This is a genomic window from Oceanobacillus sp. CFH 90083, assembly GCF_009389585.1.
Classification (GTDB): Bacteria; Bacillota; Bacilli; order Bacillales; family Amphibacillaceae; genus Oceanobacillus.
Genome location: NZ_VIYG01000002.1, coordinates 288,356 through 346,026, shown reverse-complemented (window position 1 = coordinate 346,026; position 57,671 = coordinate 288,356). Strand labels below are relative to the sequence as shown.

Here is a 57,671-nt window from a genome sequence, read left to right as displayed (position 1 = left end):
AGCTGATTCGTAGAGTGGGAGAACAGCTGCGCATAGATTTATCAGCGAATAACCAATTTTTAAATGATTTAACTACACATTTAAAGCCGGCTATTTATCGGATCAAGCAGCAAATGAATATTCATAATCCGATGCTTGCAGAAATTAAGCGGGATTATCTGGAGCTGTTTGAGGTGATTAAAGAGTGTACCACCTCTGTATTTCCAGATTTGCATATTCCCGATGAAGAAATTGCTTATATTGTATTGCACTTTGCCGCAACACTTCTGCAAACGGAGAAGCATCAGAATGTTCGTGTACTTGTTATTTGCTCCACAGGTATTGGAACATCAAAAATGCTGGCTACCAAATTAGAACGTAAATTCCCTGAAATAGAGCTGGCGAAGCATCAATCTATTTTTGATTTAGACCAGGCAGAACTTTTAGAATATGATGTGATTGTGTCAACCGTTCTTTTAGAAAATCTGGGGCAGAGCTATGTGCATATTTCGCCGATGCTGACAGAGGATGAGGCGGCAAAAGTAAAGGCAGCGCTGAGAAAAGCTGCATTAACACGACCGAAATCATCTGTTAAAACTAATAAAATGATGGAAGGCGATTTTCTTGTGAATCTTCAGGAAATGCACCGCTATTCAGAGGTCATCCTGCAGGTGTTAAACCGATTCAAGCTATTTTATCTGAAGGAACATAGCGGGTATTTTCTGGAGCCGATTTGTCAGCAGCTGCAGCATCATGGTATGATTGACAGTCAAAATATACTGCTCGAAAAATTAATAAAGAGAGAAGAGCAGGGAGGATTAGGAATACCTGGTTCAGAGCTGGCTCTATTCCATACCAGGTCAGATACAATCCATGGTCCGGGCTTCTTTATTTTCGAGCTGCCAAGCAAGGAAGAACTGCAGGCAATGGACGGGACAAAGATGGAGGTATCACGGATTTTAATGATGCTTGCCCCAGAATCTACGTATACAGAAGCATTAGATATTTTAAGTTATCTCAGCGGGTTAATTATTCAGGATACGGATTACCTATATTTGCTTCAAGAAGCTGGTGAAAAAGAAATTTTACTATTTTTGACGAATCAGTTTCAATTATTTATTCAGGAAAAGTTTTACCAGGCAGAAAATCGGTCATAGGATAAATAGTTAGCCTCTATAAGTAAAAAAGGAGTGTATATCAATGGCAAAAAAAATTTTAAGCACAGACAATATTGAGTTAGGTGTACAAGCAGCATCCAAGGAAGAGGCAATTCGTTATGTTGGCGGTATTTTATTAAATAATGGCTATGTGAAAGAAAATTATATCGATAAAATGCTCGAGCGTGAAGAGATTGCAACAACCTTTATGGGTAATTCCCTGGCAATTCCCCATGGTACAGAGGATGCCAAGAAGGAAGTTTTAGAAACAGGGCTTGCTGTTGTCACTGTTCCAGATGGTGTTGATTTTGGGGATGGGAATATGGTGAAGCTTTTGATTGGCATTGCCGGGAAAGGCGATGAACATCTGGAAATTCTATCGCAAATTGCTATTATTTGTTCAGAAGAGGAGAATGTAGAAAAATTGACGCAAGCATCATCGAAGGAGGAAATGATAACAATCCTTAATGAGGTGAATGCGTAATGAAGGCTGTTCATTTTGGGGCAGGAAATATTGGCAGAGGCTTTATTGGCCTTTTACTGGATCAATCCGGATATGAGGTTACCTTTGTTGATGTGAATGATGAGATTATCTCGGCAATCAATCAAGACAAAGCATATCAGGTTCATTTTGCAGATGAAGCAAGTGAGCCTGTCACAGTAGAGCATATTTCGGGGATTAATAGTATAAAAGACCCGAAGGCTGTGACAAATGCCGTCGTAGACGCTGATATTGTCACAACGGCTGTCGGTCCGAATGTTTTACCGATTATCGCAAAAGCGATTGCCAAAGGACTTGTAGAAAGAATCGATAACAACAGGAAGCCGCTTGCAATCATTGCTTGCGAAAATATGATTGGCGGCAGTACGTTACTAAAAGAATATGTCTATCAGGAAATCAGTGAGGCAGATCAAAAAGCCTTTGATGATTTATTTAGCTTCCCGGATGCAGCAGTTGATAGAATTGTACCGAATCAAATCAATGAGAAGCTGCTGGATGTTCGTGTCGAGCCTTATTATGAATGGGTTGTGGAAAAGGGATTTACACAAGGAGATCTGCCTGACATTGAAGGGGTTACCTATGTTGATGAACTTGGACCATATATTGAACGAAAGCTATTCACTGTTAATACCGGACATGCGGCAACAGCATATTTAGGAAGATCTCATGGCTATGAAACAATTGATCAGGCATTGCAGGACAAAATGATTCTAGATACGTTAAACGGCGCATTACAGGAGTCAGGACAGGCTTTGATAGCAGCTTATGGTTTTGATGCCAAAGCGCATAGAGCTTATATTCAAAAAATTATCAGCCGCTTTCAAAACCCATATATTTCTGATGAAGTAAATCGTGTTGCCAGGGGGCCGATTCGCAAGCTTGGCCCCAAGGATCGCTTTGTACGGCCAGCAAGCATGTATTTGGAATTTACATCTGCTGCACCAAAATATTTATCTAAAGCAATGGCAGCCGCTTTATTATTTGATAATAAGGGAGACGAAGAGGCTGTGCAGCTTCAGGCAATGATTCAGGAAAAAGGGGTAAAAGCCGCATTCTGCGAGGTAAGCGGATTGGGGCAGGACCATCCGATTACAAAAGCGGTAATGGCGGAATATGAGCAAATGAGCTAAGCAACCGATAATATATAGAAAAAGCATGGGTGAGCTCCCATGCTTTTTCTATATATTATTCCACCAGACCAAGCTTTTTCAATCCATTAAAAATACCTGATTCTGTTACAGATGTTGTTTGAAAATCCGCGTATTCAACTAATTTCGGATCTGCATTTCCCATGGCAACTCCGGTTCCTACAAATTTGAGCATTTCCTTGTCATTCATTCCATCTCCAAAAGCAATGACTTCAGAAGGCGAGATGTTGAGGTGATGCAGCATTTGTTTAATAGCTACTCCTTTATTAACAGAAGCCCGAAGCACATCATACGATTCACTGGCATGAGGGACATTTACTCTGGACAAGTGGTAATCATCTGTGATTTCAAAGTCTTTCACTTGGTGTGCGGCAACGTTAATTGCTGAAGCTGAAACAATTTTATCAGCAACATCTGTTGTAAAGAGCTTATTTTGATGCAGCTGGAATACTTCATTGAAATCTTCCACATGTGGATTTGTTAAAGAAGTGAAGTAATTATGCTCCGTCGTATACAGTACAAGCTCACTTTGACTTTGTCCGGCAATGGATACCATTTTTTCCACATCTTCTTTTTTCATTGGTGCGTTAAAAATGACATCCCCTTGATAAAGTGCATAGGCGCCATTATAAGTAACAGAGGATGTAATACCCAAATCAGAAGCTAAATTTTGAATATCCACAAATGGTCTGCCTGTGCATAAAAAAACCTCCAGCCCTGCAGATTTTACTTGCTGAATCGCATCCTGCGTAGAGGCTGTGTATGTATGGTCAGGCTGTAAGATAGTTCCGTCAATATCTAAAAATAGTGCGCGATAGGTCATTGTAATCTCCTTTTCTCCTTAAAACTATTAATATTTTACCATAATGCCAACAGAAAACCTAGCGGGCAAGAAATGAATGAATACCAAAAAAGAGAGAAGTCTTTACGATTGACTTCTCCCCGCATATTGTATTTATGATTACAGCGCCTGGTCATCGATATGATCAAGCCAATCTTCAATGAAAGATACAGCTGCTTCTACCGTTCCTTCCTCGAAAGGAGATTGCAGGCCTGCAGATTGAACGAGTTCTAAAAATGGCTTGGAGCCACCCAATTTACATAGGTCAATATAATCCTGCCACGCCTTTCCCCGATTTTCCTGTGATTTCTTTAAAAATTGGAAGGCACAAATTTGTGCGAGCGTATAATCAATATAATAGAACGGATCTTCATAGATATGCCCCTGCTTTTGCCAGAAAGCTCCTGATTCTAAGCTTTCCAAGCCATCATAATCACGATGCGGCAGGTATTTCTTTTCCAGGCTGCGCCATGCCTGATTACGTTCCTCTGGTGTCCAGTCCGGATTTTCGTAAATCAGATGCTGAAACTCGTCTACCGCAACACCGTATGGCAGGAACTGAATCGCATCGGATATATGCGTATACTTATATTTTTCAACATCCTCCTGAAAGAAATTTTCCATCCATGGATACGTAAAGAATTCCATACTCATCGAATGAATTTCCGCAGATTCACTGGTCGGGAAGTAATACTCCGGCACAGAAAAATGCCGGCTGGAATAGCTCTGAAAAGCATGTCCCGCCTCATGAGTCAACACATCAATATCTCCAGATGTCCCATTGAAATTAGAAAAAATAAATGGAGACTGATAATCTTCAATATACGTGCAATAGCCGCCGCTTTCTTTTCCTTTCTTTGCTTCTAAATCAAGCAGCTCACGGTCCAGCATAAACTGAAAGAATTCACTGGTTTCCTCGGATAATTCATCGTACATTTTCTTGCCATTTTGAATGATCCAATCTGGATTGCCTTTGGGCGTCGCATTTCCGGAAGCGAAAACAAAGGATTCATCATAGAATTTTAAGGACTCTGCACCGATTCGTTTGGCCTGCTTCTCATAAAGCTTGGTCGCAATAGGCACAATAACTTCTTCTACCTGCTTACGGAAGCGCTGAACCATTTCTGCATGATAATCAACACGCTGCATGCGGAGGTAGCCGACCTCGACAAAGTTTGTAAAACCAAGCTTTTCAGCGATTTGGTGACGTGTTTTGACTAAATCATCAAAGATCGTATCCAGTTTTTCTTTATTTTCCGTAAAAAAGCTTTGACGTGCCTCTAATGCTTCTTTCCGGGTTTGCCGATCCGGATCCTCTGCAAAAGGTCCGAGCTGTGCCAGTGTATAAGACTTACCCCGGAAATCAATATCTGCAGATGCAATTAATTTAGAATAAGCAGATGTCAGCTTATTTTCTGCCTGCAAGAGAGGAATGATTTCTTTGGAGAAAGCTTTTACTTCACATGCTGCTAAATCAAATAATTGGGAGCCGTATTTATCCCGGAGCTGTGCTTCAAAAGAAGACTTCAGGAGCTCTTTATAAAAAGCTGTTACTAATTCCTGGATTTCTGGTAAATGTTCATCAAAAAAATCTCTCTCCTGATGATAAAATTCATCACGTGTATCAATAGAAGCACGAATAAATACAAGATTATACATCGTTGAAAGATGGTTTCTAATCGCATTAATGTTGTCAATAGCGGCAATGGCTTTATCAATAGAATCGGCATCTTTAAATTGCTCCAGCTTTTGATAAAAGTTTTCTTTCACTTTTGGAAGATCCGGGCGTTCATAGGTATAGTTTGAGAACGTTTGCATTTTGCTGCCTCCTTATTTTTTGGGTAATAATTGAAACATACAAGTTAAGTATACCGTTATTTAATGGAAATGTATTGTATTTTATGGATAAATTTTTAGATTTAACGTATTGAGAAAAGCAGTAAAGGACTATAGGATATAATCAATATTTTTACCATGTCTTTACTCTGGATTTGATTAAAATAATTTCACAATAGATATTGCATATTTAATCATTTTAGTGCATATTTATTATATGCTGATTTATGAAATGACAGGATAGCCTTCACTATTTCAGTAAATTAGTATTTTTAGCTTATGCATTTGATTACTAAAATAAAAGGAGTTTGTACATAAAAATGAAAAGTTTATTAGAAAATAAGGAGTATATTTTAGAAAATATGCCTAAAGGCTTTTATACATGTTCTAAAAATCTGGGGATTAAAGATGAAACATTAGATTTTACAGTAATTCTATCAGAAAAGCAGGCTAATGCTGCTGCCATGTTTACACAAAGCAGATTTTGCGGAGCTCCTATTCCCATTGGGAAAAAGAACGTTGCCAACGGTAAATTACAATGCTTTGCGATTAATAGTAAGAATGCAAATGTAGCTACAGGAGAAGAAGGAATAAGAAATGTCATCGAGATTAATGATTTAATTGCTGCAGAATTAGACATTGCTTCTGAAGATATTTTACCTTCATCGACTGGCGTGATCGGATATCCATTACCAATGGATAAGATCCGGGCAGGAATAAAAAATCTGAAAAGTAATCTGGCAGAAGGTGGATTGGACAAATCGGCTGAAGCAATCATGACAACGGACACGTACCCGAAGCTGAAAATGTGTAAGGTTGGTAATGCTACGCTTGTCGGAATCGCTAAAGGCTCTGGAATGATTGAGCCGAATATGGCTACCATGCTATCTTATTTTGTGACAGATGCAGATATTCCTTCTGATCAACTGCAGAAGCTGTTAAAAGAAGCAGTCAATCAATCCTTTAATATGGTCAGCATTGATACCGATACAAGTACCAGTGATACCGTAGCGATGATGGCAAATGGATTAGCCGGAAAAGTAGATCTGCAAGCATTCCAAGCAGCTTTGACAGCAATGAGTATTGATTTGGCGAAAGAGATTGCCCGTGATGGAGAGGGGGCAACAAAGCTGGTTGAAGTGACAGTAGACGAAGCTGCAAGCTTTGCACAAGCAAAGAAAATTGGAAAAAGCATTGTTAATTCCCCACTTGTAAAAACGGCTATTTTTGGAGAAGATGCCAACTGGGGGCGTATTGCGATGGCGATTGGCAAATGTGAGGAAGAGACAGATGTTGATTTAGAAAAAGTTTCTATCTATTTTGGACATACGTTGATCTATGATGGGCAGCCTGCTGGAAATGAGGCTATTTTAGACGAAGTTCAACATTATTTAGAAAATCCGGAAATAAAAATAAGGGTTTCTTTAGGGTTGGGAGTAAAAGAGGCTACGGTTTGGGGCTGTGATTTATCTTATGATTATGTACGGATTAATGGGGAATACACAACCTGATAAAGAATTCATAACGGCCGGCGAGATGTATATTGACTTTCTTATTTTTCAATTGTAGACTGAAAGTAGTGTAATTAAATAATGGCGGGGTGAGGAAATGGTAGAAATGGTCATCACATTTGGAGCTATTTTAACAGCGATTACAGCACTTATCAGTATTTTTCTAGTTAAAATGACTTCCAAAGAATCCCATGCTGGGTACTATCCAAACGTATTCTTAGGGTTAGTGGGATTGCTATTAATTCTTGTAGCATCTATCGCACCGAAAGTTGATTTTGCAGGAGTCGGGTTTGGCGGGATCGGAATTGCCTGCATGTTTGCAGCAGCAATCGGATTCATTATTTCAGCAGTTCTGGACTCTTACAAAAATGCAGAAGCTTAATAAATAAAAGCAATGTCTGGGAAAAGTCAGACATTGCTTTTATTTTTATGGACAAAACTTAGTCTATTTTAATAATTTGTTCGTGTCCCTGCTTAATGATCCCTTGCTTTAATAAGGTCCCTACAGCACGTTTAAAGGCTGATTTACTAATCTGAAACGTTGCGCGGATTTCTTCCGGATCGCTTTTGTCATGGAAAGGGATGACGCCATCATTTGCTTCCAGATGCTTTAAAATAGCAGCTGCGTCTTCGGATAAACTGTCTTGCTTTAATGGACGCAGAGAGACGTTAATAGAACCATCATCTTTCACAGCAATGACCCGTCCTTCAACAACCTGTCCGACACGGGGCTCTTCCTTTCTTTCAGTACGGTGAATAAAGCCGCGATACCCTTCACTGGTGATTAAGGCTGCACCTTCTTTATTGGTATAATAAATTGTGCCAATAACCGTTTGCTGATTCAGCTGTTCCGGGGCAGCGAAGACATTATTCGCAATAATATTTTCGGAAGCAGGTACTCCTAACAGCCGTCCCTTTTTATCCAGCTGCAAGGTAATATACAAGCGATCTCCAGAGCGCGGCCAGCTTTCCTGAAAAAGTGGCAGGGAATCCTTGGAGACAAGAATATCCTTGGAAGTGCCGATGTTGACAAAAACACCTAGGCGGGGAACAACGCCTACAACCTCCGCCCAGTCATATAATCCAATGGTAATCGAGGGTAAATATGTAGTGGCATTGACTTGTCCTTTTTTATTTAAGTAGAGAAATACATCCACAGTCTCCTCCACCTCTAAGGCTGACTCCGATTCATTATGATGCAGCAGAACCTCTTCCCCATATGCAGATAAAACATAGCCAGTATCTATTTTTCGTAAAACAGTCATCGTGATGATGGAACCGATTGGTAAATCTGTCGGCATGTAAAAGCTCCTTTCAATTCAATACATTTATAATTTGGAAAAGGGATACTCTCTTAAAAAGAGTACCCCTTTATGATTAAAGTAACACGTGATATTAAAATTAATTTTAATGGAAGTTCAAATTAATTAGAAATTTGATTTCCCTTAAATGAATAATTAGCTTATTTGTCGTTGGTCAGTCAGATATACTGACCCTCTCTCCGTATAACGCTTACGGACTGTCCGCGGTAAATATTCCAATATAATTCTTTTCTAACTTAAGCAATGCAGCCCCAAACCTTCTGCTGCATCCTTGCGGCCCTTTAGCCGCGCCAGTGTGAATAAGCATCTTCAAAAAGTATTACAGAATGCCAAACCACACCTGTTACTTAATTACACTATTATGCACATTTTCTTTTGATTTGTCAACTTTTATTTCTGCAAATCTTTTTACAGTGATGAATATAGATGAAATCCAGTTGACCCGATATGATACACTTAAATTAATTGAAAAAAGCTTGGAGAGGTACATATGTTATTATTTATTGAAGTCATTTTACCTATTATGGCGGTATTTGCAGCTGGCTTTATCCTGCAGCGTATTCGGGTGTTGGATGTGCGATCGGTGTCCGCAGTTTGTCTATACATTCTTTCACCGGCACTGGTTTTTGTAACATTATATGAAGCCGAATTTAATCAAGGGTTTTTAGTCATTATCATTTTTATGTTTCTATTATTTTATGTCATGGTGTTCCTTAATAAAATGTTAGCAAAAATCTTTGGCTGGGATGGAAATAAAGAGAGTGCTGCTATTCTGGCGACGGGCTTTATGAACTCCGGAAATTATGGTCTGCCTGTCGTTTTGTACAGTATTGGCAGTGCCGCAGCTCCGTATGCGATTTTTATTATGGTGATTCAGTCGTTACAGAATAATTTCTTTGGTATCTATTATGCATCAAGAAGCACCAGCGGGATGCGGAGAGCGTTTGCGAACATCTTAAAAATGCCGACAACCTATGCAGCGATATTAGCCATGTTCTTTTCACTGCAATCCATTGCCATACCTGACTATATACATTCTACATTAGAAATGGTTGGAAATGCGGCTATTCCTGTAATGATGGTAATGCTTGGTATGCAGTTAGGATCGTTAACGGCATTGAAAATTGACTGGCAGGTTGTTCTGTCTTCTGTTATCTTAAAAATGATTACTGCGCCAATACTGACATCAATCTTTGTATGGCTTGTTCCAATGGATCCTCTGGTCGGAACGGTTTTAATTATTATTTCCGCTATGCCGCCCGCAGCAACAACTACGATGTATGCGATTGAATTTGATACAGAACCGGAGCTGGTATCGACCATTACCTTTATTTCTACGGTAGTCAGTGTGGTTACGATTACGGTTTTATTGAATATAGTTGCTTGAAATATGGCAAATAAAATAATGGATTGACAACAAATTGGACTCCTCCAGCTCTGATTGAAGTTTCTTTTTTATTTAGAAGATGAAGAAAGGAGTTATACGATATGAAGCACATTCCATTGAAAATGATAAGAGATCATTTATTGGATATTCCCCAATTCTCGCTGCCGGATGGATACCGTATCCGCTTCTATGAAAAAGGCGATGAACATCATTGGGCAAAAATTGAAGCAAGTGTCGATGAATTTAAAAATGACGTAGCAGCATTAGAGCATTTCAAGAAGGAATTTGGATCATTTACGGCTGAGATGACCAAGCGCTGCCTGTTTATTGAAAGTGAAGCTGGAGAAAAAATTGCGACAACCACTGCCTGGTATGGTGATTTAACTGGTGATGGGGAAATAACAGGCAGAATTCACTGGGTAGGTGTTATGCCGGCATATCAGGGGAAAAAGCTTGCCAAGCCTCTAATGACAACAGCAATGAATACCTTGGCTAAATACCATTCAGGGGCATATCTTACAACACAGACAACGAGCTTTCAAGCTGTAAATATGTATTTAAATTATGGGTTTGAGCCGTATTGTACGGGAGCTGCCTGTGAAGAAGGCTGGACAATTATGGAACAAACACTGGGACGAAAAATTTTAGAACGTAATTAAAGGAGGAATACAATGATTAAGGCAGCTATTTTTGACTTTGACGGACTTATTCTGGATACAGAAACTGCTTGGTATGATGCTTATAAAGAGGTTCTAAAGCGTCAATTTCAATTTAATTTACCACTTGAAGATTTTGCAAAATGTGTCGGGTCAAATGACACGATGTTTTTATCCTATTTGCAGAAAGAAATAGGCAGCCAACTGAATATCGATTCTATTCGCGAAGAAGCCTGGAAACTGCATAGTCAATATGTAAGTGATGCAAAAGCAAGGGAAGGTGTAACTGAGTATTTGCAAGGTGCAAAAGATCAAGGCTTGACTGTTTCCTTGGCAACAAGTTCAACAACGGAATGGGCAACGACGCATTTAACAAACTTAAATTTACTTTCTTATTTTGATTTTCTGGTAACAAAGGATATGGTAGACAGGGTGAAGCCGGCACCGGACTTATTTTTAAAGGCACTTGAAAATTTAGGTGTAGAGGCTCATGAAGCAGTGGTTTTTGAAGATTCCTTGAATGGATTACTTGCTGCACAGAAAGCAGAGCTGCCTACAGTTATCATCCCGAATCCGGTGACAGCAGGATTGCCATTTGAAAATTATCATTTAAAATTAAATTCCATGGCAGACATGACTTTAAAGGAAGTTTTGAAAACATTGGATGGATAAAGTGACATTTCATATAATGAAAGTACTGCAGGTGATACTTTGAGGTAAAGAATAGAGAAGCTGGAGGAAGGAATTAACCGGTTTAGAAGGTGGAATGGCTGTATCTGCCAAGCTTTAAAAAAGTGAGCCGATGATGGTTCATTACAGATGTCTTCACGGAACAGGTTGGGCTGCGGTGTAGGTATTCGAGCGAATGGACTAAATGAAAAATAACCGTATCGGCGCCAACCATATAAAATGGTTTGGATACGGTTATTTTGTTATTTACTGAGCGGAAGTGATACACTCTATGAAGCTTTGGAACAGCTTTAGAAAAAGAGATGCTTCCACCTAACTATTAAACACATTCCAGCACCCCAGAGTAATCAGAAAAACTGCCGGTAAAAAGGATAGCCGCTGCAAAATAGGTATTCTCCATAAATAACTTCCAAACATTATCCCGCTATATAAAAAGAATCCGCTCATTCCAGCAGTTAGTAAAGCAGTCATTAGTGGAGAGTACCCAAGCATGGCTGCACCAATTCCGGCACCAAATGCATCAAGAGCCAGAGCGAATCCCAGCAGAATGGATTCATTTATAGAGATAATACCAGACTTATCTAAATCGGCTTCCTTTGGACGGGTGAGCACTGTTTTCACATTTGCAAATTTAACATTGGGGGAAGACTGCTCTTCCTTTTTGGTTGTTTCTGTCTCTCTGGAACGAAACATAGAAACAAGAGAGAAAAAACCTAAAAAGATGAGAATACCTCCACCAAGCATACTGGCTCCTTGGGGTGAAATAAAGGAACGTAAGAAACCGCCAATTTCCATCGAAAGAAAGACAATTAATCCAGAACAAAACATAATGATCATTAAAGAGAGCAGAGGGACTTTAATCTGCCGCATTCCATAGGTAATACCTACACTAAACCCATCCAGGCTTACTGCAATAACGAGTAAAAGCAAACCAGTATATATCATACATAACATCCTCTTTCTAATAAGTACAAGTAAAATTGAAAAAAATCGACGCCATGTTTGTGTAGGATATTCTATGTTTTTAGGTGTAATGTGTGCCTTGACCGAACGTATTGCAAGGAAATATGTTAAAGTAGTAACAGACTAGAATTCGATAAAATGAGGGATATACATGAGTAAGACAGTGGTATTAGCGGAAAAACCGTCTGTAGGAAGAGATATAGCCAGAGTCCTTGGGTGTCATAAAAAAGGAAATGGTTATCAGGAAGGGACAAAGTACATTGTGACGTGGGCATTGGGACATTTAGTTACCTTGGCAGACCCGGAAGCCTATGATGCAAAATATAAAACATGGAATATGGAAGATTTACCAATGCTTCCGGACCATCTGAAATTGGTCGTGATGAAGAAAACCGGCAAGCAATTTCAAACGGTGAAGCAGCAGTTATCCCGTCAGGATGTAGGCAATATTGTTATTGCTACCGATGCTGGGAGAGAAGGAGAGCTCGTTGCCAGATGGATTATTGAAAAAGCACGAATCAAGAAGCCTGTGCAACGTCTGTGGATCAGCTCGGTTACGGATAAAGCAATCAAAGACGGCTTTCGAAATTTAAAGCCCGGGAATCAGTATTGGAATCTGTACCAATCAGCAGTGGCGCGTTCTGAAGCAGATTGGTATGTCGGTTTAAATGCAACAAGAGCTTTAACAACCAAGCACAATGCCTCCTTATCCAGCGGCCGTGTACAGACACCGACTCTTGAAATGATTGCGATGCGTGAACAGGAGATTAATCAATTTAAGCCAAAGGCGTATTATCAGCTGCAGGGAAAAACAAAAGGCGGGTTTGTAGTAACCTGGAAGGATAATAAGAATCAATCCCGTATTTTTTCAAAAGAAGCAGCAGATAAATTAAAAGCAAACGTATCGAAGGAAAAAGCTATTATTCAGTATGTGGATAAAAAGCATAAGAAAAAACACGCACCGACGTTATATGATTTAACGGATTTGCAAAGGGATGCCAACCGGATTTATCAATTTTCCGGAAAACAAACCTTATCTGTTCTGCAAAAATTATATGAGCAGCATAAGCTTGTCACCTATCCAAGAACCGATTCAAGACATTTATCAACGGATATGGTATCGACATTGAAGGAGCGTGTCAAAGCCTGTGGTGTCGATGAATATGCGAAGGCAGCAAATAAAATCTTGAAAGAAGATTTACGGGTCGGCAAAGCAATTGTCGATAACAGTAAAGTAACGGATCACCATGCGATTATCCCTACGGAAGAACCTGTGGATTATAGTGTGCTCTCTAACCAGGAACGGAAAATCTATCAGCTGATTGTCCAGCGTTTCTTAGGTGCACTTTCCAAGCCGTATGAATATGAGCAGACAAGTATAACTGTCGCAGCAGCAGGTGAAACCTTTGAGGCAAAGGGAAACAGAGTTGTTGCTTTAGGCTGGAAGGAAATTTACCAGCATGATGATGAAGAAGATATTCGTTCCAGTGTTCCTCAAGTAACGAAGGGTGAGGAAATTGCTCTCAACTTTATCATCAGGGAAGGACAGACAACACCGCCGGAACGTTTTACAGAGGGAAGTCTCCTGCAGGCAATGGAGAACCCGACAAAATATATGGAAACGAAACAGCAGGAGCTTGTCAAAACCATCAAGCAGACAGGCGGGATTGGAACAGTTGCGACGCGTGCAGATATTATTGAAAAGCTGTTTAATAATCAATATATGGAGCTGAAAGGGAAATATATTTACTTGACATCAACAGGCAGACAGCTACTGGAATTAGCGCCTGAAAAGCTTCGTTCGCCTATTTTAACGGCAGAATGGGAACAAAAATTAGCGCAAATTGCGGAGGGTAAGCTGAAGAAAGATGTATTTTTAAAGGAAATCAAAGCTTATACCAAACAGGCAGTTCAGGAAATCAAAGCAAGCGATGAAAAGTTCAAGCATGATAATATGACCGGAACAAAATGTCCGAAATGCGGTAAGCTGATGCTGGAAGTGAAAAACAGGCATGGCAGGAAACTGGTCTGCCAGGATCGCAGCTGCGGCGGTAAAAAGAATATCGCAAAATATACCAATGCCCGCTGTCCGAACTGTCATAAGCGTTTAGAGCTTCGCGGTGAGGGCGAGGGTCAAATGTTTACGTGCTCCTGCGGTCATCGTGAAAAACTGTCCACCTTCCAGGCCAGAAAAGAGAAGGAGAAGAAGCAAAAGGTATCCAAAAAAGATGTGCATAAGTATATGAAGAAGCAGGATGACTTTAAAAACAATGCTCTTGCCGATGCGCTGGCGAAGTTAAAAGACCGTTCTTAAGTAAATAAGATAGAAAAGTCCCTATACTAAAAATGGGGACTTTTTCTTATGAAAATGCTCAGCAAAAGAACACGGCAAGAGGTTTTCTCAAGGGAATATTTGTCGAAGCGGCTGTATTACATTCCAAAATGAAAAGACCTTATTCACTACAAAAACCCATAATTTGCAGTTTAGATGAAGTGTTATATAATAGAAAGGCAAGACGGTTAAAATGTAGAAGGGATGATTGATATGGATGCCTTTTCTGTAATCAAATCACTCAATAACAATGTTCTTATTGCCGAAGATACGGATCAAAATGAAGTCATCCTTATCGGGAAGGGCATCGGATTTGCTAAAAAGAAGCATGACCTTATTGAATCCAAAACCGTAGAGAAGCTGTTTGTTCTCCGGAATAAAGAAGAGCAGGAAAATTATAAAAAAATCATTCACAATATCGATGAAAAAACATTGCAGAGTATTGTAGATTCTATAGAAATAATCAAAAAACGTATCAATACATTTACGGATGAGCATGCACTGGTTGCATTGACAGATCATATTGTTTTTGCCATTGCCCGTTTGCAGAATGGGTTAGAAATTCGTAATCCTTTTTTGGCAGAGACGAAGGTGCTTTATCCATTTGAATATGAGATTGCAGCTGAAATAGTTGAATATATGAATCAATTTTTACCTGTCCATTTGCCGGAAGGAGAGATAGGGTTTATTGCATTGCATATTCATAGTGCAATGGAGGGTACAGCATTAAATGAAATTAACCGGTATTCACAGCTTGTATCTAATTTAATTCAGGTGATTGAGGATCAGCTCCGTATTACTTTGGATAGAGACAGTATGGATTATGGGCGTTTTGTCAGACATCTCCGGTATACGATAGAGCGTGTTTTAAACGAAGATAAGGTAGAAGAGCCGAAAAAAATGGCAGCCTTATTGAAGGAAGAATACCCGGTATTCTATAATTTGTCCTGGAAGCTGATTAAAATAATGCAGCAGACCTTAAAGAAACCGATTTTTGATGCTGAATCTGTTTATTTGACGATTCATTTGCAGCGTCTATATGATAGTATCCGTTTGAAATCAAAAACGAAATAATTCGTTCATTCTTAATAGAGTGTGTTCCGAAAGTTCGTCGTGTCTTTTTTGAATATCCTCTTAATCATGTGACGGATTTGATCAGGTGTGAGTAGGAATACTTAGATAGGACAAGGTACAGTATTTCTGTAACTATATGCTCTATCTTTGTGTTTTCGCTTATGCCTTTTATTTTGCCAAAACCAAATCAGAGAGGGTGATTCATATGTTCAAACAAGCGTTTGGAGTTCTGCAAAAAGTTGGGAAGGCGCTTATGCTTCCGGTAGCTCTTTTGCCGGCGGCAGGGCTGATGCTCGGAATTGGCAATGCTGCTCAACAGGGAACGATGCTTGACTACCTGCCGTTTCTGGAAGCGGGCTGGATTCAGTTAACGGCCACCGTCATGGAGGATGCCGGCGGAGTTATTTTTGATAATTTGCCGCTTATTTTTGCCATTGGTGTTGCGATAGGCCTGGCAAGTGATGGGGCAGCGGGGCTTGCTGCACTGGTAGGATACCTGGTCATGAATCAGGTAATGGGCTCGTTTATGCAGGTAACCCCGGAAATGATTATGAAAGATCCCGGTTTTGCAAGTGTACTTGGGATAGGAACTTTACAGACGGGAGTATTTGGCGGAGTTATTGCCGGTTTAATAGCTGCCTATTGCTTCAACAGGTTCCATACCATAGAGATGCCATCCTTCTTAGGCTTTTTTGCAGGAAAGCGCTTTGTTCCCATTGTGACAGCAGCAGTTTCTTTCCTGACCGGAATTTTATTAATGTTTATTTGGCCGACGATTCAGCATATCATGAACAGTGCTTCCTACTGGCTGATTGAAGAAGGTACATATATTGCCGTATTTATGTTTGGGTTTATTAAACGTCTATTAATTCCCTTTGGACTGCATCATATTTTTCATTCTCCCTTTTGGTATGAATTTGGCACATATACCAACCTTGCTGGTGAGATTATTCGAGGAGATATGACCATTTTCTTTGCACAATTAAGAGATGGTGTAGAGATTACGGCAGGGAACTTTATGGCAGGTGAATTTCCGATTATGATGTTTGGTTTGCCTGCAGCGGCGCTTGCGATGTATCACACTGCACGCCCTGAAAGAAAGAAGCTTGTTGCCGGACTGCTTGCTTCAGGGGCATTGACATCCTTCTTAACAGGTATTACGGAACCGCTTGAGTTCTCATTCCTATTTGTATCACCATTATTATTTTTTATTCACGCAGTTTTAGATGGGCTATCCTATGTATTGATGACATGGTTCAGTGTCAATGTCGGTTATACCTTCTCTGGGGGAGCGATAGATTTTGTTCTGTTCGGCGTTTTGCCGAATCAGGAACCGTGGTGGATTACAATTATACTTGGATTTTTCTTTGCAGTGCTTTACTACTTTTTATTCCGCTTCTTTATTAAAAAGTTTAACCTGATGACACCGGGGCGGGAGGAAACAGTTGAAGTGAAAAGCAACGAAGAAAAAGGAAAACCGGCTAATCTGGCATATGATGTATTAAAGGCAATGGGCGGCCAGGAGAATATAACTCATCTGGATGCTTGCATTACACGGTTACGAGTATCTGTCCATTCGATTAAAGAGGTTGATAAAAACAAATTAAAACAGCTTGGAGCCTCTGGAATACAGGAGGTCGGGGATAATATTCAGGCTATTTTCGGACCGCGTTCAGAAATTATTAAAGGTCAAATGCAAGATATTATATCTGGCAGGACACCCGGGCCGGTACCAGAAAACCTGAATTTGTATACTGCGAAAGAAATAAAGGAACAAGGACAGCAGTCAAATATCGCTGAAGATATCGTTTCTCCTTTAAGTGGAAAACTTATTCCGATTACAGAAGTTCCAGATTCATTATTTGCCGGCAGAATGATGGGAGATGGCTTTGCGATTGAGCCGTCAGATGGTTTGGTGGTTTCGCCGGTAAATGGAACAGTCACTAACATCTTTCCTACGAAGCATGCGATTAGCCTGGAATCAGAAACAGGGAAAGAAATCTTGATTCATATTGGAATAAATACAGTGAATCTCAAAGGAGAAGGGTTTGATATTCTTGTAGAAGAAGGTAGTAAAGTGACAGCCGGCCAGTCTTTAGTAAAAGCTGACTTCGATTATATTGGTGCGTATGCTAAATCAACAATTAGTCCCATTATCTTCACCAATCTGGAAGAGGGACGGCAAATCAAATTGTTGAAATCAGAGGTAGATGCTGGAGAAAAGGGTATTGTTGAAATTATTTAAAGGTGTCTGAGCTGCGAAAATACTATATTAGCATACAGGAAAACCCTTGATAATACCTGGTAACTAGTTTGATTAACCTAACCAGTATCTGCAGGTTAAAATATAAATCCGCTAAATAAAGTTTCGTTTTTCACAGAAATTACACATAATATAAAGGTGAAACAGTTTACTTCATTCTATAAAACCCTTATCATTTAAGGTGAATCATGTTAATCATGTAAGGAGGGTTTTCTTTCCATGGCTTTTGTTATTCTGGATCCATGCAGAGGTGAAAAAGCAGGGGAATGCGTCAGTGTTTGTCCTGTTGATTGTATAGAAGAAGGTATCAAGCAATTTTATATTGATCCTGATATTTGTATTGATTGCGGCGCGTGCAAAGCAGTTTGCCCGGTATCCGCAATTGAAGAGGAGTACGATTTAACTCCGGATCAAGAGAAGTATTTAGAAGAAGCAGAAGAATTTTTTGCAAACAGGTAAATACTTTTCAATGAGGAAGCTTCATAGAAATAGCCCGTCTGTCTTTGGATATGCAGACGGGCTGTTCTTTGCACTTTAAGAAAGCATAAAGAATCTAAGGAAAAAAGTATAAGTGCAGGGTTTTAATGGGCGAATACCAAGTTTTCTTTATCTGTCTTAAAATCTGCGATAATCCAAGGCTGGATCACAAAAATGCAAAGTGGAACCCAAATAATCAGACCAATATAACATACATACAGATTTTCAGCACTTAAAAAAGATAGTAATGGAATAACAAAGATAATCGAGAAAATAAGTTTAGCAAGAAAGCTTTGTTTTTTCTTCATTATTGCACCTGTTTATTCATCTTCTGAGTTTGCCTGTGCTTCCTCAGCAAGCCTGCTGGTAATCCAGCGTTTTGCTGTCTCCTCATCAATTTCATATTCCTTCCCGGCACGTAATAAATCACCGTGATAGGCTGTTTGTACATTCATTTTTACTTTCATGGCGATACTCCTTCTAATAGGTCGTTTACTCCTATAATATCATATTGAAGATAGAATTTGTTTGCAGTTAAGAAAGAAACTTTCTTACTGCATAATCGCAACCCCAGTCCCAGCTAAGCTTGTCATCTAAAGGCTTGGTGACAACCGAGTTTTCTAATGGTGCCTCCATGCTGAAACGAACGGCAGCTTCTGACTGGTATTGCAGTTAATATACTGTTTCATTAGAAATGGAGTGGATATGTATATATAGGTTCGATGTAGCCATAAAAAGAGAAATAAAGATGTGTTATTAAATAAAAACATCTCGACAACAGAACGTTTGATCGGTATAATGTGATTAGGTGCTCACCTTAGAAACCTGCCTCATAATAATAAAAGGATGTGTTTTTATGCCCCGAATTTGCCTCCATAAAGTATATTCTTCACCAGAAACTACCTCTTTATATGTACAAGAAGATCTTCCCAAATCATACATTAAATATCAAAGAAGAAAAAATCGAACTGAGAAAGCGTTGCACGGAATACCAGACGTTCAATTAATGGACTTAAAAGTGGACTTTGCATTTAAACAATTGTTTGGGAATGAGAAGAATAAAGACATTACAATCGTCTTTCTCAATGCGATTTTAGCAAAGTCAGGAAGAAGTCCGATTCAGCTGCTATTCTTTCAAAATATTGAAATCGGCGGTGAGTATGAAGAGGATAAAAAATCCAGGCTGGATCTTCTTATTGAGACAGAGAATAAAGAAATTGTAAATATAGAAATCCAAATTAACAATGAGTATAATATGGTTAATAGAGCTTTATATTATTGGTCACGAATTTTTTCGGAACAGTTGAAAGAAGGGCAGAATTATAAGGCATTGTACCCTGTTATCAGTATTAACATCATGCATTTTGATTTGTTGAAGGAAACGGACGCCTTTCATAATATTTTCCGTTTATATGAAATGGAGCAGAAATATCCATTAACAGATAGAATTGAATTTCATTTTGTAGAGATTCCCAAATTAATCACTGCCTGGAAGAAGAATCAGCTCAATCCATGGGAAGATGTCTTAACCCGCTGGTTGCTGCTGCTGGGAACCGTAGACCAACGAAAGAATCATTTCTACGATGATATTTATCAAGAATTGGGGGAGATTGCGATGGTGGATAAAACATTAAATGTTGCGATGCGTGTCTGGGAAGATTTGAGCCGGACAAAAGAAGAACGCCTGGCATATGAAGCGCGCTTGAAGCAAATTTTAGATGAGCAATCCAAGCTTCTGGACCGGGAACAGTTAGAACAGGAAATGGAAGAACTGAAAAAACAGAAAAATGGAATAGAGATTAAAATGCAAGAAGCAGAAGTAAAGTGCAAAGAGGCAGAGAACAGAAGAAAAGAAGAAGAGAGCAAAAGAAAAGAAGAAGAGAGCAAAAGAAAAGAAGAAGAGAACAGAAGAATGGAAGCTGAATCTGCATTGGAGAAAAGAACAAAACAAATAGCGCTAATAATGATAAAACAAGGGATCGATTATACTGAGATTATGCAGGCAACAGACCTTACTTCAGAGCAATTAGAGTCTATTCAGCAGCAATTGGAGAATGACCATAATTAAAACATAAAATGCCTTGATAAGAAAAATAGTAAGGGGCGTGCTGCAAAAAAGGTAACATGCTCCTTTATATACAGAAGGCAGTATTTCGTTTTCTTTCTTTTTTTGCTGTGAATAAAGTAAAAAACCAGTGAAGTAAGCTGACATAGCTGTACCTTCACTGGTTAAAGGGTTATTTTCCAATGTTGCTCTGCTTTATAATAGCAAAGTCACTGGCAGACAATTCAAGATCTAATTTATCCTTTTTAGACTTTTGTTCTTTTTGATTCCATAAATCAAAAACACGATCTGCAGAAGCACAGTCCAATGATACCTTCGCTGGACGATCTGACGCATTGATAAAGAAGTGAACAGAAGTATCTTTGGTAGTCTTTACAAAGTGAAAGCAATCATTTTCTTTATCCGGCTCGATAATGGACAGCTTTCCTTTTGTAAATGCTTCTTCCGTAAGCCGCAGTTGAATAAATTGTTTAACAAAGTTTCTCAGAGAGGTATTTTGATCTTCTTTGTCCCAGACCATGCATTTTCTGCACTCGGGATCTTCCCCTCCTGTCATGCCAATCTCATCGCCATAATACACACAAGGTGTACCAGGGAAAGAGAATAACAGAGCATACAATAAGCGAACCTTTTTAATATCCCCGCCACATTCTGTCAGGACTCTTGGTGTGTCATGACTGCCGAGCAGGTTAAAAGCCACCTCATTACTGTTTTCTGTATAAGAAGCATAAGATTTGGATAATTGATTAGCAAATTGTTTGGTATCAATCTTTTCTTTTGCAATATAATCCAGTCCAGCTAAAGTGAGCGGATAGTTCATTACTGCATCAAACTGATCTCCCTCCAGCCATGGAAGTGCATCATGCCATATTTCTCCAAGAATATATAAGTCAGGTTTAATCGATTTAACTCTCTTGCGGAACGCTTTCCAGAATGAATGATCTACTTCATTTGCCACATCCAGACGCCAGCCGTCAATATCAAATTCTTCAATCCAATAAGCGGCCACATCTAAGAAGTAAGAGCGGACTTCCGGGTTTTCTGTATTTAGTTTTGGCATTGATTCTACATAGCCGAAGGTATCATAATTAGGCGGGTAGACATCCTTTACCGGAAATTCATGCAGATGGAACCAGTCTTTGTATTTGGATTTCTCTTGATTTTTCAAGACATCCTGGAAAGGACCAAAATACAGACCGCTATGATTAAACACAGCATCCAGCATCACACGGATTCCTCTTTGATGACATTCATTGACAAGTTTTTTAAACGTTTCTTTGTCTCCAAATTGCGGATCGATTTCCATATAGTCAATGGTATCGTATTTGTGATTGGAATATGCTTTAAAAATAGGTGTCAGGTAAATCCCGTTGATCCCTAAATCGGTTAAGTAATCCAGATTTTTTATAATACCTTCAAAATCCCCGCCGAAAAAGTTATCTAAGGCGGGCGCTTCACTGGCCCAAGGTAAGACTTTCTCTGGATCATTTTTCTTATTTCCATTGGCAAACCGGTCAGGAAAAATTTGATACCATACTGTATCCTTTACCCATTCAGGCACTTCAAAAATATCAATGGGATTAATAAATGGAAAACAGAAATAATAGGATATATCGCCTGTTTCTATGTTTGGATAAAACCCTTTTTCTGTATAAATTAATGTGTCCTTCCCATCGCTTATTTCAAAGCCGTATCTCAAGCGTCTTGTAGGTACATCAAGTTCAATAAACCAGTAATCAAATAAATCATCTGAAGCAGCTATAGACATCGGCTTTTTCTTATAAGTCCATTTTTTCTTCTTCCAATCATAGGGATCGCCGTAAATCAAGTTTACTTTCCTGGCATCTTTTTTCTTAGTCTTCAGCCGAATATGCAATGTTTCTTCTTTGTAAGCATAAGCAAAATTGCCCTTTGGTCTGTGGTATATGGCTTCTTTTAACATAGAATTCCTCCTTAAAAATAAAACAACCCCTGTTTTCTGATCGAGAAAACAGGGGTTGTTGTTATGACAAAGCATTGCCCTCAAATTGTAAGTAAAGCATAGTAATTAAATCTATTATTTGCAGATTAAATTCAATAAGTCAAGAGAAAAAATAAAAATAATGAAACCCCTTGCAAAAAAAGATTAAATAGATTAGAATAATTTTTGTACATGTTGTGCAAACGTTTGCGCAACTAAAAAAACAAAGAGGAGTTGGGGAAATGAAAGGGAAAGTTCGTTTCTTGGCGTTAATTTCTTTACTATTTATTCTAGTTTTAGGAGCATGTGCACCTGATAGAGAAGAACCAGGAGAGGAAAGTGCCGGCGGTGAAGCTGAGAAGCCGGAAGAATTAGTGATTTGGATGAATGATCAGGATGAACAGATGGATGCCATTAATAAGATTGTGGAGAAATACGAAGAACAAGAAGGTATTTCAGTTAAAGTGGAAGGACGACCAATGGTTGATCAATTACAGCAATTATCATTAGCCGGACCTGAAGGGAATGGGCCAGATTTATTCTATCAGCCCCATGACCAGATTGGAAATATTGTTGCGCAAGGATTAGCGGAGCCTCTTGATGTTACGGATGAAGAATTAAATAGATATGTAGATGCAGCAGTAGATGCTGTTACTTACACTTATGATGATGAAACAAATATATATGGATTACCTGCAGTTATTGAAACATATGGTCTTTTTTATAACACTAGCATTGTTAGTGAAGCACCGGAAACAATGGAAGATGTTTTAGGAATATTGGAAGAACATACGGATGCTTCTAATGACGAATATGGATTTTTAATGAGGCCAAATGATTTCTATTTTTCTTACCCATTCTTGGTTAATTATGGAGGATATATATTTGGGGGAGAAGCCGGTGATTATGATGTTACAGATGTCGGTTTAGCGAATGATGGTGCGATTGAAGGTGGAGAGTTCTATCAAGAATTTTTTGGTTCTGGTAAAATCCCGGCAGCTACAACTGCAGATGTAATCGACGGCTTGTTCACAGAAGGAAAAATAGGTGCAGTTATTAATGGACCTTGGAGTATTCCTGTTTATGAAAGCGCTTTGGGAGATAATTTAGCATTTGCACCTTTTCCACAAATTAATGGAGAACCAAGTTCTACATTCGTAGGTGTTAAATCCTGGATGATATCTTATTACTCAGAAAATAAAGATTGGGCTCAAGATTTAGCTATGTTTATTACAAACGAAGAGAATCAGCAGACTTATTATGATATTGCCGGAGAGCTTCCTCCAAATGAAGAGGCTTTAAATAGTATTGAAGATCCAATGTATGCTGACTTTGCTGGGCAAATTCAATTTGGCGTTCCAATGCCGAGTGCTCCGGAAATGGCTCAGGTTTGGGAGCCAATGCAAAATGCATTACAGTTCCTGGCTGAAGGTGAAGATGCCAGAGAAGTATTGGAAGAAGCTGTGGACCAGATCAATACAAACATACAAGCTGGCGGTGGAGGAAATTAATTAAAAAGAGGAGTCTTTCTCCTCTTTTTAATTTACTGATTCTCGAGGAAACAGAAACTCTTAAAAATCTTGATTATTTCATATACAGTTAAGTTAAAGTTGAAGGAGGGGTAAGATTGTCTACTCCAAAAAAGCAGCCGAAAAAGAATTTTCATAAACATAACCCTAATACTGCTACCGTTTTGTCAATATTATTTGCCGGGTTAGGTCAGTTATATAACCGTAGATTTTTAAAAGGAAGTATATTTATTTTTATGGAAGGAGTTTTCCTTCTCGCATTTCTAGATGCGTTAAATTATGGGCTTTGGGGTTTGCGCACGTTAGGAACTATTCCGGGAACAGATCACTCGATACGATTACTCGTGCTGGGTGTACTGTCTTTAATTGTTTCAGTAATAGCAATTACACTTTATGTATTTAATGTACTCGATGCAAGAAAACAGGCAAAAAAAATAAAAAAAGGCTGGGTACCTTTAGGATTTAAACAGGTTATTAAAGAAGTGTATGATTATGCATTTCCTTATATAATTACCTTCCCTGGTCTATTCTTAATGATTTTTGTCGTTATTTTTCCATTGCTGTTTTCTTTACTATTAGCATTTACAAATTATGATTTATATCACTCTCCTCCCCGTAATTTAGTAGATTGGGTAGGGTTGGATAATTTCAAGAGCTTGTTTACAGTGCCTATCTGGCAGGAAACCTTCCTTAGTGTTTTTGTTTGGACCATTGTCTGGACAGTAGTAGCAACAACATTACAGATTGCTCTGGGTTTCTTTTTGGCAGTTCTGGTAAATGATGAAAGAGTGAGGTTTAAAAAGTTAATCAGAACGATTTTGATTTTGCCGTGGGCTGTTCCGGCATTTGTAACGATTCTAGTATTTGCAGCAATGTTTAATGATGATTTTGGAGCGATTAACAGAGATATTATCATTCCTTTATTTGGAGGAGAGGGGATATCCTGGCTAAGTGATCCTTTGTATAGCCGGATAGCAATTATTGCGATACAAACATGGCTTGGATTTCCTTTTATTTTTGCTTTGTTTACCGGAATATTGCAAAGCATTTCAAAAGATTGGTATGAAGCTGCCGACATGGATGGAGCATCACGGATTCAAAAGTTCAAAAGTATTACATTCCCTCATGTTATGTTTGCAACAGCACCATTATTAATTATGCAGTACGCTTCAAACTTTAATAATTTTAATGTCATTTATCTATTTAATGAAGGCGGACCAGCCGTGCGCGGACAGAATGCCGGCGGTACAGATATTCTGATATCCTGGGTATATAAATTGACATTTGATACAAATAACTATTCGATGGCAGCTGTTATTTCCATCATCATGGGATTAATTGTATCTGGTTTTGCATTTTACCAATTCCGAAAAACAAGATCCTTTAAAGAAGAAGGTGAAATTTAATGAGCTCGAAAACGAAATCAAAATTAGAAGTAACAGCGATTTATCTGATACTGGCAATTGTTGCCGTCATTATTTTCTATCCGCTGCTTTGGACAATAGGCATGTCACTCAATCAGGGGACGAGCTTGTATTCTTCCAGCATCATTCCGGATAATTTTTCGCTGGAACATTATAAATGGCTGTTCAGTCCGCAAAGTGATTATTTATTATGGTATAAAAATTCGCTGATTGTAGCTTTGGCAAATGCGATTGGAAGTGTCGTTCTGACGGCATTTGTTGCCTATGCTTTTTCAAGGTTTAAATTTGTAGGGCGTAAGAATGGATTGTATATTTTTTTACTCCTGCAAATGTTCCCTGTAATGATGGCGATGGTTGCACTATACATCTTCTTAAATATGATTGGGTTATTAGATTCTTTAACCGGTTTAATATTAATTTATTTAGGAGGACAAATCCCGTTTAATGCCTGGCTGGTAAAAGGCTATTTTGATACGATTCCTAAAGAGCTGGATGAAGCGGCTAAAATTGATGGAGCCGGCCCTATCAGGATTTTTTGGAGTATTCTCCTGCCACTGGCAAAACCAATCCTAGCAGTAGTTGCTTTATTTAATTTTATGGCACCGTTATTTGATTTCCTGCTCCCTTCCATTGTAATTTCCAGTGAAGAAAATTATACTTTGGCTTTGGGGCTGTATAATTTTATTAACGATCAATTTGCCAATAACTTTACTAGATTTGCAGCGGGATCTGTATTAATTGCGGTTCCAATTGCGACGATTTATTTATTCTTGCAAAGATTCTTAATTTCTGGTCTGGCTTCTGGCGGTACAAAAGGTTAAAATAGAGGATAGGTTCTATAACGAGCAAATGATGATTAGATATGTATGGATAGGCTGATTAGAGGGTGATGACATGGTTACTATTAAAGACATAGCAAAGGCTACAGGATGTTCTCCTTCCACTGTATCCCGGGTAATTGCCAATAACTCCAGGATAAGTGAGGAGACGAAACAAAAAGTGAGAGCAGCAATGCTTGAGTTAGGATATCACCCTAATTTAACCGCTAGAAACCTAGTTGCCCAATCAACAAAAACAATAGGGGTTATTATGCCTTCATCGGCAGATAAATCGCTGCAAAATCCATTTTTTACAGAAATTCTAAGAGGAATAGGGTCTTATTTTCATAAGCAGCAGTTTTCCATGTTGCTTTCCTCCGGGCAGACAGAGCAGGAAAAGTTTGAAGAAATAGAAAGAATGGTTCTTGGAAAGTATGTGGATGGCATTATTTTGCTTTACTCACGTTTAAAGGACCCGATTGTTTCTTTTTTAAAAGAAAAAGATTTTCCATTTGTTATAGTAGGGAAGCCTTTAGAGTATCAAGAGGAAATTGTCCATGTAGATAACGATAATGTAAAAGCAGGGAAAGATATTACAGAGCATTTGATAGAAAATGGTCATAAACGAATATCTTTTATCGGAGGAGCTGCCGATTTAGTAGTAACGATAGATCGGCAAAAAGGATATGAAACAGCGTTAAAAGAAGCTGGTATTTCCCCTTTAGAAAAGCATATTATTCATACAGAATTTTTAAAATCAGGTGGCAGGGAGGCTGTTGAGCAAATTTTAGAGCTTGATGTAAAGCCTGATGCCATTGTGGTTAGTGATGATTTAATCAGTGTAGGTGTTATTAGCACATTTGAGGAATATGGCATTCATATTCCGGAAGATATATCTCTGGTCAGCTTCAATAATATCTATTTCTCAGAAATTATACATCCGGCACTTACAACAGTGGATATTCAAATTTTTCAGATTGGTGCAGAATCGGCTAAAGCAATTATCCAAATGTGTACAAACCAGATGTTAGACAAGAAACGAATTATTATTCCGCACCAAATTGCTTATCGGAATTCGGTTCGTTTGATGGATTAATAAAAAAATTGCTGATGATTGTCCTTCAGCAATTTTTAGCTTTAAAGTAAGTATGGAATAATAAGAGAATGCATAAATAGCAGAGGATTAACTTTTAATGCAAACGTTTGCGTTAGTTTATTGGTTTATGCAGAAAAATATAAATTTTTGAATCTTGCTTATTATTTGAACTAATGATAAGATTAAGTCAAAAGTTGATGCAAACGTTTGCGTTAATGAGGATGATTTAGATTTTCCTTTTTAACATCCCCTTATTTAAGAAAGCTTTGTTGAAGGATAAGGAGGGCTTCAAATGGCAGTAACAATAAAAGATGTGGCAAAAGCAGCGAATGTATCTCCTTCAACCGTTTCTCGAGTTATTTCTGACAGCAGGCATATCAGTGATAAGACCAAGAAAAAAGTACGTAAAGTAATGGAAGAGCTTGGATATCATATCAATTTAAATGCCAGAGGACTTGTCCGGCAGTCCACAAAAACGATTGGCATTGTACTAAAGTATTCAGAAAATGAGGCATGGAACTGGATAAATCCTTTTGTTTCAGAGGTCATTCAAGGGATTAGTGCCCACTGTCACGAGCATGGCTACAGTATTATGATTACAACAGGCCGTACAGAAAAAGAGATTTATTCAGATGTTGTAAAAATGGTACAGGGAAAGCAAGTAGATGGAATGATCGTTCTTTATGCAAGGAAGGAAGATAGAGTGGTTCCCTTTTTATTAGAGGCGGCTATTCCGTTTGTCGTTATTGGCAAACCAGTGGATCGTATTCATGAAGTGATGTATGTAGATAACGATAATGTTCAAGCAGCAAAGGATGCAACAGCATTTTTATTAAATCAATATCATCGGAAAATTGGATTTATCGGTGATAACCCTTCTTTCCAAGTTATTCAAGACCGTTTAGAAGGCTATTATAAAGCTTTGGAGTTGGAAGGGATTTCAAAAAATCCAGCCTATGTCAAATTTGTCCAGAATCCAGAGGACGAAGAGAAGATACTGGATAAATTTTTAAAGCTAGAGCATCCGCCCACAGCACTTGTTATTTCTTCCCCTCTTCAGGGAGTAGGTGTTTTAAAAAGAATACTAAATCATGGCTTACATGTACCAGAAGATATAAGTGTTGTTGTCTTTAATAAGACGTTGATAACAGAGGTCTCTATTCCGAAGCTCACTGCGATTGATACCCAAACATATCAATTAGGCTATGAAGCCTCCAAAGGAGTAATTGAATTGATTCATTATCCAGATACCTTCAAGCGGAGTGTAATAATCTCTGCAAGAATTGAACCAAAAGAGTCTCACCGCAGCTTACAGGAAAATTAATATGATAATTAATGAAAGAACAGAATAAAAAATGGGCTAGGGAGTGTTTAATATGAACATCATAGTATGGAATGAAAACCGTCATGAAAAAACAAATGAAACCGTTGCCTCTATTTATCCGGAAGGAATTCATGGAACGATTGCCAGCTTTTTAACAGAAGCAGGACATGATGTAACCACGGCAACATTAGATGAGCCGGAGCATGGTTTACCGCAAGAATTGTTGACTAAAACCGATGTTTTAGTCTGGTGGGGACATATGGCACATGACGAAGTGCAGGAAGACATTGTCGAACGCGTCAAACAGCGCGTGTTAGACGGCATGGGATTAATCGTCCTTCACTCCGGGCATTTTTCCAAAATTTTTAAATCGCTGATGGGGACAGGCTGTGATTTAAAATGGCGGGAATCAGACGATAAAGAACGCGTCTGGAATGTAGATCCGTCCCATCCGATTGCTAAAGGAATCGGCGAGTATTTTGAAATTGAAAAAGAGGAAATGTACGGGGAGCATTTTGATATTCCGGCACCGGATGAATTAATTTTCGTCAGCTGGTTTACCGGTGGGGAGGTTTTCCGCAGCGGCGCCACGTTTAAACGCGGCAGGGGAAAAATATTTTATTTCCGCCCCGGGCATGAAAGCTATCCGACATATCATCAGGCAGAGGTCCAGCAAGTCATTAAAAATGCCGTGGAGTGGGCAAAAAATCAGGATACACCTAAGCATACGTATGGCAATTATCAACCGCTTGAAAAATAATTAGAGATAGAGAGGAAGAGGATATATGCGTTTAAAAGTAGCAGTGATTGGATGCGGCAGTATTGCCAAGCATCGCCATCTGCCGGAATATGATGCTAATGAGCAGGCAGAGATCGTGGCAGTATGTGATGTTGTCAGAGAACGGGCCGAAGCAGCAGCGGAAAAATATCAGGCAAAAGCCTATACAGATTATCAAACCCTGTTGAAAGAAGAAAAGGTAGATGCGGTCAGTGTTTGTCTGCCAAACTATTTACATGCGCCTGTAAGCATTGCAGCCCTGGATGCCGGTGCGCATGTGCTTTGTGAAAAGCCGATGGCAACGTCTGCTGAGGAAGCAGATCAGATGATAGAAGCAGCAAAGCGGAATGACAGGAAATTAATGATTGGCCATAATCAGCGCTTTGTTGCATCCCATCAGAAAGCCAGAGAGCTGATTGCCTCGGGAGCGCTTGGAAAGATTTACAGCTTCCGTACCGCATTCGGGCATGGCGGTCCAGAAGGCTGGAGTGCCGATGGAAAGGAAAGCTGGTTCTTTAAAAAAGAGGAAGCATTTATTGGCGCCATGGGTGATTTAGGCGTACATAAAGCCGATTTAATCCGCTATATCCTGCAGGATGAGTTTGTGGAAGTAGGCGCATTTGTGGAAACAAGTGCAAAGGAAAATACCGATGTGGATGATAATGCGACGCTTATCTTAAAATCAGCAACAGGCATTATCGGCACACTGGCAGCAAGCTGGGCGTACACCGCAAAAGAAGATAACTCCACGATTATTTATGGAGAAAAAGCGACCTTGCGTTTAGAGGATGATCCAACATATGCTTTAGTCGCTCAATATGCGAATGGGGAAATCGTAAAATATGAGCTTGGTGCGATTCAGTCCAATGACGAAGGCGGACAGACCACCACACATGTAATTGATCATTTTGTTGAATCGATTCAGAATGATACAACACCATTAATAGATGGCGAAGAAGGGAAGAAATCGCTCGCTATTATTCTGGGAGCATTGGAATCCGTTCAGACAAAAAGAATCTATTCCTTGGAGAAGTGACGAAGTATGAAAAAATTGAAAATGGGACTGATTGGTGCGGGAGGAATTGCGGAGAACCGCCATATTCCTGCTTATCAATCATTAAGTGAACAGGTAGAAATCGTTGGTGTGCATGATGTTAATCTGGTCCGGGCGGAGGAAGTGGCTGAGAAATATGCCATTCCCCATGTCTATGCAAATGATTTGGACATGTTGAAGCATGTGGATGCAGTGACCATTTGTACACCAAATAAATTTCATGAATCGATAGCGGTTGCGGCTCTGAATCATGGTGTCCATGTTTTATGTGAGAAACCGATGGCGATGAATGCCGAAGAAGGAAAACGGATGCTGGATGCTGCTGAAGCGAATCATAAAATCTTAATGATCGGCTATCACTATCGCTTTATAGATGCAGTGATGCTGGCAAAAGCATCGATGCCGGAAGTGGGAGCACCGATTGTGACAAGAGTACAGGCTTTGCGTCAGCGAAAAGTTCCGGGCTGGGGTGTATTTATTAATAAGGAGCTCCAGGGCGGCGGCAGTTTAATTGACTGGGGCTGCCACTTGCTGGATGCAGCACTGTGGCTGGTTGCTCCCTCCAAACCGGCAGAGGTCCAGGCACAGGTCTATCAGCGCCTAAGCAAGCAGCCGAATCAGATTAACGATTGGGGCAGCTATGACCATGAAGCCATAGATGTAGATGACCATGTCAGTGCGTATATCCGTTTTGATGACCAGAGTACGCTATTGTTTGAGTGTTCCTGGGCAGCAAATATCAAAGAGGACCAGACGCATATCTCGATATCGGGAGAAAATGGAGGCTTAAGTGTTTTTCCATTTGAATTCTATCAGCCAAAGTATCATAGAATGATGGAAACGCATGCCAAAACAACAGAAGACCATCAGCAGGCTGGTGTTTTGCAGGCAAAGAATTTTATCGATGCATGCTTAGGAAAGGATACATTAAAAAGTAGTCCAAAGGATGCACTACTGGTAACGAAAGTAATCGATGCCATCTATGCAAGCAGTGAGCAGGGAAAGCCGATTGTAATCAATTAAAGGAGGTAACAAGAAATGAAACTTGGTGTATTTACGGTTTTATTTGCAGAAAAGAAGCTGGAGGACATGCTTGATTATGTAAAGGCTGCCGGGTTGGATGCCGTGGAAATAGGTACAGGAGGCAACCCCGGCGCAGCCCATTGTCCAATCGATGAACTGCTGGAAAACAGCGAGAAAAGAAAGGAATTCAAAGATAAGATTGATTCACGCGGACTAACCATTAGCGCATTTAGCTGTCATGATAATCCTGTTTCACCGAACCAGGCTCATGCCAAAGCAAGTCATGAGGCGTTTGTGAAAACAGTGCGTTTGGCAGAACTGCTGGATGTTCCGGTAGTTAATACTTTTTCGGGAACACCGGGATCGAATGAAAATTCGAAGTATCCAAACTGGCCGGTAACACCATGGCCAACGGAATATTCCGATATTTTAAAATGGCAGTGGGAAGAAAAGCTGATTCCATATTGGAAGGAGCAGGGGCAATTTGCGGAGGATCATGGTGTCAAAGTAGGATTGGAACTCCATGCCGGCTTTCTTGTTCATACCCCATATACCTTGTTAAAGCTCCGGGAAGCAACAAATGATGCCATCGGTGCCAATCTGGACCCAAGTCATTTATGGTGGCAGGGCATTGATCCGGTCGCAGCGATTAAGATTCTGGGTAAAGCTGGAGCAATCCATCATTTCCATGCCAAAGATACGTATATAGACCAGGATAATGTCAATATGTATGGCTTAACGGATATGCAGCCTTATGGAGAGGTGCAGACACGCGCCTGGAGCTTCCGTTCTGTAGGGTATGGACATAGTATTCAGGAATGGTCGAATATCGTCAGCGCGCTCAGAACCTATGGCTATGATTATGTCATCAGTATGGAGCATGAAGACCCGATTATGTCGATTGAGGAAGGTTTTCAGGCAGCAGTGAAAAACTTAAAGCAGGTGAATATAGCAGAGCCTCCAGCTTCTATGTGGTGGGCTTAACACCAATTGAACTGGAATATTCTTTTTACGTTAAAGAATTTTTCCAGTTTCCTTTTTAAACACCCCCTTATATGAATTGCCATTACGATTGTATATTTGTCGTGCTTGGTTTATTGCCAACTTAGGATGATGGAGTGAAAAAAACTGCTATACATTTAGCTGTCCTTTCTTATCAATAACGATTGTGATAAGTGTAATTGTAATTTTTCTAATGAATTTGATTTTTCTGTTTTCGGTAGCGTGTCTTAATAGTGGAAGGAAAAGCAGGCATAGGTATTAGGAAGGGAAGTAGAGATATGAAAAAAATATGGTGGAAAGAAGCAACAGCGTATCAAATCTATCCAAGGAGCTTTATGGACTCTAATGGAGATGGCGTTGGGGATATAAAAGGTATTATCTCTAAATTAGATTATTTAAAGGATTTGGGAATTGATGTCATTTGGGTAAGTCCTGTCTATCAATCTCCCAATGATGATAATGGCTATGATATCAGTGATTACCAAGCCATTGCAGAAGAGTTTGGAACAATGGCAGACTTTGATGAGCTTCTTGAAAAAGTGCATCAAAAAGGGATGCGTCTGATTATGGATTTAGTCATTAATCATACTTCTGATGAACACCCCTGGTTTATCGAGTCAAGATCATCAAAGGATAATCCGTACCGTAATTATTATATTTGGCATCCTGGGAAAAAGAACGGAGAGGAACCGAATAATTGGGAGTCTATTTTCGGTGGTTCGGCCTGGAAATATGATGCGCAGACGAAAGAGTATTTCATGCATATTTTTTCCGAGAAACAGCCTGATTTAAATTGGGAAAATGAAGCTGTCCGCAAAGACTTATACAAAATGGTCAATTGGTGGCTCGATAAGGGGATTGATGGTTTTCGTGTGGATGCTATCTCACATATTAAAAAGAAACCTGGATTTCCTGATATGCCCAATCCAAAAAAGAAGAAATATGTACCTTCCTTCAAGGGGCATATGAATCAGGATGGTATCCATCAATTTCTGCAGGAATTTAAAAAGGCAACGCTGGACCACTATGACATCATGACAGTTGGAGAGGCTAATGGCGTGAAACTGTCACAGGCAGATGACTGGGTCGGCGAAAAGCATGGTGTATTTGATATGATTTTTCAATTTGATCATCTTAATCTATGGGGACGTGAAACAGGAGCAGGTCTTGATTTAGAAGAATTAAAGAGTGTGTTTACTGCCTGGCAGAAAGGATTGGAAAAAGTCGGATGGAATGCGCTGTTTTTAGAAAATCATGATCAGCCGCGCTCTGTTTCCAGCTGGGGAGATACAGAGAATTATCACGTAATCTCGGCCAAAGCCTTCGCAGTATTATATTTTATGATGCAGGGTACACCATTTATTTATCAAGGGCAGGAGATAGGGATGACAAATGTCCCGTTTGAATCTATTGAGGAGTATGACGCTGTCGATGCCAGGAATTTTTATAAGGAGAAGCTGGAGGAAGGGATTCCGGAAGAGAAAATTTTGGCAGCGCTGGCTAAGACAAGCCGTGATCATTCACGAACCCCAATGCAGTGGAATAATAAAGAAAATGCTGGATTTACTACAGGGATACCATGGATTAAAGTGAATCCCAATTACACAGCCATTAATGTAGAAGAACAGCAAAATAACGCTGATTCCATCTTAAATTTTTATAAGCAGCTGATTGCATTACGGAAGCGAGAAGAAGGTCTTATTTATGGGAGCTATGATATTGTGCTGGAGGAGCATCCTGATATTTACGCATATATACGGACATATCAGAATGACAGATGGCTGATTTTAGTAAATGTTTTCGGAAAAGAAACAGAATATGCATTACCAGAGAAATGGAAGGATAAAAATTTTAAGCTGCTTATCAATAATTATGAAGAGGCAGAGCAAGGAAAACTAAAAGCTTATCAAGCTGTCATCTATCAATTTAACTGAAGAAAAACAGGCTGGTGTGACTGCACAGCCTGTTTTTCACGTTTTGATAAATAATATGTAAAATAGTTGTCGATTCATGCTAAAATTACCTTGCGATAGACTACATAATTTATGAATTTTACCGATATTAAAAGTAGGTACAATGGAAACGGGAGGATACATATGGATAAATCATCAGTAATAGGATTAATATTAGGACTAATAGGTGTGGGAGTAGGAATGGTGCTAAAAGGTGTAGGTGTAGGAGCGCTTATTGAGCCGGCTGCTATTTTGATTATTTTAGTCGGAACTGCGGCTTCTGTTGCTATTGCATTCCCTGGAAGTGCATTGAAAAACATTCCGGCACTATTTAAGATTTTATTTTTTGAAGAGAAGCGAACAGATTCCAAGGAGCTTATCGCGTTATTTATGGATTGGGCAGACCAAACCCGTAAAGAAGGGCTGCTTTCTTTAGAAAACCAGGTGAGTGAGGTAAATGATCCATTTCTTTCATCGGGTTTGCAATTAGCGATTGATGGACAATCACCCGATTTTATTAAGGATGTTATGATTGAAAAAATAGAGGCGATGGAGCAGCGTCATGAAGAAGGAGCAGCCATTTTTACGCAGGCTGGTACATATGCTCCGACATTGGGAGTGCTGGGTGCTGTAATAGGATTGATTGCAGCGCTTGCCGATATGTCTGATATTGACGCTCTCGGACATGCCATTTCTGCAGCCTTTGTGGCGACATTACTGGGGATTTTTACAGGCTACGTATTGTGGCATCCGTTTGCTAATAAACTGCGTGAAAAATCGAAACAGGAAGTGCTGCAAAAAGAATTAATTGTTGAAGGTGTTCTGTCTATTACGACAGGTGATTCCCGATTAATTGTGCAGGAGAAACTAGGTTCTTTACTTTCATCCAAAGAGTTGGCAGAGCTGCAGAAGAGGGATAGCGATGGCTAGAAGAAAAAAGAAAAAACAAGCACATGTAGATGAATCCTGGCTGCTTCCTTATTCCGATTTATTAACATTATTAGTAGCTTTATTTATTGTTTTATTTGCTTCCAGTGATATCAATGTGGAAAAATATTTTCAACTTGCGAATGTCTTTCGGGATGAATTATCGTCCGGGTCAGGCACAGGTCTGTTAGATTATGAGTCAGAACCAATTCCGCCAAGTATGGAAGAAGGACGGGATGATGGTGATTATATGGAAGATGGCGAAAAAGAAAACGAAGAGGACGCAATGAACGAAGCAGATTTAGAAGGGGTGGAGGAACTGCTCAGGCTCAGGCAGGTAGAGGAAGAAATTAATGCATATATTGAGGAGGCGGGTCTGACAGAAGAATTTGGAACAGAATTAACAGGAGAGGGTCTCCTTATTACAATGCGCAATGATATTCTATTTGATTCTGGAAGTGCAGTGGTCAAACCGGGAGGAATACAAGTTGCAGAGGATGTTTCCCGAATTCTGGATACAGACCCTCCGCATCAGGTCGTGATTAGCGGTCATGCTGATGATGTCCCCATTCACAATGCCGATTTTGATTCGAATTGGGATCTGAGTGTGACGCGTGCCATGAACTTTATGCAGATTCTTATGCAAAATGATAGCCTTGATCCAACGCTGTTTAGTGTAAAAGGACATGGGGAATTTGATCCGGCTTTTCCTAATGATACCGAAGAAGATCGGGCAAGGAATAGACGAGTAGAGGTTTTGATTTTACCAAATTACGAGATTAATGTGCCAGAGGACATAAGTGAGGAATAGAAAGTAGATAAGAATAGAGGGGAATCTTATGGATATGCAACAATATTTGGATATTTTCTTAGATGAAAGCCAGGAGCATTTACAGTCAATTAATGATTTTATATTAAAATTAGAAGAGGATACTTCTAATTTGGAGTATGTACATGAGATATTTCGCTCTGCACATACACTAAAGGGTATGGCTGCAACAATGGGTTATGATGATATTGCTTCGCTGACACATAAAATGGAGAATGTACTGGATCTGATTCGTAATGAAGAATTGGTGACAAACACGGAAATAATAGATACTTTATTTATTGCTATCGATGCTTTGGAGGATATGGTCGAATCCGTGCGCAACGGGGGAGACGGAAAAAAAGATGTTAGTGAACATGTTAAAAAGCTTGAGGCGATTGAAAAAGGAGAAAGTGTTCCTGAATTAGCAGCTGCTGTAGCTGTTAACAAAGAGGAGGATACAGGAAACTACTTTCAAGCTTCCGATTTAGATGAATTTCAGCTCACGGTTGTTCAGCAGGCAAAGGAACAAGGGATGGTTCCGTATGATTTAAAAGTAACCTTTGAATCAGGCTGCATTCTAAAAGGTGCCAGAGCATTTATGGTTTTTGAAGTATTAGAGAACCTGGGAGAGGTTATTCGAACTTCCCCTACGGTTGAAGAAATTGAAGAAGGATCATTTGATTCAGGATTCACACTTTTATTCCTTACAGATCAAGAGCAGGACGAATTGATTGAAGCTGTGAAAAAAGTGTCAGAGGTAGAAGCTGTTGAAGCGCATATTATTCAAACGGATAAAGAGGTTCCGGATAATCAGAAAGCAGCAGAAGAGAAGGCTGCTGAAGATGCAACAGGAACGAAAGAGGAGAAGTCTGACAGTAAAAAGGTAACAGAAGTACCTGTGAGAAAATCTGATTCCAATACAAAAGCACCGAAGAAAAATGATATGGCACAAAATAATGAAAAGAAAACAGCCTCTAAAAATATCCGTGTGAATCTGGATAAAATTGACAATCTCTTAAATCTGTTTGAAGAGGTTGTCATTGACAGAAGCCGCTTAGAGGTACTTGTTTCGTCAATAGATAATGGGGATTTAAGAGAAACTGTCGAACACTTAAGCAGGGTAAGCTCGGATATGCAATCCTTGATTCTTGCCATGCGGATGGTTCCGATTGAACAGGTTTTCAACCGTTTCCCAAGAATGATACGTCAATTGTCCAAAGATTTAAATAAAAAAATCGCTCTGGAAATAAAAGGTGCAGAAACCGAAGTAGATCGAACGGTAATTGATGAAATCGGTGATCCGCTTGTCCATTTGATCCGCAATTCTTGTGATCATGGGATTGAAAGTCCGGAGAAGCGTCTTGCGAATAATAAGCCGGAGGAAGGTAAGCTGACATTACGTGCTTACCACAGTGGAAATCATGTTTTTGTCGAAATTGAAGATGATGGTGCAGGAATTAATCGTGAAAAAGTATCAGAAAAAGCGATTGAAAATCATATTATTACACCACAGGAGGCGAAAGAACTAACGGATGACCAGATTGCTGCGTTGATTATGAGTTCTGGATTCAGTACAGCAGATACGATTTCTGATGTATCCGGGCGCGGCGTAGGATTAGACGTTGTAAAAAATAAAATAGAGGCTTTAGGCGGTAAAATTTCTGTAACAACAACGCCAGGTCAGGGCAGTATTTTCTCTATTCAGCTTCCATTAACCTTATCGATTATTACAACCATGCTTGTTCATATTCGCAAAGAAACATTTGCGATTCCATTAACATCTATTTTAGAAACGATTATTCTTCCTAAGGATAAAATTATGTGTGCGCAAGGTGCCGATGTTATTGATTACCGTGGTCAAATCATACCTGTCTTGTCTTTAGGAAAGGTGTTAAAGGTTCCAAACTATGATACTGAAGCAGATCGCTATTCCACTGTAATTATTAAAAAAGGGGAGAAGCTGCTGGGATTAATTGTTGATGAGCTAATTGGTCAGCAGGAGGTAGTATTAAAATCGCTCGGGAATTATCTTGGAGAAGTATTTGCGGTATCAGGAGCAACTATTTTAGGTGATGGAGAGGTTGCTCTAATCATTGATCCGAATGCATTAATCGATTAAAGGATATTCAATTAAAGGATGTTCAAAGGAGGAAAAGTGAATGGATACAGATAAGCATATTATTTTTAGGCTGAAGGAGCAAACCTTTGCTGTTCATGTACAGCAAATCGTTTCGATAGAGCGGGCATTATCTTTAACAAAGGTACCTCGTACACCTGATTTTATGAAAGGTGTTACCGAAATGAGAGGTGTAATGACACCTATTATTGATTTGTGTGAAAGATTGAATCTGGGTAGTGTGGAACTGACAGACCAGACAAGAACGCTTGTTGTGCAAGTCGATAACATGCAAATTGGTATGGTTGTTGATCAGGCAACAGAGGTGAAAGATATTCCAGCTTCATTCATAAAATCTGCCCCTAAACTTGTGGGCGAAATAAAAGATACCTTCTTATTAGGTGTAGCCACAATTGATGATGAATTGATTTTATTATTAGATTTAGAGCAGATTATTCAATTTACCGAAAAAAATCAGCTTCAGGAAATAATGAATGATATAGATGAGCCCATCGAAAAATAATTTTTAGCATATGCACTTTTAGAAAGCACTTAATTAGAAATCTGATTAGGTGCTTTCTTTTGCTAAAGAAAGAGTATTTCCTGGGAAATAAAATAGAGTAATTTGTAGAAATCAATATTATTTTCGGCATAGATGTTTCGTTATAGTAGTAAAAATACAGGTAATTCAATTATACTTAAACAAGATAATAGAGAAATGGGGAATGGATGAAATGACAAAACAGATTAAATTAATTGCTTTGGATATGGACGGAACGTTACTAAATCCGGAGCTTGAGGTATCAAAACGTAACCAGGAAGCAATTCAAAAAGCTTTACATCAAGGTATTCAGGTTGTCTTGAGTACGGGACGAGGATTCGATACATGTTATCCATATGCAGAGGAATTAAAATTAAAGACATTTTTAATTACTGCGAATGGCGGCGAAATCTGGACAGTAGAAAAAGAATTGCTTCGTCGGAAACTGCTTGCTACCGATGTTGTAGAGAAATTGTATCAGATTACAGAGGAATTAGGAGTGCGTAGATGGATGATTTCTACGGAAAGAGTTTTTCAAGCGGATGAACTGGTAAATATCGAGGATTATCAATGGTTAAAATTCGGCTGTGCTTCAGAGGATCTGGAGAAATTGCAGAAGGTTAAAAAAAGATTGACAGAATTTGGTGGATTAGAAATAACGAACTCTTTGCCGACAAATATTGAGATTAACCCTGAAGGAGTAAGCAAAGCAAATGCATTGAGCTTTCTTTGTGAGCGCACCGGTATTTCGATGGATGAAATTATGGCAGTTGGCGATAGCCTGAATGACATAAAAATGATTCAACAGGCAGGTATAGGTGTTGCCATGGGGAATGCACAAGAAAAAATAAAAGAGGTAGCTAATGTTATAACAGCCAGCAATAAAGAAGACGGTGTCGGCAAAGCAATTGAAAAATTTGCATTGAAATAGTAAATAGTGAATGATGTCAATCAGCTATTATCATATCTTAATGAATAAAGAGAAATCGGACAGCAAATAAAAAAGCTGTCCGATTTTTTGCATTTTAAGTAGTGCCAGCATCAGTGGTTGAAATATATATAGCGGAGACAGCCAGCTGGTCCAGTGCTTTCCTGATTTTGCGTACCATAGACCGATGAAGCAGTATCAATTAAATTTAGTTTTTCAAATAAAGATATTAATGCAGAGTCTTTAAGAAAACATAAAAGCTTTACACGAATTCATTCTCCGGCTCCAAGCTTATTAACATATCATAAATATAAACCTGAAGCATAAAATAAAAAGTAGAGCATTTCATTTTAAAAGGGAATACAGTATATCCAAAGGGAATTTAGTACAAGCTATAGAAAGAAATAAATGTAATGAGCTCCAGAAAAATCAAAGTGTTATTTATTGAAAAAAGGAAAAAAAGTTGTTATTCTCAAAGGTTTCACTCTTTCAAGAATTAGCGTATACTGTATATAAGGAAGGGAGATGCTATGATGTCTTTTTCTCGTGGACCCAAAGAACCAGTACCAGAGGTTGAAACGAGTGTATGGTCGTGTACTCAAGAAGATTGTCAAGGATGGATGAGAGAATCATTTAGTTTTGAAGATGAACCGAGTTGCCCTTTATGTCAATCTGAAATGGCAAAAGAGGTTCGCGTAATTCCTGAATTGAAGTAAATAGTATCTCTATTATTTGCTGTAGAAAAGCTTCTGTATGTTTACATACAGAAGCTTTTAGCCTTTAAAAAAATAAATAGTTGAAATTATTGTAAAAGTAGAATAAAATTTGCTATACTGTAATAACAAATTAATACGAGATGAATATCCGAATGTAATCGCTTACAAAAAGGAGGAGTTTATAATGAGGTATGCTAATCCGAATACAGAAGGGGCTATTGTAAACTATGAAAAACGTTATGATAACTACATTGGAGGGAAGTATCAGCCGCCGATAAAAGGAAATTACTTTGAGAATACAACTCCGATTACAGGCGAAGTGTTTTGTGAAATTGCCCGTTCGACCAAGGAGGATGTTGATGCAGCCATTGATGCAGCACACAAAGCAAAGGATGCATGGGGACAAACCTCTGTCGCAGAGCGTGCCCTTATTTTACATCGTATTGCTGACCGGATGGAAGAGAATTTAGAAAAATTGGCAGTAGCAGAAAGCTGGGAGAATGGAAAAGCAGTCCGTGAAACATTAGCTGCAGATATTCCATTGGCGATTGACCATTTCCGTTATTTTGCAGGAACGATCCGGGCACAGGAAGGGACTTTGAGCCAAATTGATAATGATACGGTTGCCTATCATTTTCATGAACCATTAGGAGTTGTTGGTCAAATTATTCCTTGGAATTTCCCGATACTCATGGCAACGTGGAAGCTCGCACCAGCACTGGCTGCCGGAAACTGTGTTGTATTAAAACCCGCTGAGCAAACACCAGCATCTATTCATGTCTTATTAGATTTAATTAAGGATTTATTGCCGGCTGGTGTTGTAAATATTGTAAATGGTTTTGGTGTAGAGGCAGGAAAACCACTTGCAACCAATAGCCGGATTGCGAAAATTGCTTTCACAGGAGAAACAACAACAGGACGGCTTATTATGCAATACGCTTCTGAAAATATTATTCCGGTAACATTGGAGCTCGGTGGAAAATCGCCAAATATATTCTTTGAGGATATACTGGATAAGGATGATAGCTTTGTAGACAAGGCCATTGAAGGAATGGTGATGTTTGCTCTGAACCAGGGAGAGGTTTGCACATGTCCGTCCCGTGCCCTTGTTCATGAATCGATTTATGACCGCTTTATGGAAAAGGCAATTGAACGGGTCAAACAAATTAAGATCGGCCATCCGTTAGATACTGAAACGATGATGGGAGCACAAGCTTCTGAAGAGCAGTTTGAAAAAATTAAATCTTATCTTGATATTGGTAAACAGGAAGGTGCAGAGGTTCTTGTCGGCGGGGACGTAAATAGGCTCGATGGAGAACTGGCTTCAGGATATTATGTGCAGCCAACGATTTTCAAAGGTAATAACAAAATGCGTATTTTCCAGGAGGAGATTTTTGGGCCAGTACTATCTGTAACTACTTTTAAGGATAAGGAAGAGGCGCTTGAAATTGCAAATGATACTCTTTATGGACTAGGCTCCGGTATCTGGACGCGTGATATGAATACGGCATATCGCTTTGGTCGCGGCATTCAAGCTGGACGTGTTTGGACAAATTGTTATCATCAATATCCTGCACATGCAGCATTTGGAGGCTATAAAAAATCAGGAATCGGCAGAGAGAATCATTTAATGATGCTGGAGCATTATCAGCAGACAAAAAATTTGCTGGTTAGCTATAGTGAAGGACCTGCTGGTTTGTTTTAACGTAAAGCGCCCTTACAGGCTAAGAACGCGACGTCGTGTTCTTAGCCTGCACTAGCACATCGTGTGCGTCGAAAAACGCAGAGATTGCGCCCCCGTTTCTTTGGGGGTGGTTCAACTTTAGTTGAACTCTCTTCTTTTAGAGATAAAGGAAACACGATGACGATAGGAGTCGATGTTGACTTATCGTAGGGCGTGCTAGTTTTTGGCGCTTGGAGATGGACATGGCAAGAATTAAATCACGCATGCTCATATACTTTCCTATTCTCTGAGAAAACGATTTTTATAAGCTGCAGATTGGTAGGCATATGATTATACATATGCCTGCCATAATATTCTAAGCAGGTAAATTTTCTTTTATGCAGTTCGTTAAATGAAGGAGGTATTTTCCATGGTAGACAGAGTCGTTGCGACACAGGATGCACAAGATTTGATGGAAAAACTAAAAGATATTCACGGTCCGCTTATGTTCCATCAGTCCGGAGGCTGCTGTGACGGAAGTTCGCCAATGTGTTATCCTCTTGGTGAATTTAAAACCGGTGATTCAGATGTTTTATTAGGAAAGCTTCCAGGAGATATTCCATTTTATATTTCTAAAGATCAATATGCTTATTGGAAGCATACCCAGCTTATTATTGATGTTGTCAATGGAAGAGGTGGAATGTTTTCTTTAGAAGGACCTGAAGGAAAACGGTTTTTAACCCGCTCCAGAGTATTTACAGAGGAAGAAGCAGAAGAGTTAAATGCATGTTTATAACATTCCATTTTATACGGCTGGAAAAATGGATTAACACCAAAGTAAATGGTTAAATATATGGTGGAAACCAGCTGGGGTAGTGTTTTTCGGGGGAACGATTACTTCCCCCGCTATAACCCGTCACAGCGGTTGCCTTTATCCATGTAAAGCCGGTTTGTCCATCGCAGATCTTGGTGAAGATCCAGGGAAATGGTATGGATGACAAAGGATTGAAGAAAATTAAGTTTTCGAAACAATTAAAATGCTTTTCTTGATTTTTTCAGGAATATTAGATAAAATGAATTAACAGAAAATTTAGATGTATATTCTAAATTTGAGGGGGGATAAAAGATGGTTACTGTTAAGATGTTAAAGCCTTATTATGTGAAGACAGAAGAAAAATGTATCCGGATTATTTTAGCATATCAGTACTTCTCGATTATTATGAATAAGAAAGTATATCAATTTATCCCTGTAAAATCTTCGGAGGTTCGTATTAATCGCAAGACGAAGGAAATTGAAAATATGGATGATGTCTTTGCTTTTCAAAAAGGGAAAGAAGTGCTGACTATTTCCATGTCACAATTAGTTTCTATACCCGGCTTTCTACAGATGCTTCATCGAATTGCAGAATCTTATTATCTGCCAGAGGATACGGAGGCAGTTTCAGAACAGCAAAGAGCGTTAGACCAATTGATATCCGAATTAGAGTATGAAAATGTAAAAAGGTTGATCGATAAAGCCATTGATAATGATGATAAAGAAACATTTTTAGAATTAACAAATACGTTAAATAATCATTAAATTCATAGTTATTTCGATTTAGCTGTTTGGCAGACAACCATTCTGCCGGGTGGCTTTTTTTATACATGAAGACAGCATAAAAAGGGGGGCTTGAGCATTTACAATTGCTCGGCCCCCTTTCAAAATAGGCATTCATTTCATTAATCTTTAATGTCCATTAAAATCTTTGTTGCTTTTTCAACTCCAGAGCTGCGATCATTATTTTTGGTTCCTTCTACCATGATGGCGATCATTAAATCTTGATCGTCTGTCGGGTAGCCGACGAAAAAGCTATTCTCATCCCCGCCATCCTCACCGGTTAATTTTAATTCTGCTGTTCCTGTTTTACCGGAGATAGGAAAATCAGCTTCCTCAGCAGCACTGCCTGTTCCTTCTGTAACGACCTTGCGCAGCGATTCCTGGATATCATCAGCTTGTTCTTCTGTAACCAGGGCTTCTTTCCAAATCTGGCCCGTTTCTTCATCTGTTAATAAAATCGGTTGAATCATATCCCCGTCATTCAAAAAGGCTGAATAGGCGGTTGCCAGATGTAATGCGCTCATTTCAATTTCACCCTGTCCATAGCTTGTATGCGCCAATAAATACGTATCATCTAAGTTATCTGAATTAGAAATGGAAGAATCCGTAATAGGATAGGTGTAAGGGAACTCTTCACCAATTCCGAAGCTGTGCAATCCTTCTACAAAAGCACTGCCACCCATTTCCACAGCCTTCATTGCGAAATAAATATTATCTGAACGTATCAAAGCATCATCTAAATCAACAGGTCCGTTAGAGGTCGATACGCGTGTTACTTTATAATCTTCCCACTGGAGTCCTTCAATTTCAATACCCTCATCATATACGATTGTTTCATTTTTTAGACCGATTGCTCCAGTGATCGGTTTAATAACAGAACCTGGTGCAAAAGTAGAAGAAAAACGGTTCAGCATTGGCTGTAATTCATTCTCCTCCATGTTGCTCCAAAAGTTTGCAGATGTACCATACAGAATATCATTTGGATCAAATGATGGGCTGCTTACTAAAGCCAATGTTTCACCAGTTTTCGGGTCAATGACAGCAGCATTGCCCGGGTCCCCATCAAATCCTTGGAAAACCTTATCTTGAATATTAATATCGATGGTTACCGTAATATTTTTTCCATCCTTAGCCTCTTTTTCAGCTAAAATGATGTTTTCTTTACCTTCTTTGGCAACTTGAATGACTGCTCCTTTGCTACCGCGAAGCTCTTCTTCAAATAAACTTTCTAATCCTCGCGCACCAATTTTGTCAGAAGATGTATATTCTGTTGAATCCAGCTCATCCAGATCCTCAGCATTTACTGAACGAAGGTATCCTACTAAGTGCGCAGCAATTTCGCCCTCCGGATAAACTCTGCCATTCGTTTCACGGTAAGAAACTCCTTCGATTGCATTTAATTCCTGAACTGTATCTGAATTATCTGGAAGAATGGTTTTCAAAGGTACAAATAAATCATCTTCTACCCATTCTGCCTCGATACTGGCATTAACGGATTCTACAGACATTCCCAGTAAGCGGGCGATTTCCTCACGTTTTGCTTCATTTTCTCCTAATTCACTGGGAATAACGCCAAATTCATATACAGTATCGTTAATGGCGAGTGGAATTTGGTTTTTATCAAGAATTTCCCCTCTGACCGGATGATCGGGAGAAATGAGAATTTTTCCACCATCTGCAAGCTCCGGAAAGATAAAGCCGGAATCCCAATTAATTAACCAGCTGTCTGCTTCATCTTCTCTTTCTATTAAGGCAAGTTCAGCTTGATAATCAAATGAAATTTCACCAGCTATGGTATTCATAGTAACAGAGAAGGGAATTGTTGCTATCCCATCGTCATACGCATTGGCAATCTCTCTCTCTTCTAATTCCTGTACATTCATTTCAATATCAGAAGCAGAAATATCCGCATATAATTTTTCTAAGCGCAGAGAAGAATCTTCTTCACTATATGTATCCTTTGTTTCTTGTGAGAATAGATTATACAAAGATTCATAGTCTCCTTCTTCTAAAGCTTCTGCATATTGATTTAACGTATTCGTCGGGTCGGTTTGTTCTTTAGAGCACCCGGCTAACAGGGCAATAAAAAGAATAAGCCATAAACTTTTTTTCCACATTTTCTAACCCCCATTAAAAAATATCTCTTTACGTAGAATTATACCATGTTCTACATTTTATATAGAATACATCGATCAAAAGCCATAAAATTTTAAAATATAGTAGATTTAAAAAATAATAAGCAGTTCCTGTTGAAAGCGTGCACATCGTATAAGCAGCATATCATTTACCAATACACAAAAAGCATTATTAGACGGAAAATGCTTCTTTTCTGTGTTTCTTTAAATTTTAATACAGCCTTAAAGTTTAAAAAAAGACGAAGAGATTGTGAGAAAAAACGTCACACTGTAAACCAGGTGACGTTTTGTTTTCGGGTTGAAAGCAGCTGTTTATTTGTTTTGAAAACATCTCAAAGTGCTTCTCATTTTGAACAACCTTTATAAGCAATGACAGCTTCTTTATTCCTGTTCCATATGTTCTGTAATCGCTGAATGGATACGATTGAATTCGTCATCGGATACAACATAGTACCAGGTACCGCTAATAGTTTGACCATCTCCGGCGATTTCCATCGTTTCTACATTTTTTCGTGTACCGCTATAATCTGTGAATAATGTCTGTAATCGATCCATATCTAAATCAGTCTGGACATTACTTCCTAAAATATCCAGAATATTTCCTGCTCTCGTAATGCTTGAAAAGCTGGCTGCTTCATTCATTGCAGCAACAATAACATCACGCTGACGTTCATTTCTTCCCATATCACCGCGGCTGTCTTCGTATCTCATACGAATATAAGAAAGAGCCTCTTCACCATTTAAAGTGATATTTCCTTCATTGAAATTATGTCCATCTTGAGAGAAAGCCATGCTGTTTTGAACTGTAACACCACCTAAAGCATCAATACCCTGCTGAAAGCCTTCCATATTTACACGTACATAGGAATGAATCGGCAAATCAAAGGCTTCCTCCACTGTCTCCACAGAGAGCTGTGTACCGCCTCCGGTTTGGGCAGCTTCGCCAAATGCGTAAGCGTGGTTAATTTTATCCATTCCACGGCTTGGAATATTTACATACGTATCACGGGGAATACTTAACATAAGCATAGAGTCTGTTTTAGGATTTAAGGAAAGCAGGATCATTGTATCTGAACGGCCAACATCTCCTTCACGCTCATCTACACCCAGCAGTAAAATGTTAACTGCATCTGCATCCTTGTAAAGACGGTTGATTTCTTCTTGCCGTCCTGGATCATTATCCCTATCTAATGGAGTGTGCATAGAATCAACAACTTTACCAACTTGATTCCAAATAAAGAAAGCTCCTCCGCCAATTACTAAAATAAAAAACAGAATGATTCCACCAACAATAAATGGCCATTTTTTTCTTTTACGATTTCTATCCTTTAATCTAGACACGAATATATTCTCCTCTATTCTTTCCTGAATTTAAAACAATTTTTACTGAGTGTCAGAAAAAATAAATCTGTAATAGATTATATCGAATTTTAGATTAATCGTCTATGTTTTGAACAAATTTATTATTTCAGGAAATCAGATAAGCTGGCGTTCTGATTCATTCAGGCTGAAGCGATGGGAAAGAGGAATCCGTTTAAGTTTGTGACAGAGGTTATCAGCTCTGTGAAAAATATGTCTGTGTCGAAAAATGTCCGTTGAATTGAAGTTTTACTTTATCTGTTCCGGTGAGTAAAAAATTTAGCAAAAAGAGTGGACAACAAATATATTTTTGTATAGAATTACGTTTAGTGAGAAAATTCACTATAGAATGCAGTGTTATGTATTTGCATTTTGGTGTGAAAGTTCAGCAACTGTGAGCGTATATTTTAGAAAAAATTTAAAGGCGGTAGATGAATGAGCAGGGAGCAAGAACAATATCAAAAAATCTTGAAAAGAGTCATTCATGATACGGAAAACCAAAAAGTAAATTCAATGGATGAAATCATTCAATTGCTTATAAGGGAAATATCTTTAAACACAAGTATAAAAAGAAGCTATTAAAGAGGATGTTCAAATAAAAGCTCTGTCGGATTATCAAGCAATCTGACAGAGCTTTTATTAGGTAGAAGGCGTATTATTCACTTCTATTTCGACATATTTTTGATGAAGTAACTCCATTTCTGCCTGCGCATTTGTCATTTCTGTCATCCATTCTTGGAAAGCATCGGCTTCTTCTGCTTTGACATAAATAATAAATGCTACATTCTCAAGATAATGAATATCTTCCAGAATGTATTTCGGTTGCTGACGAATTTCATTTTCCAGCTTGCCGAGTAAGGTGTATTCTACTGTTATGGAAATTCCTTGCATCAATTCCCGACGGACGATACCAGTTGTTTTAATACCTTGTGTTGTTGCAGAGCCATAAGCACGGATAAGACCGCCTGCACCAAGTTTGATGCCGCCAAAATATCTTGTTACGACAACAGCAGTATCCTTTAATCCTTTTTTCTTTAACACTTCCAATATAGGAACACCCGCAGTCCCGCTTGGTTCTCCGTCATCATTCGCTTTTTGAATATGATCTGTCTCACCTATAATATAAGCAGAGCAATTATGAGTCGCATCCCGATGCTCTTTTTTGATAGATTGAATAAATTCCTGCGCTTCCTCTTCGGATTCAACCCGTTTAACATTTGCAATAAAACGTGACTTTTGAATGACAATTTCATCTGTACCCTGCTGATTTACGGTATAGTAAGTTGATAGCATTACTTTTTCACCTCATAATATTTGAATATGGAACGAGATTTATAAGGAATTATAATTAGTGCGAGACTTAAGTGCCGCCGGGGGAGTATAGTATGTTTCCGGGACTTGAGATTATTATCCCGATGAAGCCTGTTAGAGCGGCAGCTTTAAATCTTTCATTCAATATATAAATCCGCGATTAATTTTAGAATAACCTTATAAAATCAATGAAAGTTACGAATAATTATAACATAGGCTGGTGAGTTTCTGATGACAATAAGATTAAGCGGTCAAGCGCTGGATCAAATTATTGAGAATGTGTTACAGATGATTAACCAAAGTAAGGATGAAGTATTTGAAATTACAGAGGAAGGCAGAAAAGAATATGAATACCTTTCCAGGGAATTAGAATCAATAAAAAAGAAAGTAAAGGAGTATATTACAAAAGGGGACAAGCTGGAGAATGAAGTAAAAAGCTATCGTCAAAAGCTTGCTATGGTAAGTAAAGACTTTAAGAAATATTCTGAGGATGAAGTGCGTAAGGTTTATGAAAAAACGCATAATCTTCAAACCAGATTAGTCATTATGCGTGAAGAGGAAAAGCTGCTAAGGAAGCGGCGTGATGAAATAGAAATAAGATTGATAAATCTTACAAATATACTGGAGCGTGGAGAAGATCTTGTTGCCAAAATGGCTGTTATTTTTAATTTTATGAAGGATGACCTGAAACAATTAAATGATATGATTGAAGATGCTAAGGAAAAGCAGGCATTTGGCTTAAAAATCATTGAAGCGCAAGAAGAGGAAAGGAAAAAGCTTTCGCGGGAAATTCATGATGGACCAGCTCAAATGCTGGCCAATGTTTTATTACGTTCCGATATTCTGGACTATGTCGTGAAAAAGGGGTCACCAGAAGATGTTTCCAAAGAGATTAAATCATTACGGGAAAATGTCCGCACTTCGTTACAGGAGGTTCGGAGGATTATCTATGACCTAAGACCAATGGCTCTAGATGATCTCGGACTTATTCCAACAATTCGGAAGTATCTAGACAGATTGACAGAATATCATGATATGCATGTAGAATTTATCATGTTTGGACAAGAAAAAAGACTCGATTCGAAATATGAGGTTGCTTTATTCCGGCTTATGCAGGAAGCGGCGCAGAATGTGATTAAGCATAGTGAAGCAACAGAAATTAAGGTGAAATTAGAGATTTTAAAAGATAGGTTAACCTTAATGGTGATAGATAATGGAAAAGGATTTAATCCTGAGGAAAAAAGTGAAAATTCTTTTGGCTTAATAGGCATGAGAGAACGTGTTGAGATGCTGGATGGCAAATTAGAAATCTCTACAGGAGAAGGAAAAGGAACAACTGTTACAATTAATGTTCCATATTTGTCAACTTAAGTATATAATGTAATAAGGTACTGTAGAGAAAAAGTGTTTTTTGTAGAAAAAGAGAGCGTCTGGACATTTTCATACCGGTGTCATCATTCGTAAGATAAGTAAGCTATTGAGAATAATAAATTGAAACTAGAGAAGACAACAATGACAATCATCATGATATGTATTACAATAGACTTATTTATTAGAGAAAACTATCTATCTATTAATGATTAAGATAAAACTTCAGTTCAATTAGTATCACTAAGTAGAAAAGGAGATATATATATGGACGCACAAAAAGAAGTAAATATTGTATTAATTGATGACCACAAATTATTTCGAGAAGGTGTTAAGCGGATTTTAGAATTTGAACCAGCATTTAAAGTAGTTGCAGAAGGTGATGACGGATCTGATGCAGCTAATCTGGTACAAGATAATAATCCGGATGTCGTGTTAATGGATATTAACATGCCTAAAATAAATGGTGTGCAGGCAACTGCTGATTTGTTAAGACAATTTCCAAATACAAAAATAATCATTCTGTCTATTCACGACGATGAAAATTATGTGACACACGCTTTAAAAACGGGGGCACAAGGCTATCTGTTAAAAGAGATGGATGCAGAAGCGCTTGTTGAGGCAATTAAGGTAGTGAGTGAAGGCGGTTCTTATTTACATCCACGCATTACACATAATTTAGTAAAAGAATATCGTCGTTTAGCACGGGAAAATACTTCCAGTCTGGCGAACAGAAAAGTAGAGCATCGTAAACCGCTTCATTTATTGACAAGACGTGAGTGTCAGGTGCTTCAGCTGCTGGCGGAAGGAAAAAGCAACCGTGCTGTAGCAGAGTCTCTTTATATCAGTGAAAAAACCGTTAAAAATCATGTAAGTAATATCCTTCAAAAAATGAATGTAAATGATCGTACCCAGGCTGTTGTAAGTGCGATTCGAAAAGGCTGGGTAGAAGTGTTTAATGTACAATAAACGATAAAGGAAGCGTTCTGATGCCACATTGTCAGGACGCTTTTTTCGATAAATCTTTATTGAGAAAATCAGGAGGGCTCAGGATCAGCAGAAAGCGTAGTGCTTATCTCTAACAGTTGCCTTGATTAATTTAAATCTGATTTGACGACCACAGGTTCCGGTGCAGAGCCGTAAGAAATAGGAGAAATAACGGACGCTCACGCTGTGATATTGCATTCGATTTTTACGTGAAATTCGTGTAGAATAATGTCAAGTAATCCGTTTCGTATGCAGATATACAACAATAGGAGCAGCATAGTATTAGAAAAGAAAAGGAGTAATAGCTTATGAAGATTGCTGTTATGTCAGATAGTACAGCATATATTACGCCGCAGGAACGTGAAAAATATAATATTCATATGGTTCCGCTGAGTGTTAACTTTCAGGATGGGTCCTATCGGGAAGAACTAGATATTACAACGGAAGAATTTTATCAAAAGCTTAGCCGTGTGAAAGAACTGCCAAGCACCTCACAGCCTTCTGTCGGTGAGGTTACAAAAAAATTGGAAGAATTAGCAGAAGACTATGATGCCGTTATTTCTATTCATTTATCGAGCGGTATAAGCGGTACATACCAGACAATGGTAAGTGCAGGAGAAATGGTGGAAGGAATTGATGTCTATGCCTATGACTCGGAAATCAGCTGTATGGTGCAGGGCTTTTATGCGTTGGAAGCAGCAGCGATGGCTCGGGATGGAGCGTCTGTAGAAGAGATTTTCACGAGAATGGATGAAATGAAAAAAACAGTCCGTGCCTATTTTATGGTGGATGATTTAACGAATCTTCAAAGAGGCGGAAGGCTATCAAATGCACAAGCGATATTAGGCAGCCTGCTGCAAATCAAACCAATCCTTCATTTTGAAAACAAGCTGATTGTCCCATTTGAAAAAATTCGCACAAAGAAAAAAGCGATATCCCGCATCCTTGGTTTATTAGATGAAGAAGTTAATAAAGGGAAGGATTTACGCATTGTATTTATTCATGGAAACGATCAGGCTTATGCAGAGAAATTAGAAGCAGATTTTAAAGCAAAGCATCCCAATATGGAAACATCCATCAGTTATTTTGGACCTGTTATTGGTACACATCTTGGACAAGGCGCTATTGGCGTGGCCTGGTATGCGAAATAAAATAAAGCTTTATTCAGTAGCAGAAAAAGCTTGCTGAATGAAGCTTTCCTCAAATATTTTCAATCCCCTTATATTCTACGGAGGTGTCAGGATAAGTATGGATAAACAGATTGCAATATCCCCTCAGCTTCTCGCGCAAGCATTATCTGGTAAACGAATCTTAGAAGAAGAATTCCCTGTCCCCCAAAAATGTTTTCAAGTTCTCCACTCTACTAAACAAGTCATACCAATACCTGCCATAGAAAGTAAAAAAGGGTCAGCCCAATGTACTCGCTGCGGCAATACAGCCATGCATTATTTTGCAGAATATCCTTGTGGAATCTGTAAGAAAAAACATTTGTACTGCCGAAATTGTATCCAGATGGGCAGGATAAGTGAATGCAAGCCATTGTATATATGGAATGGGACAGAGACAGCCTGGCCGGCGCATGCCGATCCTTTAACTTGGGAGGGACAGTTAACGCGAGCTCAAAGCAGAGCTGCCTTCCAGCTGGAGCAAGCTGTTATCGAAAAAAAACCATCCTATCTCAGCTTTTCGGTATGTGGATCAGGAAAAACAGAGATGTTATTTCCGGCGATTACTGCGGCATTGCAGCGTGGTGACCGTATTGCTTTAGCTTCCCCCCGTGTCGATGTTATCCGGGAATTACTTCCCAGAATGGAGCAAGCCTTCCGAACGGTGTCATTAGAAGCTCTTTATGGAGGGAGTGAGCACCGGGCAGGTAATTCACAGCTGATTTTAGCAACGACGCATCAATTATTGCGTTTCTATCAGGCTTTTGATGTGTTGATTATTGATGAAGTGGATGCTTTTCCATACTATTTAGATAAAAGCTTAATGTATGCTGCCAGACAAGCGGTTAAAAAGCACTCTACGATCCTATACCTCACAGCGACCCCAAGTAAAGATCTCAGACTGCAAATGAAGCTTGGCAAGCTGCCCTATGTGTTCGTGCCTTTACGTTATCACGGACATCTTCTCCCTGTTCCTCAATTTAAATTCTCCTTTAATCTCACCAGGCAGCTGGCAACTAAAAAACTTCCTCACTCCTTTTGCAAATGGCTTATGCGCAGACAAAACCCGAAGCGGCAGCTGCTTATTTTTGTACCGAAAATTGTGATGGTAAAGGAATTAAAAGCTGTAATTACTGCTTTACTGCTTAAAACAAATGCAATTTCAGCTGCTGAAGAACTACAAGCTGTTTTTGCAGCAGATCAAGATAGAGAAGAAAAAATTAAACAATTCCGTGATAGAACATTACATGTATTGATTACGACAACGATATTGGAAAGAGGAGTAACCTTTCCTTCCGTCGATGTAGCTGTCTTAGCTGCTGGTCATGAAGTTTTTAATGAAGCAGGGCTTGTTCAAATTGCCGGTCGTGCAGGAAGAAGTGCCGATGATCCATCCGGAGAGGTTATTTTTTTTCATGATGGGAAAACGGATGCAATGGAAAAAGCAAGGCAGTTGATTATAGATATGAATGCAAGGGGGAGGAAGCTTTGAACTTTTGCCTATACTGCTATGAACCATTAGAAAAGTCGCTTACCTGGTCTAATTGGCTGACAGTGGAAAAGAAATCTGTCTTATGCTCAACCTGTGCTGAAAAAATGGAGAAAATCACTGGACAGCGGTGCAAAGTATGCAGCCGGGCGTGGAACAGTTCTCTTTGTTTCGATTGTCAGCAGTGGAGGGAGCTGGGGGATAATATGGAAAGAAACTACTCTATATTTCATTATGATGGTATGGTACGTGATATGATTACGCAATGGAAATTTCGGGGAGATTATATATTAAGAGAGATTTTTCGAAATGAATTACAAATTGCTTTTGAAAAACAATTTGCAGGGAATGATTCCTCTTTAGCCATTGTGCCGGTTCCGTTAAGTAAAAATAGGATGAGCGAGAGAGGTTTTAATCAGTCGCTGGCTCTTGCAGAAATGCTGGATGCTCCCGTAAAGCAAGTATTAGGGAGAAAAACAGGCGAAAAGCAGGCAACCAAAAATCGGAAAGCCCGTTTAAAAAGGGATAATCCTTTCTTTACTACAGAGCCATTGCAGCAAGCTGCGTTGATTGTTGATGATATTTATACAACAGGGACAACTATACGGCAAGCGGCACAGCAATTAAAGCTTCATGGCTGCCCAGCAGTGTATTCATTAACGATAGCAAGGAGTTAATGGTGCAGATTGAAGCAGCAGCGCAGCCGCTCCCCAAATGGGTGAGTGATTTGCTATAATAAAGAGAAACCATTATATCAATAGTTAATTTTAGTGAAGAGCTATATAAAATAAACCTTTTTTACTATTAACAAAAGCAGCAATAGTGACGATGATATAAATAGGTAAAGGCATTTCGTGAAAAATTATATTAACTGCAGTATATACAAATGAAAAATTCCTTCCTGAGTAAGATGTAAAACGGAGAGGAGAAACAGCAATGGGAGAACTGGCAAACTGCGAACGATGTAATCGTGTGTTTGTAAAGCAGCTTAGAGGAATATGCAATGAATGTTATCAAAAAGAAGAGGCGGATTTCAGAACGGTATATAACTTTTTAAGGAAACGGGATAATAGAAAAGCTACCATTAGGCAGATTGTAGCAGCAACAGGTGTGGATGAAAGCCTTATCTACAAATTTATCCGGGAAAAAAGGCTCCAGCCTTCAAGCTTCCCGAACCTGTCCTACCCTTGTGAAAGATGTCAGCAGCCTATAACAGAAGGCAGTCTATGTGAGTCATGCCAAACACAATTGAAGGAAGATCTAATACAGCATGATGCAGTGGAATCCATTCAGAAAAAAGGATTGAAAGAAGAAAAAGAAGCAACCTATTATGCAAAAGGGGAATGGAAGAAAGACTAATATTATCACGATCGAACCAAAAAATTATTTATGACTGGAAGGGGTGCAGAAAATGAAAATACATGGACCAAATCCAACCAATTTTAACCCATATAAACAAGCATTTAAAGATAAGCAGGCGATAGAGTCCGCAGCATCTAAGAAGGACAGTATTGAAATATCAAATGAAGCAAAGAAACTGCAGAAGCAGGAACAGCCTAATGAAGCACGTGCAGCCTATGTGAATGAAATCAAACAAAAGATTGCCAACAATCAATACAGTATTGATTATGAAAAGGTTGCTCAGAAAATGCATGATTTTTGGACTGGTAAGTAAGGGAACACAGTCAAAGGAGGAAGCGATGTGAGCATGCAGCTGATTCATGCCATGAATGATTTAACGGCCACACACAAAGATTTACTGGAATTGTCCAAGCGGAAGACGGAAGCGTTGACGAATAATAAACTGGATGAATTTCAGGCATTGCTTTTAGAGGAGCAGAAATATATCCGTCAACTGGAGCAGCAAGAGTCGAGCAGGCAGAAAATTGTAGAAGCGTGGAATGAAGAACAGTCTTCTCCAGCGGCGCTAGACTCTCTGACCATTACAGGAATTCTGAGCAGACTAGGTGAAGAAGAACAAGGAAAAGCAGAAGCTTCTGCAATAGCATTAACAGATGTTATTACGGAATTAAAAAGGCAGGAACTGTTAAACAAAGCATTACTGGAAGAATCGATGAAGTTTGTTCAGCTTTCGATGGATTTAATGAACCCGACTATAAAATCAATGAATTATGGAGCTGCATCCACGACAGATAAGGTGCCCAATCGTTCCTTATTCGATTCGAAAGCATAGAAAAGGAGAGAAGAATGAATGAGCACGTTTAGAGGTTTAGAAATGTCACGTCAGGCATTAAGTGTACAGCAAAGTGCTTTATATACAACAGGGCATAATATTTCTAATGCCAATACACCGGGGTTTACCAGGCAGCGTGTGAATATGCAGGCAATGAGTGCCTATCCGACACCGGGGATGAACAGTCCGCATATACGAGGTCAAGTAGGAACAGGAGTAGAAGTTGGTTCTGTCCAGCGTATTCGTAACCAGTTTTTAGATACACAGTTCCGGTCAGAGAATGCATCTGTCGGCTACTGGTCTGAACGGACAGCAGCACTTTCAAGAATGGAAAATTTATTAAACGAGCCAAGTGATACAGGTATAGAAGCTGCGATGAGTGATTTTTGGAGTGCTTTGCAGGAAGCGGCTAAAGATCCGGAACATCATGGTGCACGTGCCGTAATATTGCAGAGCGGCAAAGCATTAGCAGATACGTTTAATCACATATCATCTTCTATGAATACAATACGTACAGATTTACAAAAAGAGGCAGAAAATACGATTGATAGGGCAAATGCAATGATTGACCAGCTGGAATCAATCAATGCCCAAATCAAAAAGCTGGAAACACATGGCTATAATGCAAATGATTTATATGACAGACGCGATAATATTTTAGATGAACTGTCAGAAATAGTGAATATTGAAGTAGAATACGATGGCAGTCATATTCCTGCTGGCAGGCAGGGAGAAGGTGCCGCGACCGTAAAAGTCATCATTGCAGATGGTGAGCCGGTGACCTTGGTGAATGGTGTCACCGGAGAGACGCAGAAGATAGATGCTCCGGAATATACAGAGATAGATGGAATGAAAGTATTTGAAAGTATTAACGTAGGCGGGGTGGATATTACCTCCTCTCAAGGGACGATCCAAAGCTATGTACATGCTTCCGGATATGCTGAAAACGGTGAAGTAAAAGGAGCTTATCCGGAAGTACTTGAGAAGCTGGATAATCTGGCATATGCTATTGTCAAAAGCTTTAATGATCTTCATGAAGGTGCGGGAGGCGAGCCATTCTTTGGAGAATTAGACGGTGCAGCAGGAGCTGCCGGAAAAATTGCCGTTACTTTGGAAAATTATAAAGATATTATTGTTTCATCAGATGGAAATACAGGCAATGGAGATTTAGCAAGAGCATTAGCTAATATTTTTACAGAAGCAAATGAGGAGCTGGACAATACTTCTATTAACAGCTATCTGGAAGCGATTATTGGTGAAGTGGGTGTGGATACCAGGCATGCTATGACAATGTTAGACAGTACAGCGACATTACAGCACCAGGTGAATAACCAGCGCCAATCGATCAGTGCTGTTTCCTTAGATGAAGAAATGACAAATATGATTAAATTCCAGCATGCTTATAATGCAGCTGCCCGCGGAATGACAGCGATGGATGAACTGATAGATACCATTATTAACCGAATGGGACTAGTAGGAAGGTAGGTTAGAAAAATGCGTGTAACTCAAAGTATGCTTTCCAATAATTTATTACGTAATTTAACACATAACAGTACGCAAATGAATAAGTATATGGATCAGCTGTACTCTGGAAAAAAAATATCAAAGCCTTCGGATGATCCGATGATTGCAATGAAGGGTGTTTCTTATCGATCTGAATTAGCGAGAATTAAACAATTTGAAAGAAATACTTCCGAAGTGAACAGCTGGCTGGATAATACGGATGCAGCAGTTGACCAGGCAAACCACGCCATGCAGCGCTTAAGAGAGCTGGCTGTTAAGGCAAGTAATGGAACCAATAGCAGTGATGAGTACCAGAGTATTTTAGAAGAGGCAAAGCAATTAAAAGAGCATTTAGTCGATATTGCTAATACCAATGTGAATGGAAAATATATTTTTAATGGTACAAATTCAAATACACCGCCAATAGATGAAAATGGAAGCATTACTTTTTCAGGCGGTGATGTGCTTATTGAGGTTTCAAGTGGTATCACTGTCAAAGCAAATACGAATGGATCCACTGTCTTCGGAGAAAATGGAGAGTTATTTGATACAGTAGATAATTTTATTAATCGTCTGGAAAGTGGAGAAAATATTGAAGAGAGTCTTAATGAATTAGACGCTTCCATTGGGAGTGTTCTTGATGCACGTGCAGAAATTGGAGCTCGTATGAATCGCTTGGAGCTTGTTGAAAATCGTT

General features: G+C 39.1%; 52 protein-coding genes (2 of these 52 running past the window's edge). 42 read left to right on the top strand and 10 right to left on the bottom strand.

Annotation, left to right across the window (positions count from 1 at the left end; all coding sequences use genetic code 11):
* The 3 genes in view from FLK20_RS04155 to FLK20_RS04145 are tightly spaced (at most 43 nt apart) and all read left to right on the top strand, a layout consistent with a single transcriptional unit that may run on beyond the window.
* Positions 1-1,136: the 3' portion of a BglG family transcription antiterminator gene (locus tag FLK20_RS04155; RefSeq protein ID WP_152655299.1), read on the top strand. The gene continues 961 nt to the left of window position 1, outside the view; the window shows 1,136 of its 2,097 coding nt (coding positions 962-2,097); the start codon falls outside the window, past its left edge; its stop codon occupies positions 1,134-1,136.
* Positions 1,137-1,179: 43 nt separating this feature from the next.
* Positions 1,180-1,620: a PTS mannitol transporter subunit IIA gene (locus FLK20_RS04150; protein WP_152655298.1), complete on the top strand. Its 441-nt coding sequence runs from the start codon at positions 1,180-1,182 to the stop codon at positions 1,618-1,620.
* The gene (locus tag FLK20_RS04145; RefSeq protein WP_152655297.1) at positions 1,620-2,768 is read left to right on the top strand and encodes a mannitol-1-phosphate 5-dehydrogenase; all 1,149 of its coding nucleotides are present in this window, start codon (positions 1,620-1,622) and stop codon (positions 2,766-2,768) included. The genes FLK20_RS04150 and FLK20_RS04145 overlap by 1 nt, the downstream gene beginning before the upstream one ends.
* Positions 2,769-2,823: 55 nt before the next feature.
* Here FLK20_RS04145 and FLK20_RS04140 read toward each other — a convergent pair whose 3' ends face one another.
* Positions 2,824-3,609 carry an HAD family hydrolase gene (locus FLK20_RS04140; protein ID WP_152655296.1) on the bottom strand — a complete coding sequence of 262 codons (786 nt, stop codon included), beginning with the start codon at positions 3,607-3,609 and terminating at the stop codon, positions 2,824-2,826.
* Positions 3,610-3,747: 138 nt separating this feature from the next.
* The gene (locus tag FLK20_RS04135; RefSeq protein WP_152655295.1) at positions 3,748-5,445 is read right to left on the bottom strand and encodes a M3 family oligoendopeptidase; all 1,698 of its coding nucleotides are present in this window, start codon (positions 5,443-5,445) and stop codon (positions 3,748-3,750) included.
* 338 nt (positions 5,446-5,783) lie between these two features.
* Here FLK20_RS04135 and argJ point away from each other — a divergent pair, with 338 nt between their 5' ends.
* Positions 5,784-6,974 (top strand): bifunctional glutamate N-acetyltransferase/amino-acid acetyltransferase ArgJ, encoded by a 1,191-nt coding sequence (gene argJ, locus FLK20_RS04130; RefSeq protein WP_152655294.1) that lies wholly within the window; start codon positions 5,784-5,786, stop codon positions 6,972-6,974.
* A gap of 97 nt (positions 6,975-7,071) precedes the next feature.
* Positions 7,072-7,356, top strand: coding sequence for a hypothetical protein (locus FLK20_RS04125; RefSeq protein ID WP_152655293.1), 285 nt, complete (start codon positions 7,072-7,074; stop codon positions 7,354-7,356).
* A 58-nt stretch (positions 7,357-7,414) separates the two neighbouring features.
* Here the strand turns inward: FLK20_RS04125 and FLK20_RS04120 are convergent, their stop codons facing one another.
* The gene (locus tag FLK20_RS04120) at positions 7,415-8,275 is read right to left on the bottom strand and encodes a CvfB family protein (RefSeq protein ID WP_152655292.1); all 861 of its coding nucleotides are present in this window, start codon (positions 8,273-8,275) and stop codon (positions 7,415-7,417) included.
* Positions 8,276-8,786: 511 nt separating this feature from the next.
* On the opposite strand from FLK20_RS04120, the gene FLK20_RS04115 reads away from it, so the two are divergent.
* The 3 genes from FLK20_RS04115 to FLK20_RS04105 all read left to right on the top strand — a co-directional run bounded on the left by FLK20_RS04115 (position 8,787) and on the right by FLK20_RS04105 (position 11,011).
* Positions 8,787-9,683 carry an AEC family transporter gene (locus FLK20_RS04115; protein ID WP_152655291.1) on the top strand — a complete coding sequence of 299 codons (897 nt, stop codon included), beginning with the start codon at positions 8,787-8,789 and terminating at the stop codon, positions 9,681-9,683.
* Positions 9,684-9,784: 101 nt separating this feature from the next.
* The gene (locus FLK20_RS04110) at positions 9,785-10,342 is read left to right on the top strand and encodes a GNAT family N-acetyltransferase (RefSeq protein ID WP_152655290.1); all 558 of its coding nucleotides are present in this window, start codon (positions 9,785-9,787) and stop codon (positions 10,340-10,342) included.
* A 12-nt stretch (positions 10,343-10,354) separates the two neighbouring features.
* Entirely contained in the window at positions 10,355-11,011 is a 657-nt protein-coding gene (locus FLK20_RS04105) for an HAD family hydrolase (RefSeq protein WP_152655289.1), read from the top strand.
* A 330-nt stretch (positions 11,012-11,341) separates the two neighbouring features.
* Here FLK20_RS04105 and ytaF read toward each other — a convergent pair whose 3' ends face one another.
* Complete coding sequence (gene ytaF, locus FLK20_RS04100; RefSeq protein WP_152655288.1) at positions 11,342-11,974, bottom strand: sporulation membrane protein YtaF; 633 nt, start codon at positions 11,972-11,974, stop codon at positions 11,342-11,344.
* Between the two features lie 169 nt (positions 11,975-12,143).
* Here ytaF and FLK20_RS04095 point away from each other — a divergent pair, with 169 nt between their 5' ends.
* From FLK20_RS04095 to FLK20_RS04080, 4 genes are all read left to right on the top strand, one after another.
* Complete coding sequence (locus FLK20_RS04095) at positions 12,144-14,306, top strand: DNA topoisomerase III (protein WP_152655287.1); 2,163 nt, start codon at positions 12,144-12,146, stop codon at positions 14,304-14,306.
* Between the two features lie 231 nt (positions 14,307-14,537).
* Complete coding sequence (glcT, locus tag FLK20_RS04090) at positions 14,538-15,398, top strand: glucose PTS transporter transcription antiterminator GlcT (RefSeq protein ID WP_152655286.1); 861 nt, start codon at positions 14,538-14,540, stop codon at positions 15,396-15,398.
* A 205-nt stretch (positions 15,399-15,603) separates the two neighbouring features.
* The gene (gene ptsG / locus FLK20_RS04085) at positions 15,604-17,643 is read left to right on the top strand and encodes a glucose-specific PTS transporter subunit IIBC (RefSeq protein WP_152655285.1); all 2,040 of its coding nucleotides are present in this window, start codon (positions 15,604-15,606) and stop codon (positions 17,641-17,643) included.
* Between the two features lie 237 nt (positions 17,644-17,880).
* The gene (locus FLK20_RS04080; protein ID WP_077601899.1) at positions 17,881-18,120 is read left to right on the top strand and encodes a ferredoxin family protein; all 240 of its coding nucleotides are present in this window, start codon (positions 17,881-17,883) and stop codon (positions 18,118-18,120) included.
* Between the two features lie 122 nt (positions 18,121-18,242).
* Here FLK20_RS04080 and FLK20_RS04075 read toward each other — a convergent pair whose 3' ends face one another.
* Positions 18,243-18,446 (bottom strand): hypothetical protein, encoded by a 204-nt coding sequence (locus FLK20_RS04075; protein WP_152655284.1) that lies wholly within the window; start codon positions 18,444-18,446, stop codon positions 18,243-18,245.
* 12 nt (positions 18,447-18,458) lie between these two features.
* On the bottom strand, positions 18,459-18,605 hold the full coding sequence (locus FLK20_RS21525; RefSeq protein WP_194165515.1) for a hypothetical protein: 147 nt from the start codon (positions 18,603-18,605) through the stop codon (positions 18,459-18,461).
* A 389-nt stretch (positions 18,606-18,994) separates the two neighbouring features.
* On the opposite strand from FLK20_RS21525, the gene FLK20_RS04070 reads away from it, so the two are divergent.
* On the top strand, positions 18,995-20,206 hold the full coding sequence (locus tag FLK20_RS04070) for an Rpn family recombination-promoting nuclease/putative transposase (protein WP_152655283.1): 1,212 nt from the start codon (positions 18,995-18,997) through the stop codon (positions 20,204-20,206).
* A 169-nt stretch (positions 20,207-20,375) separates the two neighbouring features.
* Here the strand turns inward: FLK20_RS04070 and FLK20_RS04065 are convergent, their stop codons facing one another.
* On the bottom strand, positions 20,376-22,145 hold the full coding sequence (locus FLK20_RS04065) for a glycoside hydrolase family 13 protein (protein WP_152655282.1): 1,770 nt from the start codon (positions 22,143-22,145) through the stop codon (positions 20,376-20,378).
* A 260-nt stretch (positions 22,146-22,405) separates the two neighbouring features.
* On the opposite strand from FLK20_RS04065, the gene FLK20_RS04060 reads away from it, so the two are divergent.
* From FLK20_RS04060 to FLK20_RS03970, 19 genes are all read left to right on the top strand, one after another.
* On the top strand, positions 22,406-23,674 hold the full coding sequence (locus tag FLK20_RS04060) for a sugar ABC transporter substrate-binding protein (RefSeq protein ID WP_152655281.1): 1,269 nt from the start codon (positions 22,406-22,408) through the stop codon (positions 23,672-23,674).
* Between the two features lie 116 nt (positions 23,675-23,790).
* Complete coding sequence (locus FLK20_RS04055) at positions 23,791-25,098, top strand: sugar ABC transporter permease (protein WP_152655280.1); 1,308 nt, start codon at positions 23,791-23,793, stop codon at positions 25,096-25,098.
* A complete protein-coding gene (locus FLK20_RS04050) occupies positions 25,098-25,937 on the top strand; it encodes a sugar ABC transporter permease (RefSeq protein ID WP_152655279.1) in 840 nt (279 codons plus the stop codon). Before FLK20_RS04055 ends, FLK20_RS04050 begins: the two co-directional genes overlap by 1 nt.
* 73 nt (positions 25,938-26,010) lie before the next feature.
* Entirely contained in the window at positions 26,011-27,030 is a 1,020-nt protein-coding gene (locus tag FLK20_RS04045) for a LacI family DNA-binding transcriptional regulator (RefSeq protein WP_152655278.1), read from the top strand.
* A gap of 292 nt (positions 27,031-27,322) precedes the next feature.
* Positions 27,323-28,354 carry a LacI family DNA-binding transcriptional regulator gene (locus FLK20_RS04040; RefSeq protein ID WP_152655277.1) on the top strand — a complete coding sequence of 344 codons (1,032 nt, stop codon included), beginning with the start codon at positions 27,323-27,325 and terminating at the stop codon, positions 28,352-28,354.
* Between the two features lie 52 nt (positions 28,355-28,406).
* The gene (locus FLK20_RS04035) at positions 28,407-29,114 is read left to right on the top strand and encodes a ThuA domain-containing protein (protein WP_152655276.1); all 708 of its coding nucleotides are present in this window, start codon (positions 28,407-28,409) and stop codon (positions 29,112-29,114) included.
* Positions 29,115-29,139: 25 nt separating this feature from the next.
* Positions 29,140-30,168, top strand: a complete 1,029-nt coding sequence (locus tag FLK20_RS04030) for a Gfo/Idh/MocA family protein (RefSeq protein WP_152655275.1) — start codon at positions 29,140-29,142, stop codon at positions 30,166-30,168.
* Between the two features lie 6 nt (positions 30,169-30,174).
* Positions 30,175-31,209 carry a Gfo/Idh/MocA family protein gene (locus FLK20_RS04025; RefSeq protein ID WP_152655274.1) on the top strand — a complete coding sequence of 345 codons (1,035 nt, stop codon included), beginning with the start codon at positions 30,175-30,177 and terminating at the stop codon, positions 31,207-31,209.
* A gap of 15 nt (positions 31,210-31,224) precedes the next feature.
* Complete coding sequence (locus FLK20_RS04020; RefSeq protein WP_152655273.1) at positions 31,225-32,193, top strand: sugar phosphate isomerase/epimerase family protein; 969 nt, start codon at positions 31,225-31,227, stop codon at positions 32,191-32,193.
* A 296-nt stretch (positions 32,194-32,489) separates the two neighbouring features.
* Positions 32,490-34,145: a glycoside hydrolase family 13 protein gene (locus FLK20_RS04015; protein WP_152655272.1), complete on the top strand. Its 1,656-nt coding sequence runs from the start codon at positions 32,490-32,492 to the stop codon at positions 34,143-34,145.
* A 162-nt stretch (positions 34,146-34,307) separates the two neighbouring features.
* The gene (motA, locus tag FLK20_RS04010) at positions 34,308-35,093 is read left to right on the top strand and encodes a flagellar motor stator protein MotA (RefSeq protein ID WP_152655271.1); all 786 of its coding nucleotides are present in this window, start codon (positions 34,308-34,310) and stop codon (positions 35,091-35,093) included.
* The gene (gene motB / locus FLK20_RS04005) at positions 35,086-35,901 is read left to right on the top strand and encodes a flagellar motor protein MotB (protein ID WP_152655270.1); all 816 of its coding nucleotides are present in this window, start codon (positions 35,086-35,088) and stop codon (positions 35,899-35,901) included. The genes motA and motB overlap by 8 nt, the downstream gene beginning before the upstream one ends.
* 28 nt (positions 35,902-35,929) lie before the next feature.
* The gene (locus tag FLK20_RS04000) at positions 35,930-38,020 is read left to right on the top strand and encodes a chemotaxis protein CheA (protein WP_152655269.1); all 2,091 of its coding nucleotides are present in this window, start codon (positions 35,930-35,932) and stop codon (positions 38,018-38,020) included.
* A 40-nt stretch (positions 38,021-38,060) separates the two neighbouring features.
* Positions 38,061-38,540, top strand: coding sequence for a chemotaxis protein CheW (locus FLK20_RS03995; RefSeq protein ID WP_152655268.1), 480 nt, complete (start codon positions 38,061-38,063; stop codon positions 38,538-38,540).
* Positions 38,541-38,751: 211 nt separating this feature from the next.
* Positions 38,752-39,489 (top strand): Cof-type HAD-IIB family hydrolase, encoded by a 738-nt coding sequence (locus FLK20_RS03990; RefSeq protein WP_152655267.1) that lies wholly within the window; start codon positions 38,752-38,754, stop codon positions 39,487-39,489.
* Positions 39,490-40,019: 530 nt separating this feature from the next.
* Positions 40,020-40,202 carry a cold-shock protein gene (locus FLK20_RS03985; RefSeq protein ID WP_152655266.1) on the top strand — a complete coding sequence of 61 codons (183 nt, stop codon included), beginning with the start codon at positions 40,020-40,022 and terminating at the stop codon, positions 40,200-40,202.
* A 184-nt stretch (positions 40,203-40,386) separates the two neighbouring features.
* A complete protein-coding gene (exaC, locus tag FLK20_RS03980; protein WP_152655265.1) occupies positions 40,387-41,907 on the top strand; it encodes an acetaldehyde dehydrogenase ExaC in 1,521 nt (506 codons plus the stop codon).
* A 388-nt stretch (positions 41,908-42,295) separates the two neighbouring features.
* Positions 42,296-42,661 (top strand): DUF779 domain-containing protein, encoded by a 366-nt coding sequence (locus FLK20_RS03975; protein WP_152655264.1) that lies wholly within the window; start codon positions 42,296-42,298, stop codon positions 42,659-42,661.
* A gap of 330 nt (positions 42,662-42,991) precedes the next feature.
* A complete protein-coding gene (locus FLK20_RS03970) occupies positions 42,992-43,444 on the top strand; it encodes an IDEAL domain-containing protein (protein WP_152655263.1) in 453 nt (150 codons plus the stop codon).
* A 140-nt stretch (positions 43,445-43,584) separates the two neighbouring features.
* On the opposite strand, the gene FLK20_RS03965 is transcribed toward FLK20_RS03970, so the two are convergent.
* From FLK20_RS03965 to FLK20_RS03955, 3 genes are all read right to left on the bottom strand, one after another.
* Entirely contained in the window at positions 43,585-45,579 is a 1,995-nt protein-coding gene (locus FLK20_RS03965) for a penicillin-binding transpeptidase domain-containing protein (protein WP_152655262.1), read from the bottom strand.
* Between the two features lie 399 nt (positions 45,580-45,978).
* On the bottom strand, positions 45,979-46,938 hold the full coding sequence (locus FLK20_RS03960) for an LCP family glycopolymer transferase (RefSeq protein ID WP_152655261.1): 960 nt from the start codon (positions 46,936-46,938) through the stop codon (positions 45,979-45,981).
* A gap of 657 nt (positions 46,939-47,595) precedes the next feature.
* Positions 47,596-48,249 (bottom strand): YigZ family protein, encoded by a 654-nt coding sequence (locus FLK20_RS03955; RefSeq protein WP_152655260.1) that lies wholly within the window; start codon positions 48,247-48,249, stop codon positions 47,596-47,598.
* 249 nt (positions 48,250-48,498) lie between these two features.
* Here FLK20_RS03955 and FLK20_RS03950 point away from each other — a divergent pair, with 249 nt between their 5' ends.
* The 10 genes from FLK20_RS03950 to flgL all read left to right on the top strand — a co-directional run.
* Complete coding sequence (locus tag FLK20_RS03950) at positions 48,499-49,638, top strand: sensor histidine kinase (RefSeq protein WP_152655259.1); 1,140 nt, start codon at positions 48,499-48,501, stop codon at positions 49,636-49,638.
* A 264-nt stretch (positions 49,639-49,902) separates the two neighbouring features.
* Complete coding sequence (locus FLK20_RS03945) at positions 49,903-50,604, top strand: response regulator (protein ID WP_152655258.1); 702 nt, start codon at positions 49,903-49,905, stop codon at positions 50,602-50,604.
* A 326-nt stretch (positions 50,605-50,930) separates the two neighbouring features.
* Entirely contained in the window at positions 50,931-51,773 is an 843-nt protein-coding gene (locus FLK20_RS03940; protein ID WP_152655257.1) for a DegV family protein, read from the top strand.
* Positions 51,774-51,870: 97 nt separating this feature from the next.
* Positions 51,871-53,280, top strand: coding sequence for an ATP-dependent helicase ComFA (locus FLK20_RS03935; RefSeq protein WP_152655256.1), 1,410 nt, complete (start codon positions 51,871-51,873; stop codon positions 53,278-53,280).
* On the top strand, positions 53,277-53,954 hold the full coding sequence (locus FLK20_RS03930) for a ComF family protein (RefSeq protein ID WP_152655255.1): 678 nt from the start codon (positions 53,277-53,279) through the stop codon (positions 53,952-53,954). Before FLK20_RS03935 ends, FLK20_RS03930 begins: the two co-directional genes overlap by 4 nt.
* A gap of 259 nt (positions 53,955-54,213) precedes the next feature.
* On the top strand, positions 54,214-54,636 hold the full coding sequence (locus FLK20_RS03925) for a TIGR03826 family flagellar region protein (RefSeq protein WP_152655254.1): 423 nt from the start codon (positions 54,214-54,216) through the stop codon (positions 54,634-54,636).
* Positions 54,637-54,688: 52 nt separating this feature from the next.
* A complete protein-coding gene (gene flgM, locus FLK20_RS03920; RefSeq protein WP_152655253.1) occupies positions 54,689-54,952 on the top strand; it encodes a flagellar biosynthesis anti-sigma factor FlgM in 264 nt (87 codons plus the stop codon).
* 33 nt (positions 54,953-54,985) lie between these two features.
* Positions 54,986-55,471, top strand: a complete 486-nt coding sequence (locus tag FLK20_RS03915) for a flagellar protein FlgN (protein WP_227994852.1) — start codon at positions 54,986-54,988, stop codon at positions 55,469-55,471.
* A gap of 18 nt (positions 55,472-55,489) precedes the next feature.
* Positions 55,490-56,956 (top strand): flagellar hook-associated protein FlgK, encoded by a 1,467-nt coding sequence (flgK, locus tag FLK20_RS03910; RefSeq protein WP_152655251.1) that lies wholly within the window; start codon positions 55,490-55,492, stop codon positions 56,954-56,956.
* Between the two features lie 9 nt (positions 56,957-56,965).
* Positions 56,966-57,671 carry the 5' portion of a flagellar hook-associated protein FlgL gene (gene flgL / locus FLK20_RS03905; protein ID WP_152655250.1) on the top strand. Its footprint extends 164 nt past the window's final position, so only the first 706 of its 870 coding nucleotides appear in the window; the start codon lies at positions 56,966-56,968; its stop codon lies beyond the right edge, outside the window.

Coding starts and splice junctions, on each gene's coding strand:
- FLK20_RS04150 (WP_152655298.1), top strand. CDS start 1,180: ATGGCAAAAAAAATTTTAAGCACAGACAATATTGAGTTAGGTGTACAA.
- FLK20_RS04145 (WP_152655297.1), top strand. CDS start 1,620: ATGAAGGCTGTTCATTTTGGGGCAGGAAATATTGGCAGAGGCTTTATT.
- FLK20_RS04140 (WP_152655296.1), bottom strand. CDS start 3,609: ATGACCTATCGCGCACTATTTTTAGATATTGACGGAACTATCTTACAG.
- FLK20_RS04135 (WP_152655295.1), bottom strand. CDS start 5,445: ATGCAAACGTTCTCAAACTATACCTATGAACGCCCGGATCTTCCAAAA.
- argJ (WP_152655294.1), top strand. CDS start 5,784: ATGAAAAGTTTATTAGAAAATAAGGAGTATATTTTAGAAAATATGCCT.
- FLK20_RS04125 (WP_152655293.1), top strand. CDS start 7,072: ATGGTAGAAATGGTCATCACATTTGGAGCTATTTTAACAGCGATTACA.
- FLK20_RS04120 (WP_152655292.1), bottom strand. CDS start 8,275: ATGCCGACAGATTTACCAATCGGTTCCATCATCACGATGACTGTTTTA.
- FLK20_RS04115 (WP_152655291.1), top strand. CDS start 8,787: ATGTTATTATTTATTGAAGTCATTTTACCTATTATGGCGGTATTTGCA.
- FLK20_RS04110 (WP_152655290.1), top strand. CDS start 9,785: ATGAAGCACATTCCATTGAAAATGATAAGAGATCATTTATTGGATATT.
- FLK20_RS04105 (WP_152655289.1), top strand. CDS start 10,355: ATGATTAAGGCAGCTATTTTTGACTTTGACGGACTTATTCTGGATACA.
- ytaF (WP_152655288.1), bottom strand. CDS start 11,974: ATGATATATACTGGTTTGCTTTTACTCGTTATTGCAGTAAGCCTGGAT.
- FLK20_RS04095 (WP_152655287.1), top strand. CDS start 12,144: ATGAGTAAGACAGTGGTATTAGCGGAAAAACCGTCTGTAGGAAGAGAT.
- glcT (WP_152655286.1), top strand. CDS start 14,538: ATGGATGCCTTTTCTGTAATCAAATCACTCAATAACAATGTTCTTATT.
- ptsG (WP_152655285.1), top strand. CDS start 15,604: ATGTTCAAACAAGCGTTTGGAGTTCTGCAAAAAGTTGGGAAGGCGCTT.
- FLK20_RS04080 (WP_077601899.1), top strand. CDS start 17,881: ATGGCTTTTGTTATTCTGGATCCATGCAGAGGTGAAAAAGCAGGGGAA.
- FLK20_RS04075 (WP_152655284.1), bottom strand. CDS start 18,446: ATGAAGAAAAAACAAAGCTTTCTTGCTAAACTTATTTTCTCGATTATC.
- FLK20_RS21525 (WP_194165515.1), bottom strand. CDS start 18,605: ATGAAAGTAAAAATGAATGTACAAACAGCCTATCACGGTGATTTATTA.
- FLK20_RS04070 (WP_152655283.1), top strand. CDS start 18,995: ATGCCCCGAATTTGCCTCCATAAAGTATATTCTTCACCAGAAACTACC.
- FLK20_RS04065 (WP_152655282.1), bottom strand. CDS start 22,145: ATGTTAAAAGAAGCCATATACCACAGACCAAAGGGCAATTTTGCTTAT.
- FLK20_RS04060 (WP_152655281.1), top strand. CDS start 22,406: ATGAAAGGGAAAGTTCGTTTCTTGGCGTTAATTTCTTTACTATTTATT.
- FLK20_RS04050 (WP_152655279.1), top strand. CDS start 25,098: ATGAGCTCGAAAACGAAATCAAAATTAGAAGTAACAGCGATTTATCTG.
- FLK20_RS04045 (WP_152655278.1), top strand. CDS start 26,011: ATGGTTACTATTAAAGACATAGCAAAGGCTACAGGATGTTCTCCTTCC.
- FLK20_RS04040 (WP_152655277.1), top strand. CDS start 27,323: ATGGCAGTAACAATAAAAGATGTGGCAAAAGCAGCGAATGTATCTCCT.
- FLK20_RS04035 (WP_152655276.1), top strand. CDS start 28,407: ATGAACATCATAGTATGGAATGAAAACCGTCATGAAAAAACAAATGAA.
- FLK20_RS04030 (WP_152655275.1), top strand. CDS start 29,140: ATGCGTTTAAAAGTAGCAGTGATTGGATGCGGCAGTATTGCCAAGCAT.
- FLK20_RS04025 (WP_152655274.1), top strand. CDS start 30,175: ATGAAAAAATTGAAAATGGGACTGATTGGTGCGGGAGGAATTGCGGAG.
- FLK20_RS04020 (WP_152655273.1), top strand. CDS start 31,225: ATGAAACTTGGTGTATTTACGGTTTTATTTGCAGAAAAGAAGCTGGAG.
- FLK20_RS04015 (WP_152655272.1), top strand. CDS start 32,490: ATGAAAAAAATATGGTGGAAAGAAGCAACAGCGTATCAAATCTATCCA.
- motA (WP_152655271.1), top strand. CDS start 34,308: ATGGATAAATCATCAGTAATAGGATTAATATTAGGACTAATAGGTGTG.
- motB (WP_152655270.1), top strand. CDS start 35,086: ATGGCTAGAAGAAAAAAGAAAAAACAAGCACATGTAGATGAATCCTGG.
- FLK20_RS04000 (WP_152655269.1), top strand. CDS start 35,930: ATGGATATGCAACAATATTTGGATATTTTCTTAGATGAAAGCCAGGAG.
- FLK20_RS03995 (WP_152655268.1), top strand. CDS start 38,061: ATGGATACAGATAAGCATATTATTTTTAGGCTGAAGGAGCAAACCTTT.
- FLK20_RS03990 (WP_152655267.1), top strand. CDS start 38,752: ATGACAAAACAGATTAAATTAATTGCTTTGGATATGGACGGAACGTTA.
- FLK20_RS03985 (WP_152655266.1), top strand. CDS start 40,020: ATGTCTTTTTCTCGTGGACCCAAAGAACCAGTACCAGAGGTTGAAACG.
- exaC (WP_152655265.1), top strand. CDS start 40,387: ATGAGGTATGCTAATCCGAATACAGAAGGGGCTATTGTAAACTATGAA.
- FLK20_RS03975 (WP_152655264.1), top strand. CDS start 42,296: ATGGTAGACAGAGTCGTTGCGACACAGGATGCACAAGATTTGATGGAA.
- FLK20_RS03970 (WP_152655263.1), top strand. CDS start 42,992: ATGGTTACTGTTAAGATGTTAAAGCCTTATTATGTGAAGACAGAAGAA.
- FLK20_RS03965 (WP_152655262.1), bottom strand. CDS start 45,579: ATGTGGAAAAAAAGTTTATGGCTTATTCTTTTTATTGCCCTGTTAGCC.
- FLK20_RS03955 (WP_152655260.1), bottom strand. CDS start 48,249: ATGCTATCAACTTACTATACCGTAAATCAGCAGGGTACAGATGAAATT.
- FLK20_RS03950 (WP_152655259.1), top strand. CDS start 48,499: ATGACAATAAGATTAAGCGGTCAAGCGCTGGATCAAATTATTGAGAAT.
- FLK20_RS03945 (WP_152655258.1), top strand. CDS start 49,903: ATGGACGCACAAAAAGAAGTAAATATTGTATTAATTGATGACCACAAA.
- FLK20_RS03940 (WP_152655257.1), top strand. CDS start 50,931: ATGAAGATTGCTGTTATGTCAGATAGTACAGCATATATTACGCCGCAG.
- FLK20_RS03935 (WP_152655256.1), top strand. CDS start 51,871: ATGGATAAACAGATTGCAATATCCCCTCAGCTTCTCGCGCAAGCATTA.
- FLK20_RS03925 (WP_152655254.1), top strand. CDS start 54,214: ATGGGAGAACTGGCAAACTGCGAACGATGTAATCGTGTGTTTGTAAAG.
- flgM (WP_152655253.1), top strand. CDS start 54,689: ATGAAAATACATGGACCAAATCCAACCAATTTTAACCCATATAAACAA.
- FLK20_RS03915 (WP_227994852.1), top strand. CDS start 54,986: ATGCAGCTGATTCATGCCATGAATGATTTAACGGCCACACACAAAGAT.
- flgK (WP_152655251.1), top strand. CDS start 55,490: ATGAGCACGTTTAGAGGTTTAGAAATGTCACGTCAGGCATTAAGTGTA.